Origin of the sequence: Vibrio lentus (genome assembly GCF_002875945.1) — a bacterium.
In the GTDB taxonomy this organism is placed as follows: Bacteria; Pseudomonadota; Gammaproteobacteria; order Enterobacterales; family Vibrionaceae; genus Vibrio; species Vibrio apostichopi.
The window spans coordinates 1-57,671 of sequence record NZ_MCZK01000176.1 but is presented as its reverse complement, the minus strand read 5'-3'; the positions used below and the strand labels follow the sequence as shown (position 1 = coordinate 57,671).

Here is a 57,671-nt window from a genome sequence, read left to right as displayed (position 1 = left end):
TTCACCGCATGACGCTTTAATCGGGATTGTCAGAAATTAAAGGAATAGAGAAATGAAAACGATCGGTTTGCTTGGTGGTATGAGTTGGGAGTCGACAGTGAGCTACTATAAATCCATTAACGAGGGTGTAAAAGCTACCCTTGGCGGGCTCAATTCTGCAAAGGTTTGTATGTACAGCGTGAACTTCGATGAGATTGAAAAGCTACAGCACCAAGGTCGTTGGGCTGAGACGGCTGACATCTTATCGGACGCGGCTTTATCGGTAGAGAAGGGCGGGGCTGACTTTATCCTGATCTGTACCAATACCATGCATAAGGTCGTTCCTGAGATCGAAGAAAAGATCACGATTCCTATCTTACATATCGCAGATACCACGGCGCAGAAATTGCTTGAGAAAGGCGTGAAGAAAGTCGGATTGCTCGGTACTGCTTTCACGATGGAACAAGATTTCTATAAAGGGCGTTTAACCGATAAATTCGGTATTGATGTAGTGATCCCTGATGAGAGTGACCGAGAAGCAGTGCACAACATTATTTATCAGGAATTATGTCGCGGCGAAGTAAAAGAAGAGTCTCGAGCTGTCTATCGTCAAATCATTGAGAAGCTAAGCCAGCAAGGTGCTGAAGCCGTTATTCTTGGGTGTACTGAAATCGCCCTACTGATTCAGCAACAACATACTGATGTTCCTCTTTTTGATACCACTGCTATCCATGCGGAGGCGGCAGTACGTTTGGCGACGAGCGATTAACTTCTAGCTCTTATTTCTAGCTGCATAGCAGTTCTCTTTTAGTTTTTGTGCGATTTTTATTCAGTTGAGTGAAAGTTTTTTGTACAAAAGCAGGTCGTTAATTAATGAAGCGATGCTTTGTTCATTAACCAAGGCTTTATCGGCAGGTAAGGCTTTAGTTAATGGCTGAGGTATCCGCGCTTTTAAGCACTATGCTTTAGTCATGACCAAAAGAGGATTTATTATGAAATGGCTTATCTTATCTGTGACGTTATTGTTTGTGGCGGGATGCCAATCAACAGGCTCTGAAACATCTTCACATGATCAAATGAATAAAGTAGATACAAGCGGTTGCAGTAGCTAATCTCTTTTTGTGGAAACACCTTTTCAGCTGCTCCGATAGCGACCCCCATAAAAGCTCCAATAAAGAGTTATCCCCTATAAAGCCTTGTGTTATCACAAGGCTTTTATTTTATACAAAATCTAAAAACTGATTCGACTATATTACGAATTATCAATGAATACTGGTGTTGATAAACTCTGTTTTATTCAAGCACGCTCTCGTGCTTATAGACCGGAGAAACCAATATGAATTACGAGGGAAAAGTATATCGTCCATGGACAGAGGCGAAGAGCATTCTTATTCAAACCACATTAGGTTGCAGTATCAACACGTGTACGTTCTGTAACATGTTCAGCGATAAACGATTCAAAGTTCGTGACATTGAAGATGTGTTTAAAGATATCGAAGAAGCTCGCCTGATTTATCCTTATGTTGAATCGATTTTCCTTATCGATGGCAATGTGATGGCCGCTCGCACGGATTACCTTCTTAAGGTTTTGGATAAGCTTCGTCATACCTTTCCTGAAAGCAGAAAAGTATCGCTTTACAGTGGTTTGAACGATTTCCGTCGTAAAAGCCTGAGCGAGCTTAAAGAACTGAAGAGTGCAGGCCTAACCATGGCTTATGCGGGTCTTGAGTCGGGCGATGCGGTTGTGCTCGACAGCATTAAAAAGCGCATGACCCCTGAGCAAGCGCTCGAAGGTATGGCTCTGGCAAAAGAAGCCGGCATTGAAACTTTATTGTCGTTCATCTTTGGTCTTGGCGGACGTGATCGTTCCCGTGAACATATTGTCGAGACTACAAGATTATTGAACATCATGAAGCCTGAACAAATTGCGCCCATGGCGTTAGCGATTCAGCCTGGCACTGTGATGGAACAAGAAGTGAAAGACGGCAAGTTCATTATGCCGACTCAACTTCAGATTCTGGAAGAAGAAAAATACCTGCTTGAGAATCTAAACATCGACACTTTCTACTGGGGTGACCATGGTAACAACATCGTGACTCAGAAAGGCTTCCTGCTTGATTCCAGAGAGCAATTTTTAGCGAAGGTTAACCATGCAATAGCATCTAATCCGATGGCTAAAGATAGCGTTATTCAGACGTTTGCTTGGTAACGTTTATTGAAAATCGATACCTATAAACAAAGATAAAAAAGAGTAGTGCTCATGAGGTGAAATGTCCGTCGTGAGCCTACTTTTTATTAAGACAATTCAAAATCAACAAAGCTATTTTCTAGGTACATGTTGTAAATTTGTGAATCTGAATTGTCTATATTCTATGCTGTGTACTGGATCTCATTTGTTATTTGAGTCCCTTGCTAAGGTAAATAATGAATATGTTTAATACCAATCACTTTACTCAACTTAAGAGGTTTCTATGCTAGGTGAAAATCATTCTCTTGTTCACGAATTTCCTGAAATGAAAGATAAAATTGCTGAGCTTGTTAAAACTGACGATGGCTTTGCAGCAGACATGAAGACGTACGACAACCTTGATAAAGAGATTCGTAAGCTTGAGCTGAAAGATTCACCCATTGATGACGGCTCGATGCACCAACTGAAACATGATCGTTCTGTACTGAAAGACGCACTGCACGCTCGTTTAACTGGCTAGTGAGCTAGTAATTTTGCTGATTAGTGAAATGGCGAATTGCAGATTTAGATACTAAAAACTCCTTCGGGAGTTTTTTCTTTTTGGCTCAATAACATCTTCATCATTCAACTGAGCTAATACGTTGTATTGTTGTGTTAATAACGCATAATGAGGATTACTGGTACACGATTTTTAAGATTTCATTGGTAATCACATGAATATTGAACACCTCAAATTGTTTGTTCGTTTAGCTTCCACACATAACATCAGTATGGCTGGCCAAGAGCTGGGACTGTCGCCTGCGGTTGCTAGTTCGCATATCAGTAAACTTGAAGATAATTTAGGTGTTCGCTTGGTACACCGAACCACTCGTAAGGTGTCTTTAACAGAGGAGGGGGAGGCATTCTTACCTCACGCTGAAGAGGTGTTATCGAGTGTGGATGCTGCCAAGTCGGCGGTCGGTGTGGGCTGTGATTCTCCAACCGGAACATTGCGCGTCACGGCATCTGCGTCTTTTGGGCGTTTGCATCTTGTTCCTGCACTACCTGGCTTTCTTGAGCGTTACCCGGGTTTGAAAGTTGATTTCAGATTGTCAGACTCTATGGTCGATCTTGTAGAAGGCGGCTTCGATATCGCAATTCGAATCTCTGAATTGAAGGATTCGACACTCATTGCTCGAAAGCTCGCGACAGATAAACGTGTTGTGTGTGCATCGCCAGACTATCTAATCAAATACGGCAAGCCAGCCACGCCTCAAGATCTTAATGACCACCAGTGTATTAGCTTGATTGGCTTAGAAAGCTGGACCTTCCACACTGAAAACGGACCTAAAACGATTAAGGCCTCGGGGTCTTTTAGAGCGGATAACGGCGAAGCGCTGCGTGATGCGGCGTTAGGTGGTATTGGTATTACGGTGACGTCGAATTGGTGTGCGTACGAGCAGCTGAAAAGCGGTCAGTTGATTCAAGTGTTGGAAGATTACCCACTCACCTCAGAAGCGGCGATTTGGGCGGTGTACCCAAGCACAAGGTTGCTTGCGCCAAAAGTGAGAGCCTTCATAGACTACTTCTCTGAATACTATGGCAACCCGCCGTATTGGGAGCAAAAGTAGAGGTAAACCGATTTAACGAAAAAGCCCTCCGTTTCTAAGTGAATATATTAGAAGCGGAGGGCTTTTTTCTTGGAATCAGAAAATCAATTGAGCATAGCTGTCATTAAGAAAGCGTTGCTGCGATGATCTCATCAATTTTAGCGACAACTTGTTGTGATTTATCACCGTAAATTGCATCCGGGTGCGGGTTGGCAAAGGTGTTGTTGTCGTTATCAAAGTATTGACCGCCCGCTTGTGCGAACTCGTCAGACAATGATGCACGAACGAGAATATCAGAACCAATGCTTAGGTCGCCGCCGGCAATGCCGTACGCATCTTTCACCATCTTACTGCCTAGTAACGAAGCAGGGTTTACCGCAACCACCATTGGGCCTGTAAAACCTAACTCTTTTGCCATTTCACGTGTCCACATAGTGATCGCCAGTTTACTTTGTGCGTAAGCGTCGCCATCAGAAAGAGGTTTTTTACCTTCGAGTACTTCAATGCTTACCGCAGCTTGCGCCGCTGAAGACAGGTTAACCACTCGGCTAGATGAATCGAGCAATGGCAATAGACGCTTGGTTAGGTGATACGGAGAAACCGTGTTTACAGCAAAACGAACATCTAAACCGTCTTTAGTGATTGGGTTCGGGGTGTTGAACACGCCTGCGTTGTTAATCAGTACGTCAATTTTATCGTGTTCAGCAATCACTTCGTCAGCCAACGCATCCACATCAGCCAAAACAGACAAGTCTGCCACGTAGCTTTGGATTTTTGCTTCAGTAGAGAGAGTTACAAGCTGCTGCTCAACATCTTTTAGTTTGCTTGGGTTACGTCCATGCAATAAAACGTGGTGACCTTGTTGAACGAGTACTTTTGCAGTTTCGAAGCCGATACCATCGGTAGAGCCAGTGATCAGGATAACTTTTTGCATGGAATAGATTCCTTATTAAAGCGCTGACATCGCGAGCGTTTTTGAATGTGTTGTTTCGTTGAGATAAAGAATAGCAACCTTTTGTGAAGTTGATAATCAAGCTGATTAACAAAACACTATTTAGTTTTTATTGAAAATAGAGGCGAGAACAAAGCCTTAGCCAGCGCGAAGAAGACGATCAGTCGATAGATTTATCTGATTGAGTCCTTAAATCGGAATAGCAGACAATAAAAAAGCTTAGCGCGGGGGACGCTAAGCTTGGTTGTTAATTATGTTCTGAAGCATGTCTAGGCTGGTGGAATTAGCCGACTTGAGAAAAGCTCACTACCTTGCTTTGTAGTTTCTCTTTCAAGTAATCAGTCACCGTTTGCTGCTCTGATTCGCTCATGTACAGGCCTAGCTTGGTTCTGCGCCACAAGATATCTTCGTCTGTCATCGCCATCTCTTCATTGATCAAGTAATCGATTTCAACTTGATAAACGCCATGGGCTTCACTTGAGAATTGGGTGCCAAGGTCAGCTTCGCTATTCGCACCTTCCAGTAGTTTCCACGTGTAAGTACCGAATTGAGTCACGTAGCGAAGCAACAACGCTTCAGATGCCCAAGGGTATTTAGTGTGGATCATCTTCGCAAGTTGCTCTCTGCTACAGCTGAAGTTACCGCCTGGAAGCGTGTTGTTGGCTGTCCAAGGCGCACCCATGTTGGTTAGGTGTGGTTCTAACTTCTTAAGTGCTGCTTCGCCTAGCTTACGGTAAGTGGTTAGCTTGCCGCCGAAGATCGAAAGCAATGGTGCTTGATCTAGTTCTGCATCCAATTCCAATGTGTAGTCACGAGTGATCGCTTGTGGTGAATCAGATTCATCGTCACAAAGCGGTCTTACGCCACTGTATGTCCAAACCACATCTTCACGGCCAAGCTGTTTAACAAAGTGCTGGTTAACAATATCAATCAAGTAATCCACTTCGACATCATCAATTGCGACGTTACGTGGGTCGCCTTTGTATTCAAGGTCAGTCGTGCCGATGATCGAGAACTTATCTAGGTAAGGGATCATGAACACAATACGATTGTCTTTGTTTTGCAGAATGTACGCTTGTGGTTCGTCATGAATGCGTGGCACAACAATGTGTGAGCCCTTGATCAGACGAATATTACGAGGCGAAGCCTGCTCTAATCCATCATCAAAGAATTGCTTAACCCAAGGGCCTGCTGCGTTAACAAGCGCTTTTGCTTTACGTTCAAAACGTTGGTTTGTCATGACATCGAGGATCGTCACATGCCAAATACCACCTTCACGGTGCGCTTTTTCAACTCGGCAATAGTTACGAACTTCTGCGTTGTTCTCTTTAGCCGCTAACACGTTGAGCAATACCATACGCGCATCATCAACCCAACAATCTGAGTATTCGAAACCTGTCTTCATTTCTGGCTTCAATAAGCCTGATTTCGCCAAGTTCACCGTTTTACTGCCAGGAAGCGTGGTGCGTTTACCCAAGTTATCGTAAAGGAATAGGCCACAGCGGATCATCCAAGCTGGGCGTAAAAATGGTCGATGAGGTAAACGGAAACGCATTGGTTGAGCAACGTGAGGTGCTTTTCTTAGCAAGACTTCACGTTCTGCAAGTGCTTCCGAAACCAAACGAAATTCATAGTGTTCAAGGTAACGTAAGCCACCGTGGATCAGTTTTGAACTTGCAGAAGATGTCGCAGAGGCGAAATCATTTGCTTCATATAAACCAACGTTTAGACCACGACCTGCTGCATCCGCTGCGATGCCTGCACCGTTGATACCGCCGCCGATCACGATCAAATCTAAAGTGGAAGATGTACTATTTTTTGAATTATTTTGTTGAGCACTCATGGTTTTGACCTCTTTCTGAGCGAACGAGCATTTTAGAACATAAGTGAATCCTATCTTAACTTTCGTTTGCGGTCATTTATTATTTTCGTTTATGCGCGTTTTATGTGATTTGAGCATAAAAAAACCTCTGCTTATGAAAGAAGAGGTTCAAATAAAACTTATTCGAGCATAGAAGTGACACGAACAGGGATCAAGTATTGTTGGTCCAGTTATTAAAAAAGCCAGCTATCGATAAAGTGTTTTATCAATAGATCTGGCTTTTGATTGCTCAATGAATGAGCGAGCTTTACTTAATTTAGCTCAACTTAATCTAGCTAGATTAGCAGGGGCTATTCGCCTGAAGTTGAAGGCTGAGCAGTATCGATAATTTCTAACGGAATTGCCGAATCTTTAAGGATGTTGAGAATCTCTTCCGGCGGCTGCTTATTAGTAAACACCATGTGTGCCTGAGATATATTACCAAGCTTAACCATCGCATTACGACCAAACTTAGTGTGGTCGACGGCTAAGAAGATGCTACGGCTGTTTTCGATGATTGCTTGTTTCACTCGAACTTCGTGATAGTCAAAATCGAGTAGTGAGCCATCAAAGTCGATGCCACTGATGCCCAAGATGCCGAAATCCAGACGGAATTGCTTCACGAAATCGAGTGTCGCTTCACCGACAATACCGCCGTCGCGGTTTCTTACTTCGCCACCCGCCAAGATAACCTTGATCTCAGGGTTCGGCAGAAGGATGCTCGCCACGTTAATGTTGTTGGTGACAACTCTTAACTGTTTGTGATTTTTGTTGAGTGCACGTGCAACTGATTCTGGTGTGGTACCGATATCAACAAACAAAGTCGCGCCATCTGGGATGTGTTTAACCAGTTCATCGGCAATCACGTCTTTTTCGTTGAAGTTAAGCGCTTTACGCGTGTTGTAAGAGGTGTTTTCCGAGCTTAAAGGAATGGTTGCACCACCGTGATAGCGACGGATTTTGTTGCCATCGGCCAGTTCGTTGAGGTCTCGTCTGATGGTTTGTGGGCTGACATCAAACTTTTCAACGAGCTCTTCGGTACTCACATATCCTTGTGTTTTAACCAGGTCTACAATCTGCTGGTGTCTTGGTATCTGCTTCACTTAACTTACCACTCCCTGCACGCCAAAGGCTCTAGCGCGTCAAAATCGAAAATATAAACTCGCGCTATTGTGCTCGAATTGACGAAGAGAGAGAAGTAATGATGGTAAGGAATCATGTCTAAACCGCAAAAACGGTGCTCGTAACGTAAAATTTGAGCTCGAAACGCAAAAAAGAGCACAAAATAGTGCTCTTTTTAGTTTCGTTTACTGAGGTTCGAACAATCCAATCGACAAGAAAGTGATTATTCGAGCTCTTCTGTTAACTCACGCTTAGATTACTCTTCGTCGTCATCGTGCAGTTCAGACCAAACCTGTGCACACTTGATAGCACGCTTCCAGCCTTTGTAACGGCGGTTACGCTTCTCTTCGTCGTGGTGTGGCATGAATGTACGATCTAGAACGGCTTTGTCTTGAAGCTCGTCAATGCTGTCCCAGAAACCAACCGCAAGGCCAGCAAGGTAAGCGGCACCCAGAGCGGTCACCTCCGTTACTTCAGGGCGGTGAACTTCAGTATCAAGCACGTCTGATTGGAACTGCATTAGGAAGTTGTTCGCTACTGCGCCGCCATCAACACGCAGTTTCGCCAGCTTAATGCCAGAGTCAGCTTGCATTGCGTCTAGTACGTCACGAGTTTGGTAAGCAATACCTTCCAGCGTTGCACGGATGATGTGGTTAGAGTTAACGCCACGAGTCAGACCAACAATCGTACCGCGAGCATAAGCATCCCAGTATGGTGCGCCTAGGCCAGTAAACGCAGGAACCACGTAAACGCCGTTTGAAGAATCCACTTTCGTTGCAAAGTACTCAGAGTCTTCTGCACCAGCCAGCAGCTTCATTTCATCACGTAGCCATTGGATTGATGCACCGCCCATGAATACTGCACCTTCTAGTGCGTATGCTGGTTCGCCTTTAGGGCCACATGCCAGTGTTGTTAGTAGGCCGTTCTTCGAGGTTACTTTCTCTTGGCCAGTGTTCATTAGAAGGAAACAACCCGTGCCGTAAGTATTCTTAGCTTGGCCTGCTTCTACACACATTTGACCGTAAAGTGCTGCTTGTTGGTCACCCGCAATACCCGCGATTGGGATACGAGTACCGCCTTTACCACCAAGGTTCGTTTGACCGTATACCTCAGAAGAGCGTTTTACTTCTGGCATCATGATTGACGGAATACCCATCTCATCAAGTAGCTTCTGATCCCAACATAGGTCATTGATGTTGAACAACATAGTACGTGAAGCGTTGGTGTAATCCGTAACGTGTACACGTCCTTGAGTCATTTTCCAAACCAACCAAGTATCAACCGTACCGAACAACAGCTTGCCTGCTTCAGCGTCTTCACGAGCGCCTTCAACGTTGTCTAGAATCCATTTTACTTTGGTACCTGAGAAATACGGGTCAAGGACTAAGCCAGTATTGTCACGTACGTAGTCTTCTAGGCCACGTGCTTTAAGGTCTTCACAGATGTCTGCTGTACGGCGACACTGCCATACGATTGCGTTGTAAACCGGTTTGCCCGTTTCTTTGTTCCAAACAATGGTGGTTTCACGTTGGTTAGTGATACCGATACCCGCGAGTTCGTCGCTGCGAATGCCTGCTTTAGCAAGCGCTTCAACCAATGTAGAGCTTTGAGTTGCCCAGATTTCCATTGGATCATGCTCAACCCAACCCGCTTTCGGGTAAATCTGAGTGAATTCTCGTTGAGAAGAACTAACGATGTTTGCATCGTGATCGAGGATTACAGCGCGAGAACTTGTGGTGCCTTGGTCTAGGGCAACAATGTATTTTTGCTCGGTCATGGTAAGAATCCTTTTTCTTTCGTTATTTATATTTTAGTAAATGTAAGGTCGCTTAGGGGTTAAGCTTGAGCTTGTTCAGCTTCTTCTTCTGTTTCACATTGGTTTGGAATTGTGCAGCCTTGGCCTTCTACTGGTAGGTAAGCACCGATAACACGTGGGTATAACCAACCACCAAAACACGCACCAGCAATTGGAGCAAGAATTGGAACGATGAAGTAAGGAATATCACGAGCACCGCTTAGTGCGAAATCCCAACCTGCAAAGTAAGCGAAAAGTTTTGGTCCGAAGTCACGAGCAGGGTTCATTGCGAAGCCAGTCAGTGGACCCAAAGAACCACCAATTACTGCAATAAGAATACCGATCAGTAGAGGATTCATTGCGCCGCGAGATGCGCCATTGTTCTCATCACCTAACGCCAAAATAGCAAACATCAACACAGCGGTAATCACGAATTCCACAGCAAAAGCGCCAAAGAAAGAAAGTGAAGCATGTGGGTAAGTCGAGAAGATACCAGCGGTTGATAGTGCGTCTTGGCTGCTACGAACGAAGTTATGTGCGATTTCGTAGTCAGTGAATAGGTTGCTGTACAGGCTGTAAACCAATGCCGCAGAACAGAATGCGCCAAGTAGCTGAGAAATGATGTAAGGCACAACTTTCGCCTTATCAAAGCCATGGAACATTGCCAGTGCGATGGTCACTGCCGGGTTTATGTGTGCGCCAGAAACACCAGCAGTACAGTAAATTGCGATAGCAACACCGAAGCCCCAGATGATGCTGATTTCCCATTGTCCGAATGTTGCACCAGTAAGTACTAGTGCTGCCACACAGCCAACGCCAAAAAATATGAGTAGTCCTGTTCCTATAAATTCGGCCAAGCATTGCCCAAATAAAGAGGGGTGTTTGTTAGTTGTCATGTTTGAGTCCTTTTTAGTTTTGCTTATCTAGCACGTGCATTGTGCATATATTTGCGAACTCGAAAACAAACGAACATTAAAATTGAGCGTTTGAGCATAAAATTGTTAATTAAAGTCACTTGAAATGTTAAACCGAACACTTTTGTTCGAAAAAGAAGCTCGCATGAACTTCATTGCTCGAATTGATATGTTTCGAGGTCGCTAAAATTACCTGTATGTAAACGGATGCACAACTGGTACGAGGAGTTTCTGTTTGGATTTGTGACGCTACTTCGTGAGTGGTGGATAATTAGACTTAATTAGGGAGGGCTGTGTGATGTTTTTGCTATGTAACAAGGGCGTTAACAAATGAGTTTATATGCATAAATGAATAAACTGCCAACTAAGTTGTAGTTTGGCAGTTTCAATTTGGGTGTTTGTTCTTGTTATAAGTTAAGAACTTACAGCTCTAAACTAGAGCTGCAACTTTTCCTCTCGCAACCAACTGAGCTCGGATTGAGTCATACGCCCAGTTGAATGCTATCGCGTAAAGTACGAAGAAAATAACTAGGCCGATGTCCATGATCAGGACGGTCAGGAAGTCGAGTTGTAGAACCCACATCAAGACAGGTAGAGTGACGGTCATTAATCCAAGCTCAAAACCTAAGCCGTGTAGAACACGTGTTTTCTTGGTTCTTTTGCTTCGGTCAGCCCCGTAAATTTTATCGTAGCCATAGTTGTAAACATAGTTCCAAGCCATTGCAATCAATGATATTGCAAGCGCTAAGCCTGCCATTTCACCTGCGCCGTTTCCTGTAATATAGGTTGCAAGCCCTGCCATTAAAATCAAAGCAACTATTTCAAATAGCACCATGTGTAACATGCGTTCTTTATGTGACATCTTTTTACTCTCTTTATGTTTTTCTAGCCTCTATGGGCTAATGACTTGGCTAGATAATATCTATTTAAGTGATAATATAAAGATAGTTAGCATCACATATAGTGATAGTAAGTGTTGGGAGACACCGAGTGTACAACATAGAACAGCTGAAGATGTTTGTGTATGCCGTTGAATTAGGGTCATTTTCTGCGAGTGCTCGTGAGTTGGGTAAGGTGCAGTCGGCGGTGAGCCAAGGTATCAGTAATCTTGAAATAGATTTTAATGTTCAACTTTTTGACCGTTCGACACGCAAGCCAACGCTGACGGCGCAAGGTCAGCAGATTTTCAAGCAGGTCAAAGCGATTATTCTACAAGTGGAAGATCTCAACTCTTCAGTCAATGCCATCAATAATCAAGAGGAAGGGCTACTGCGCATCGCATTAGATGATGCCTTGTTGCTTCCTTCATTGCCTAAGGTGTTGGATAAATTCAGCCGAACATTCCCAGCGACAGAGGTTGAGTTGATGGCAGCCGCGAGTACCGATGTGAATCGCTTGGTGTCACAAGACCGCGCAGATATCGGCTTGATGTTTACTGATCTCGCTTTCCATGCGGACTCCGAACCCTGCTTTATTGGTAACCTACCTTTCGTTGCCGTGTGTCACCCAAGTCATGCTTTGTCTGAAGTAGGCATCGCCAAGTTGCCTGATTTCATCCCTCATCGTCAGCTCATCCTACGCGGCAACAAAGGTAAGGTGATTGATCATTTTCCGGTAGTAGCAGGCAAGGTGTGGTGGGCGAACAGTTTTGTCGCCATCAAAGAGATGATTGTGCATAGTTCGGTAGGCTGGGCGTATCTGCCGCGTTACTTGGTGGAAGATGAGATTCAACAGGGAAAGCTTAACCAGATTAACGTCTCGTTTGATCATAAAACATGGTCGCCTCCTGTCGATTTGGTGATATCTAAGAAAGCGATGAAAGGGCCAGGTTTACTTTGGTTGGAAGAGCATCTCAAAACCTTACTCGACTAACCTTTCACAAGCGACAGACAAATGAAAAGGGCTTACCCCGAAAGGTAAGCCCTTAGTTTTCTAATCTTCTGCTAGATGCTAGATGCTAGATGCTAGATTTAACGGTTTGGCCGTTGTAGTACTTGTCTTTCATCTTAAGCGCCACGTTCACTAGGTAAATCAGTACAGGCACTTCAATCAGTGGACCGATAACGCCTGCAAACGCTTGGTCTGAGTTGATACCGAATACCGAGATTGCTACGGCAATGGCTAACTCGAAGTTGTTGCCGGTCGCTGTGAATGCGATTGACGCGTTCTTGTCGTATTCAATACCCATCTTCTTACCAATGAAGAAGCTGATGAAGAACATCGCTGTGAAGTAGATAGTCAGTGGAACAGCAATCAACAATACGTCCATTGGCAGTTCAACAATCATCTCGCCTTTTAGGCTAAACATCAGAACGATAGTCGCCAGTAGAGCTATCAGTGTGATTGGTGAGATGCGTGGAATGAACACATCGTTGTACCACTGCTCGCCTTTCATCGACACTAGGATCTTACGGCTTAAGAAGCCCGCTAGGAACGGGATACCTAGATAGATAAGTACACTGTGTGCAATATCGATCATTGAGATATCAACCATCATGCCTTCGTAACCAAATACAGGCGGTAGAACACTGATGAATAACCAAGCCATAAAGCTGTAAGTCACAACTTGGAATGCGCTATTCAATGCAACCAAAGCTGCGCCGTACTCTTTGTTACCGCCGCCGATATCGTTCCAAACCAGAACCATCGCCACACAACGAGCAAGACCAATCAGAATCACACCCACCATGTAACCAGGGTGATCACCCAAGAACGTCAGTGCCAATACGAACATTAGAATTGGACCGACAATCCAGTTCATGATCAGAGACAGTTTGATGGCTTTCTTATCTTTGACCACAGTGCCTAATAGGTTGTAGTTAACCTTAGCCAAAGGTGGATACATCATTAAGATAAGGCCAATCGCAAGTGGAATGTTGGTTGTGCCAACAGACATCGATTCGTTCCACTGTTCGATTTGTGGGAACAAGGTACCAAGCAGTACACCAATGCCCATGGCGATGAAGATCCACAGCGTTAAGTAGCGATCGAGAAAACCTAATTTTGGTTTCATGATATTATCTCTTTGGTTGATATCGTTAATCGTCGAAAAACGATATTTAAAGGCAAAAAATACGCTTAGTTTATTGTGTTCGACAAACTAAGCGTGGTTAATCTATTTTAAAATGGTGTCGATCAGCGATTCAAATTGCTGAATATTATCTCGGTTAATGCGATAGCACATCTTCGGTGGTATCGATTCGGCAGTGATGAAGCCTGAGTTCTTCAAGATTCGTAAGTGCTCTGATACCGTTGACTGAGCCAAACCCAATTCACTCACCAAGTCGCTGTTCAAACAGCCGCCCGATTTTTCTAACGTTGAAAGGATACTCAATATACGTATTCTTGCCGGGTGAGCGAGCGCTTTCGCTAGAGCTGCCATTTGCTTTTCAGCTTCGGCATCACCATGTCCGATTGGTAGAGCACAGCCACCAGTTGTAGAGCAAGTTTCGTTCATATTGATGTTTCGCTTTCCATAATCGTTAAAAGACGATTAATAGTAAGCCCATTTTATGTAAGGGTCAATGTGATCTTTCAATTTGCTTTTAAATTGGATGTCAAAATCCAAACTTACCATTGAAATCCAACGGGCTAAGACTTGGATGAACCAAACCAGTATAACGGCCACTTTTGCTGTGAATCGCTGTTATTCAATAGCGTACCAATACCGACCAAAGCGATGCTGCCGATTAATACGGGAGTGAATAAGAACGTCCAATCCACATGCGCAGTCCCTGCCAAAGCTATCACAATCGGATTTGCACCAGCGGGTGGGTGAACCGCTCGAAAGTATTGCATTAGCATGATGGATGAGCCGACAGCGATTGCCATGGTCAAGTAGTCATCCCCAAAGCCATATAGCGCGATTAAACCCACAGCAGCCGAAATAAAGTGACCTGCAATGACGTTTCTAGGTTGAGCTAACGGCGATGTCGGCACCGCAAACAGTAGTACGCATGTCGCACCAAATGGCGCCATTAACCATGGGAGGCCAGAGCTTTCTGCTAATAAGCACAAGATTAAGATGCCCAGCGTACCGCCAATAAAACCTTTAACAAGTTGGCTAAAGCTTGCTTTCGGAGGAAGGCTTCCACCACCAGATAGTTTGCTGATCATAATCGTTTCCTCTTCGTTATCTCTTTTTATTGAAGGTGTACAGATCTGTACTGTTTGATTTGAATAATACAGATCTGTACACTTCTTGCAACGAGAAATTGAGCTCTACGATTTCAGAGCGATTTGAGGTTGATGAACGATGAGTAAAAAAGATTTGATTCTGGATGTAGCAGAGTCGTTGTTTAATCAGTTTGGTTATACCGCTGTTGGGGTGGATATGATCCGAGACGAAGCGGCGGTTTCTAAAACATCCATGTACCGCCATTTTGGCTCGAAAACCAAGCTGATTGAGGCCGTGTTAGAAAGGCGTCATCAGCGTTTCGAGTCGAGTTTAGAGGCGGCGCTATCATCAACTTCTGGGTTACAAAACCAACTAGATGCGCTGTTAGATTGGCACCTTGCGTGGTTTGAACAACCTGACTTCAAAGGCTGCATGTTCATGCATGCGCTTGCCGAATTTAAAGAGTCAGAAGATGACATTGCGATGCTCTCGCGACAGCACAAGGTTTGGCTTAAGAACACTATTCACAACGTGGTGAGTGGTGGCGAAGAAGTAGACGCTGCAATATTGGAATTACGCAGTGAATCAGTGATGACCTTCATTGAAGGGCTTATCGTGAGAAGTGAATTTGGTGAGTTAGACGCGAACTTAGATTCAAACCCAGATTCAAGCTCTGACTCAAAGAAAAATGCCTATCGAAAAGCATTGCATTCACTGGCTACTCTAGCGATATAATCGAACGCAGAACCGTTACACAAGATAACGAAAAATCATAATTTACACTTTAATTTTTACTTATAGGTAAGCTCTGAAATGCCACAACAGAACATCAAATTTATCGCTGCGGATATGGACGGCACTCTGCTTAATGAACACGGAAAGTTGGACCCTGAATTCTTCAATCTTTACGAGCGACTAGAAGCTCAAGACATCATTTTTGCTGCGGCATCAGGTCGTCAGTATTACAGCCTGATGGAGACATTTTCTCCGTTAAAAGATCGCATGATGTTTGTTGCTGAAAACGGCACATTAGTGATGCACAAAGGCCAAGAGCTCTACAGCTGCTTACTTGATACTGATGCCATCAAAGAGATCATTAAAGAAGCTCGTGCTATTGAAGGTGCGCATGTGGTGCTGTGTGGTAAGAAATCAGCATACATTGAAACCAAAGATGAGCGTGCTTTAGCTGAGATCTCTAAGTACTACCATCGCCGCGAGCAAGTAGAAGACTTACTGGCGGTAGAAGACGATTTCATCAAGGTGGCTATCTGTCACTTCGACGGTTCACAAGAGAAAGTGAACCCAACTATTGATGCCAAATTCGGTGAGAACTATCAAGTGGTGGTAAGTGCAAAAATTTGGTTAGATGTGATGAACGCTGAAGCGTCAAAAGGTGCGGCGATTAAGCATCTACAAAACACATTAGGCTTCACTTACGAGCAGACCATGAGCTTTGGTGATTACCTGAATGACTTGGAAATGCTTAAAGAGAGCTACCACTCTTACGCGATGGAAAATGCGCATCCAAAGTTGAAAGAGATCGCTCGTTTTGGTGCGCCGAGTAACGTTGAAGCGGGTGTATTCCAAGTGCTTGAGAAACTGCTAGCGTAACGTTGTTCAGCTCTATCAGACTTTATGAAAGCCAACTCGTAAATATGAGTTGGCTTTTTTGTTGGTGAGCCTGAACTTTATAATCCGTTTTAACATTGATTTGCCAACGTACATTCAGGTTTGATTTGTTTACCAAGTTTACCCATCCAAAATGTAGCAGCTAGAACCACAACCCCTGCAATGGTAAAACCATACACAATGGCATCTGCTTGCGCCAATACCGCAATCAACACATAGCTTAGGCTTTGTGTGAGTGTGGCGAATAGGGCTAGCCCTCCATCCACTCTTCCTCGCTGTTTCATTGCCACCGCGTGGTGCATCCAATTGGTACGTGCGATTCTATTGAGCGCGTTGAATGCCCCGAAGATGAATGTCAGCACAATGATATACGCTGGGTTTTCTACTTGGCTCATGAGCAGTAAAGAGACGGCGATAATCACCATGGCTATTTGGATGATTGTTTTGTGGGAAGCAGACTTTAGAATTAATGGTAAAGACACGCCAATGATCAGTGCGCCCATGCCGAGTGAGATGTTGTAAAGCGCGAGCCAATCTCCGGTCACATTGAGCTCTGAAAACCAGATAGGAACCAATCGACTTAAAAAAGTCATCATCGGATATGAGAGACAAGAAACAATCAGGAATCCGTAGAATTGTGGCGACTGAGCAAATACATCCTTAATCTCGATTAGCTGCTGCTTGAAAGGTGTGTTTACGCTGTCCTTGATTCGTCTTCTGTACGGTGTCATTAGGTAGCTGAACGCTGAAATGGTCGAAGCAATACCTGCAAAAATCGCAAACTCATTGATGCTCCATTGTTCTAGTAGCACAACGCCCAAAGCCCCTGCACCTAACGTTGTCGACTGTAAAATAATTTCTTGGTGGCTAGAGATTTTGGCGTATTCGTGGTGATCGTAATTTTCTTGTGTAAAGGCGTTGTTGGTGTGCCATGCAAGGCTACTCGAGACCCAAAAGATCAGCTGAGCCGCACCTAACACCATAATCGAACCAAATCCGAGCCAGTATATAGCTGCGACAATAAATGCGGTTGAAGCTTGAATTATCTGCGCGATGATCAGAATGTGTTTACGAGAATGGCGGTCGATCAACGCAGAAAAATACGGGGTTACTAGAAAAGTTGTGACGGTACAAAGCAGGGCGGTCAGTGCGACAAAAGTTCCCATGTTAGGTGTCGCTAGCATTAACCAAGGCAGCGCTAACATAAACAGCCCTGAGCTGATGCCATCAAAGAAACGTCCGGTAAGGTAGGGTGGTGTTTTTCTCTTCATATCGTTGTCTCATAGTCTCTGTTTTGCATAACTCTACAACTTAAAGTTAACTTTAAGTCAAAGGATAATTGAGAAAATTTGGAGTTATTCTGGAAGGAAGATATCGATATTTGAACGATTGTTCAGTTTGTTGTAATCTAGTGACAAAGATGGGTATTCACTTTGTATTGGATACGCCTTATCAACGATATTTGGAATGACGATGAGCAAGAAACTTCAACTCGATATTATTTCTGACGTAATGTGCCCTTGGTGCGTGGTCGGCTACAAAAACTTAGAGCAAGCCATTGCGGAACTTGGCTTAGCGGAGCAAATTGAACTTGAATGGCAGCCGTTTGAGCTTAACCCTGATATGCCGCAAGAGGGTGAAAACCTGCGTGACCATATCATGAGAAAATACGGCTCTAGCGCAGAAGAGAGTCAAAGTTCACGCGAACAGCTCGCGGCGCGTGGCAAAGCGGTTGGGTTCGATTTCAATTTCTATGACAGTATGAGAATGGTGAATTCACGCCACTTACATGTGCTGCTTGATTTTGCTCTAGCGCACGGTAAACAAACTGAGTTAAAGCTACGCTTCTTTACGGCGCACTTTTCAGAGCAAAAAGATCTGTCTGATCTTGAAGTGATTGCACAAGAACTTGAAGCGGTTGGTTTAGACTCAACGAAGGCACTGAAACGTTTGAAGAACATCGACAACTTAAAGCAAATTGAAGCGCAAGAGTTTGAATGGCAACGCATGGGCATCTCTGCGGTCCCTACCGTGGTATTCAACCGCAAGAGTGCAGTCACTGGTGCGCAGACAGTAGAAACGTACAAGCAAATCCTTCAAGAGCTTATTGCTGAATCATAAGCTGATCATTGGTATCAATTAGAGTCTGAATTTAATGGAATCACTTTCACTCGCACAAGCACAAAAAATTGTACTGCTTTCGCAAAAGCTGCCACCTAAGAAGCAACGTAATGGTGGCGCTTTGGCGAACACGCTGTCTGCGATTGAAAACCTTGGCTATGTGCAAATTGATACCATCTCTGTGATTCAGCGAGCTCACCATCATACGCTGTGGAATCGCAATCAAGACTACCAACTTAACCATCTGGATAAGCTGTTAGAGCGTCGAGATGTGTTTGAGTATTGGTCGCACGCCGCTGCGTATTTACCCATGCGCGACTACCGTTTCAGCCTGCATCGAAAGAATGGCTTTGCGAGCGGTAAGCTCAAGCATTGGTATAAAAAAGACGACGCACTGATGGCACATGTTCTTAAGCGTATTGAGAGCGAAGGGCCATTGATGGCGAAAGACTTTGAAGGGGATAGACCAAACCCCGGTGGATGGGGCGGCAAACCGGCCAAACAGGCGCTAGAAACTTTGTTTATGCAAGGTGACTTAATGGTGCCGAGCCGAGTGAACTTTCATAAGGTGTATGACCTAACCGAGCGAGTTTTGCCGAGTGGCATTGATACCTCTGAACCAACGGAACAAGAATACATTGAGCATCTAATCACGCGTTATTTAGAAGCCAATGGTATGGGAATAGCATCGGAGATGAGCTATCTCCTCAAGAACACTAAGCCACTGATTCAGAAAACACTCCAGCAGATGCTTGAAGATAAACGAGTGATGGAAGTGAGTGTTCAAGGCTTTGATTATTATGTGCTGCCGGATGCTTTTGAATTGTTGAATCAGCCTCTTTCTAGAACCAAGCTTAAGATACTCTCGCCATTTGATAACTTGCTGATTCAACGTAAGCGAATGCAATCATTGTTCAACTTTGATTACCTTCTTGAGTGCTATGTTCCAGAAGCCAAGCGCCAGTTTGGTTACTTTAGTTTGCCGATTTTGTGGCAAGGTGAGCTGGTGGCACGAATGGATTGTAAAGTTGATAGGAAGAGTGGTTTGCTCAATATTCGTAACTTGGTTGTGGAAGGTCGAATCAAAAACCATGAATCATTAGTTCACGCCTTATGCGATGAGCTAAAACACTTCATGGTGTTCAACCAATGTGATGAGATGGTCGTCCATAACACCACGCCGTCTGATCTTGGCAAGCGCTTGATGAGTCATTGGCAAACGGTTTAGCGCTCATCCTTGTTGCAAAGCCATTAATTACGTAGAGCACCCTAGTTATTCAACAAGCTCGGTTAACAAGAACTCGACAAAGGTTCTGTTCTTCAATGACAGTTGCTTGGTTTTGTAGAGTAAGTGAATCGGCTTAGGTAATGGTGCCATTCCGGGTAGAATTTCTAATAGTGCTCCACGCTCAATTTCTTCTGCGACTAAGATAGTCGGCTGTAACAACACACCTACACCTTGTAGGGCTGCATATCGCAATACATCCCCATTATTCGACATCAAACGTACTTGCCCTTTATTCACCGCTCTATGCGTTGCTTGGTGGTTCTGAGGGGCTGGGAGTTGCGACTCACTGTTTTGGGTATTGCGTAGTTGAGCATCACGGCCACTCATATCACGACGACTGCTATAACTGAACCCAAGTGATGGGTGTTGCGCAAGGTCTTCCAACACGCTGATTTCTGCATGTTGGTTAAGGTACTCTGGAGCCGCGCAGTAACACATCTCGTAATCCCCTAAGTATCTGGCGACTAAACTGGAGTCAGACAGATCACCGATTCGCACCATCAAATCAATATCAGAAGAGTAAGGGTCAACAAGATCGTTGTTCAACACGAGTTCGACGTTGATCGTTGGGTGATTTGCGAGGAACTTAGCCACTATCGGGGCAAGCACCTTATTTCCATAGGTGACCGGGCAGTTTATTTTTACCGTGCCTTGAGGTTGGTTTTCCAAGGTTTGAATGAGGTTTTCAGCATTGCTGATGTCTTCAAGAATTCGCTTACATTCTCGATAATAAAGCTGACCTGAATCGGTTAAAGACTGCTTGCGCGTGGTGCGATGAATCAGCTGAGAGTTAAGGCTCGTTTCAAGGTGGTGGACATGCTTACTGATCATGGTCGCCGACAGGTTGAAGTGGTTGGCGGCGCTGCGAAAGCTGCCTTGCTCGACCACGTAAACGAAGACCTTCATGCTGGTTAACTTATCCATTAAACACTCTTGGTTGATAAACAATAAACAAAAGGTGAGTTTATCAATTTTTAGGGGTTAATTATATTAATGGCAAACCGATAATTAACTAAAATAAGAGCGTGAAATGCCTCAAACAAACGAAACTATCTTTGTCACTGCCGAACTTAAGATTAAAACCAACATTGAACGTGATGCTGCAGTAGAAGCTATCGAGCAGTTTTGCCTAGACATGCAGAGCGAGCCGGGCTGCCTACAGGCGATAGCAACCTATGATCAAAACCAAAGCGACCGCGTGATTTTGCTTGAGCAATACGCAAACCGTGAATCTATTAATCAGCACTTTGGAATGCCTCATACCCAAGCGTTTATTGAGCGTGATATAACGGAATTAGTACAAGCATTTGAAACCCAACGTGGGCTTATCAAAACACAAGAGAAGGAGAGCTAAGCCATGAAATGGGGAATCCTAGGAACCAGCTTTATCTCAGGCGTAATGGCCGATGCGATTAAAGGCGATGCTCAAAGTGAGCTGTATGCCGTTGCTGGACGCACAGAGAAAACACTCAATGAGTTTGCGGCGCAGTACCAGCCAACATTGACCTTCAACAGCTATGAAGCTTTGATTGAAGATGAGTCAGTCGACATTATCTACATCGCTCTACCAAACCATGTTCACCACGAATACGTGATTAAAGCCGCTCAAAAAGGCAAAGCGATTTTGTGTGAAAAATCGTTATCGGTTGATATGGAAAAAACCGAACAAGCTCTGCAAGCGGTGAAAGAAGCAGGTGTATTCTTCGCAGAAGGTTTGATGTACTTAAACCACCCACTTATAGCCAAGCTTCATCAAGAGTTGGCAACCGGTGAGATTGGCGAGGTGCGCTCAATTCAAGGATCTTATGTTGCGGCGATTGATCAGTTCGTGAACCCTGCGAGCAAAGGCGCATTGTATAATCTGGGTTGTTACCCAATGTCGCTGATTCACTCTGTCGCGCAACAGCAGTTTGGTGAGAGTGTGTTCGATGATGTGCAGATCTCAGCAATCGGTCGACGAGGCCAAGATGGCAACATCTGTGAATCGTCGGCGATGATGCGCTTCAATGACCATTTCACCGCGCAAATCCATACCGCAGAAGATCACGGTTTAAAGCACGGCTTTACGATTTTAGGCAGCAAAGGCTGTATCACTCTCGACACAAATCCATGGTTACCGACTGAAGAAAACACATTCACGGTTGAGATCTATGAAACGTCGACACGTGAAGTGAAAGCTGAAGCGCAAGGCGATGGTTTCCACTATCAAGTGCGTAATATTCGCCAAGCTGTTGAGCGAGGTGACACACAACTTGTTGCGCCGATGGCGACTCATCAAGACTCTCGTGTAATCATGAAGTTACTGACTGATTGGGAACAAGCGGCGAGCTAGTGTCTTAGTAAAAGAAATACGACTCATATTGTTCTGTATGATTTGATAACAAATCACATAGACAAATATGAGCTGTATTGTTGGTTCTGCTTACTATTTGGGCGAGTTTACTTAAGCTACAGACGCTTTAAAGGCGGTATTGAATGCTTTTGCATTGGCGCGAATCTCGTCGTCAGATAAGCCTGGCTTGTAAAGTGACGCTCCTAAACCAAAGCCTTTCGCACCGATGTCTAAGTATGGTTTCATGCTTTCGATGGTAGGGTTGATTCCACCTACTGGTAAGCAGATTGCTTCGGGAGGCAGCACGGAATTCAACGCTTTAAAGCCATCAAGCCCAAGGACAGAAACCGGGAATAGTTTTAACCCTGTCGCGCCGGCAGCAAGTGCAGCGAACGCCTCTGTTGGCGTAACAACACCAGGGAAGCTGACGCAACCTGCAGCCGCTGACATTTTCACGACCTGTTCGTTGAAGTTCGGCGTTACGACTAAGTTTGCACCTGTATCAATCACAGCTTGTGCTTTTTCTGGTGTGGTAACGGTACCCGCGCCAATTAAGTATTGATCACCGAAATGTTCGACTAGCATTTTAATGCTGGTCAATGCATCTGGTGAGTTCAATGGCACTTCAATCATTGAGAAGCCTTCCTCAATCAAAATCTGCGTCACACGAATACAATCTGCCGGTTCTACACCACGGATAATGGCAACGAGTGGTAAGTGATCACTTAGGTTAAAGTCTTTATTTGTCATTGTTCATTGCCTCTTTAATTTTTAACATTCCAGCGATGAAAGTGTCATCGCCATTCACGTATTCGGTTGTTTTCTTTAGCTGACGACATGCTTGGTCATAGCGTTCTGATAGGGCTTTCCCGCCCACCAAGTAGATGCTCTCTTGATGCAGTTCTCGCACTTCGTTGCCGATTAACAGCCCTGATAAGTAATCAAACACCTCACTCTCTTCTAGATTGCCGAATAGACGATGCGTTCTGGCTTTGAAAAGTTGATTAGTGATTGACGGGTTCGAGCTTTCCTTTACCCCTTTCACAAAAGCAGTGGTCGAACTCATTTGTTCAGGTAAGCCACGCCCTAGGATTGTGTGTGTCGACAGTGCAGAAAAAAGTTCGCCAGTCATGTAGGTTGAAAACGAGACTAACTTACCCGCTTCAATATTTGCGTGTTTGCTGTGAGTACCCGGAAAGGCTGCTTCAAGCGTCGGTTTGCCTGCTAACTCAAGAAGTCCAAACAACTGAACCTCTTCACCACGCATGACGTCGTAGTGGCCATGCTCATCACAATGGCTGACACCCGGAATGATGGTGGCTGTTGCCCCCCAAGGGAGGTCGAATTGATGGGTGTTTTGAGCCAAGGACTCCACATTAGTTGGCGTGGATACATAAGGGACGTTGACCCAGCCCTGTGCAGAACCAACCATACCTGCCATATAAATTGGGAAGTGTTGGTATTCGCCGAGCCACTCACTCAGTAATGTTTCAAGCTTGGTTGCAAAGGCACCATCTTCAACCTGAAGCAGCCCCATTTTGCGTTCTGTTTTATCAACGACCTGTCCTTGTTCATCCATGGCAAAGGCACGAAAGTTTGTCGTTCCCCAATCCAGAATTAGCCAACTGATTTTGTTTTTTTGATTCATAATTACAGCTCACAGACGCGCCCTAAGGCGCGCAGTTTTAGGTTTAGTTGATGTACATTTTTATCGGTTTACTTTGTCGAACCGTTAACGTTCGGATCTAGCCAACTCTGTTTATTTAGTTAACCTTGTCTCTTTAGTTAACTTTGCTTATTTAGTTAACTTTGTACTGCTTGATGATATCGGTATTCACATCGACACCGATGCCCGGTTTGGTAGAGATTTGTACCTTGCCGTTTTCCATCTTGATGCCATCGCAAATGAGATCTTTACGGAATGGGTGTGAAGACTGGTCAAACTCAAGCATTGGCTCGATAGGGGTGAGTGATAGTGGTGAACTTGGTAGCGAAGCAATAAACTGCAAAGAGGCCGCAATACCAATGCCAGAACCCCACACGTGTGGAGTCATCATGGTGTGGTTTGCTTGTGCCATTGCTGCAATCTTCTTACATTCCGTGATACCACCTGAAGAACATAGATCAGGTTGAATCACGTCTAACGCTCTCTGTTCAAGCCAAGGGCGGTAGCCCATTTTCCCGAACAGTTGCTCACCTGCGGCGATATAAGTTTTAGAAAGGTTCTTGATTTCTTGATAGCCAGCAATGTCTTCTGGAGCTAACAGCTCCTCTAAGAAGTACAGGTTGAACTCTTCTGTTTCTTTGATGATGCGACGTGCAGCAGCGGCGTTGTACGCCCCATTAGCATCAGCCATGATCTTCACATCATTACCAACGGCTTCACGAATCGAACGAATGAAGGCGATGTCTTCATCTACGCCAAATCCAATTTTGAGTTTGAACGCTTCAAAGCCACCATCGACATAGCGATGTGCTTCCTCAATAGCTGCTTCTGGATATTTCGCGTCTGCGACACGATAAAAGCCAGTTGCGTACGGGGTGACTTCCTTGCGGAAAGCACCGCCGATCAGTGAGTGAATTGGTTTATTGAGAGCCTTACCAATGACATCCCACAGTGCAATATCAACACCGCTGATCGCGTTCACCGCAGAACCACCTTGACCGTATGGGCGAGTCACGTTGTACATCTCTTCCCAAAGCACTTCCACGTCGAACGGGCTGCGTCCGAGCAGTAGTGGCTTAAAGGTATGTTCAATAAATGCCGCCGCAATGTGTGGGCTCTGTAGGCCGTGACACAGAGCTTCACCAAAACCAACAACCCCTTCATCAGTAACGATTTCGATGATCATTGAGCTACGGTTATGAACCCAGCCTTGTGCGAAGTAAAATGGCGTCTCTAGTGGAACTGAGATTGCGTGTGGAATGACATCAATAATTTTCACAATAAATACCTTACTTAAATCAGAATCAGAGATATCTGAGGAATAAATACAATCAGCGTTAACGCGAACATCATGGCTAAGAAGAACGGGATAATGGCTTTAGAAAGTTTCTCAACAGAGACCCCTGAAACGCTCGAGCCAACAAATAAGTTTAGACCGAGAGGAGGAGTGATAAACCCGATAGCCAATGTCACCACCATGATGATGCCGATGTGTACTGGGTTGAAACCGAATAGCATGGCCACTGGAACCAAGATTGGCGTCAGAATAATGATTGCCGCAACGGTCTCCATGAAACAGCCGACGACGAGCAGTAGAGCTACCATCAAGATAATGAAGATCACCTTGCTATCAGAGAACTCAAGCATCGCGTTAGCAATTTGTGTTGGAATTTGCTCAAGTGCTAAGTACTTACCAAAGGCAGTCGCGGTACCTACAATCAACAACACAATCACGGAAGTAATCACCGATTTAGTGAAGATTTTTGGTAAGTCTTTAAAGGTAATTTCTTTGTAGGCGAATAGGCTCACAATAAGGCCATAAACCACCGCTACTACACTTGCTTCTGTTGGGGTGAAAATACCGCCGTAGATACCGCCAAGAATGATTACTGGGATAAGCAGAGCGAGTTGAGCGTGTTTAAATTGAGCCCACACCTCTTTCCAGCTAAACGGTTCGTCTGATCCTTTGTAGCCTTTTTTCTTAGAGTAGATGTATGCCCAAGCCATCAAACAAAGCGATACCAAGATGCCTGGGATGATGCCTGCAATGAATAAGTCGCCAATTGATACGCCTGCAGATACGCCGTACATCACCATTGGGATGCTTGGTGGAATCATGACACCAATCGCACCTGCTGCTGTGACAACCGCGGTTGCAAAGCCCTTGTCGTAGCCGTACTTGATCATCGCTGGAATCATGATGCCGCCAACCGCTGCTACTGTAGCTGGGCCTGAGCCCGAGATAGCAGCGAAGAACATACATGTAATGATTGAAGCAATCGCGAAGCCACCCGTGATGTTTTTCACTAATGAGTTAGCAAAGTTCACCAAACGTTGCGAGATACCGCCGCTGCCCATGATGTCACCCGCTAGGATGAAAAATGGTACTGCCATAATTGGGAAAGAATCGACAGAGGTGATTAAGGTACTCACAAGAAAATCAACGCTTAAGGTGCCGGTTGAAATAATGGTGAGTAGCGTTGCCATACCCAATGAGATAGCAATGGGCACAGAGGCAATAACGAGTAGTGCGAAAGTCGCAAACAAAATAAATACTGACATGATTACCTCCTATTTCGCTGTTTTGATGTCATCAGTGGTGGATACCATCTGTTGAATCAACCTGATTGATGTAAGTGCAAAGCCTATTGGGCCAGCTAGATAAACGATCCACATTGGCAACCCAAGTGCTGGTGATGTTTGACCTAGGTAATATAGGTTCGCCACCATCTGCGTTGATTTAAATAAAATAACAACAGAGAATGCTAAGAAGACGAAGTCCGAAAATAGGCTTAGGTACTTTTTTTCCTTCTCATCAATTAACATTGCTATGGCTTCTATTTTTATGTGGCTCTTTTTCGCGACAGCAAAGCTGATGCCGATATAAACTAACCAAATGAAACAATAGCGAGCTAACTCTTCAGTCCAAGCAATTGAATAATCGAATGTTCTGGATACTACTTGTAAGAATATTGCCGCCGTCATAATAACGAGCAGTATTACGGCTATCGTATTTTCAAAATACTTATCTAACCAATTCAACATAATAAGGTTCCTTGTTCACTTATTACTTAGACCTATTGCTTGTTTATTATTTATTAATGATAGTTATTGAGGGTTAATCATCAAAATAGTCAGTATTAATAATGTAATGGTCTAAATGTTAAGTGATGGCTTAAGTTACTGAGCGGCTAATTCGTTTTCAGCTTTTTTAATTTGTTCTTGGAAAGCGGAGACAACATCTTTGCCAATGATTGGTGTGTATTTCTCAATAACGGGCTTAGTCGCTTCTTGGAAGCCAACCAGTGCTTCAGGTGTTAGCGTTACTACTTCCATGTTTTGTTTAATAACATCCAAGCTTTCAAGATTGACTCGACGGTTAACTTGACGCTCGTAGTCGCCAGCATCAATAGCGGCTTGGCGCAGAACCCTTTGATCGTGACGGCTTAGTTTGTTCCATGTCGCTTGGCTAACAATTAAAGCCAATGGTGTGTATACATGGCCTGTGTTTGATAAGGTTTCTTGTACTTCGAACAAGTTGTTCAGTGCGATATTCGGGTAAGGGTTTTCTTGCCCGTCAACCGTGCCTTGCTGCAGTGCTGTGAACAGTTCGTTGAAGGCCATCGGCGTTGGGGTTGCGCCCATTGCTTTCCAAGCGTCTAGGTGAAGTGGGCTCTCCATAGTACGGATCTTTAGGCCTTTCACATCTTCAATCGATTTCACAGCACGACGTGAATTAGTTACATGACGGAAGCCATTTTCCCAGAAATCCAGGCCGACTAAGCCTTTTGACTCCAGTCTTTTCAGCATGTCGTCGCCAAATTCGCTGCGTAGCACTTTATCTGCGACATCTTCACTGGTGATCATAAAGGGAAGGTCGAACACATTGTATTCAGGGTAGAAGTTAGCCAGTGGACCCGTCGATGGAATAGATACGTCAAGTGTTCCTAATTGCAGCATTTCAATCGCCGCACGGTCATCACCTAATTGCGCTGAAGGGTATATATCCACCTTCAGTTCAGTAAATTTCTCAACAATTTCTTTAAACTTAGCAGCACCATCATAGATAGGGTGTTTGTTATTAGAGCTCATGCTGAAACGTAATGTTTGAACTTGAGATTCACCTGCTGCAATACTCGATTGGTTATTTCCTTGAGAATTTGTAGCAATAGCTGCACCAATGATTGAGGCGACAAACACCCCACCAATGGCTAGAATTTTTCCGGTTCTAGACATAGTCGTACCTGATTGATTTATTATTTATATAAAGTGTACGTTACATACACCTGTAGGGTTAATTAAGTTTCTTGGATATTTTCTGACAATATTCAGTAATAACAGGGATTAATTCCGTCATTCTTTCGTCAGACATGTATTCTTTAATGCTGGTTACTGATATAGCTGCAATAATATTGTTATATTTATTTCTTATTGGTACAGCAACGCAACGTACAAGGTCTTCGTTATCTTCTAAGTCATAGCTATAGTCATGCTTAGAATATTCATTCATTCTTTTTAGCATCGACTCGACGTCATGATTAGTTTGCGATGAAATAAGTCGAATCCATTCCATCTTTGGCATATCAATCATTAACGCTTTTCCAATCCCCGTTGCAGACATTGGCAGTCGGTCTCCCACTTGAGATCGCAGTTGAATTGCACGCTCTCCCGGGATTTTATCTAGGTAGAAGATTTGATCCTCATCTTTGATGCCTAGATGGACGGTATCTTTAGTTTGAGCTGCAAGTTCGCGAATAAAGGGTTTCGCAATTTCTTTGAGAGGCATGTCTTGTTGGGCGCGGATACCAAGTTGAATCATTTTAGTACCTAGCACTAGACCAATCCCTTTCACTTCTCGGATATAGCGAGCTTCAATAAGGCCTTGGATAATTCTGTGCACCGTAGATTTCGGCAGCTGCAAATGTTCACACACATCTTTCAGTTGTCGATTACCTTCAGCGATCGAGTCGATGACCGCGATTGCTTTTACCAATGTTTGATTACCTTGTAACTTGCTCATAAAACCGCCTCTCGTTGTATGAGAGAAATATAGCGGTAGTTTGCTATTGATAATGTGATAACTATCAACATTCCACTTTGTGAAACAAGAGTCCCACATTGTGGAATTTATCGGTGGGAGTATAAATACTTTGCATTTGAAACAGTCACAGTGTCCAATATCGTTCAAACAATATTGACCGAAAAACCTTATTTTTTAAGGTGTTAAATAGGAAGTTTGCTGCATGCGTAAATCAGATAAGAAGATCGAAAATCAGATCAGAGACGTGTTAACGGACGTTTGTGAAGATACGTTGAAGAGCTACGATGGTTTTCTATGGGTGACTCATACGGTCAATTTCTCTTCTTTTCCACAGAGCCTAAAAATCGTCTGCGTATTCGACACCAATCAAGATAGAGCTAACTTCTTAGAGGGAGGAGGTCAGCAGGAGGTCTCTGTTACCATCCAAAAGGCGTTTAGTCAGGTTGGGATCACATTGAAGAATATCGATAAGCACGTGAGCTTCGATACACAAGAGAATTGCGACCGTGACCATCAAGGTAAGTGGAACCATAGACTTTAAGAAGCTTTAGTCAGAGTTCTGATTGGTTCGCTAACTAAAGGACGAAAGCCTACACGAGGTAGGCTTTATTACTGTGTTTACTCTTGTTATTTAATTGCGGTGCAGAAGCTAACGTCTGAATGCTGAGTCTGTTGATCGTAGCTGTGGTAAAGCTCAAAGCAAGGTCGGTCTTCGGTTTCTAGGCCAGACTCTATGACCTTACTCATTAGGTCGTCCCACGCTTTAGCGTATTGGCTTGGCTCTGTGATCGTTTGGCGCATCACTGCATATTGTCCACCGGGGAAATCTTTCAATTCGATTCCACTGGGCACTTCAGTGTCGTCTGAAACCATCAAGCAGATGTCTGTACGGCATTTATCGTTCGGTGTGATTTCCGGATTGTCATGATAGATAAAGATGCAGCTGTTACCTGCTAACCCTTTCATTTCGGCCCATTGATAAAGACGACCGCTTGGCCCTTCATAACCTTGTCCGTAAGGGCCTGTCACTCGTACATACGCTAGTTTTGATGGTTCGAATTGTTGCGTTTTCATTGTCATACTCCATGTTGTTCGTTCGGAGTCAGTATATGAATTGCTTGCCACTGCATCGTTTCCATTCTTGCGCAACGTGTGTCCAATCTTGCTATTTCGAGTTAGCTCGCTGAACGCTTGGTAATCTTCACAATCACGGAAGGCACTGGGTGTGACACCAAAGTGTTGTTTGAATGCCTTGGCAAAACTTTGAGACGATGAGAACCCATAGTCCAATGCAATATTAATAATGGGCTGCTTGGATTTGAAGAGATCATTAGCTGCCGCTTCGAGTCTCAATCGGCGAATGAAATCAGCAAGGGTCTCGCCCTGAACTGCCTTAAAAGTGCGATGAAAGTGGTAGGGTGAAAAGTTGGCCAACGCCGCGACTTCGATTAGGTTGAGTGGCTCGTTAAAGTGCTTTTCTAGATAGCGGACAACGGGAATGAGCCGCTTATGATAGTCAACGTACATTGCTTTATTTACCACTCTTTATTGCCATTGTTCTTATATAGCTTCAGAGACTAACCTATCCCAATTGAGTTTCAATAGAGTGCCATTGAAACTGAGATTAGATGCAGTAAATCCAATATCTACACTTGTGAGGTGGTGGCTTGCTGCATTGAACACATTCGTGTGTGGTCGAGGTTTTGAGATTCTTTTTCGTGTTGTACTGATTTGATAGCAGAGCGAGAGGTTTTACCAGGATCGCGTCTGACCTCAATAGCACTTACGCCTTCGAAATCAGCTTGTTGCTTTTACACTGTTTGAATTCTTTGGCGATCCAAGATTGTTCGTTTAAACCGTTGTCGATCAATGCAAATAAATAACCATCGACTTTGCTTGAGGCTGCCGGATATTCTTGAAAAACATGCTTTGGATAACCGGGGTAATCGGTCTCATATTTTTTGTCTAGTTGCTTGCCAAGTTTACGCCATTTGACGAACAACTCGGAAGAGGATGTCTCAACTTGGTATTGACCCAAAATGCGTTGGTGATGGGTTAATGCCACCTTAGCGCAGTGGTTGGTTTGCACTACTTTTTGTATCAATTTAACTTGCGTGTCAGTCATGGTTTTCGCTAGCGCATTTTCTTGTCCGATACGTTCCATTCGCTCATTAAAGGTTTCGGCCTGCGTAGGAAGCACAAAAATAAGTGGTAAAGCCAATGGCAAAAGGTACTTGTAGAACATAACCAGACTCGTTGAAGGGATTTGTGACCATTATGCCGTCTGATGACAATATTATTAATGAATATAAACGCTTAATTGTAAGAATTATTTTTGTCGAGTGGATAAGGGAATGTATTTGGCGTGGAGGCAGTCAGGCTCCGAATGTTATAGCGGAAGCCTGAAATAAAGCCGCGATATGAAGTTATGAATTAATGACCTTGATACCTTTGTCTTGAAGTTCATCAATTACGCTACTTGAAAGATCAATGTCGGTGATCACACCATCAAGCGCACTTAAATCTAAGGCGTGGAAAGTAGCGATGCGCCCGTACTTGGTTGAGTCTGAAATCAGATAGTTAGTATTAGCTGCTTGAACAATGGCTTGTTTGACTAATACCTTATTTTCACAAGGTGTTGATAGCCCTTTTAGATTCCAAGATGAAGAAGAGATAAACGCGATATCAATATTCATCCCTGCCAAGAACTCAGCCACTTTCCCCCCAATACTAGATTGATTTTCACGATCAATCTTGCCACCAGTATGGTAAATCTCAGATTGTGTGTTGTTCATTAGGTATGCGGCAATCGCAAAGTCATTGGTAATAATCAGTAGGTCATCACGACCAGCAAGTTGATGGGCGATCTCCAAAGAAGTTGTTCCTGCATCTAGGTAGATAGTCGAGAACTCAGGAACTAACTGTGCAGCCAATTGGCCAATTTGAGCCTTTTCACTGGACTGTTGCTCTACTTTAATATCGTGGGATAACTCGCTGTGAAGTGCCTTAGTTAGCTGCACGCCACCCGAAACAGAAATCACTTTCCCAGATGTTTCTAGCTTTACGATATCTCGACGAATGGTCATATGAGACACCTCTAGGTGCTCAATGAGCTCAGAAATACTGATCACTTCTTGGTGTGATAACAGTGACAAAATGGTTCTCTGACGTTCCGCTGGAATCATGATTCTTCTTCTATGTTCTTATTTTTCATCATCCTATCAATCTTTCGCGATGTTGTGAATATCTGTGAATATCTGTTGTTAAATAGTAATTAGAACTGTGATAGCCGCCGAAATTACCATTATCAAATGCCTCGAAAGGGTTAAATTATCTTTGCTTGTTAACTTTTGTTAAAAATGTGACTTATCACTAAGTCGCATTCGGTTGCTTCACATATAATCACAAACATAAACAAGAATTAACAAATCTAGAATTCAATAATTACGTGAAAGGCATCTTGTTATGAGTGAAGTTCAATCTGTTGGTGTTATCGGTTTAGGTTCTATGGGTATGGGTGCAGCTAAGTCATGTGTACGTGCAGGGCTTGATGTATATGGTTTTGATTTGAATCCACAAGCGCTTGAAACCTTGGGTGAATATGGCGCAAAAGCGGTATCAACCAGTGCGGTGGAGTTTGCAGACAAACTCGATTCTGTTTTGGTATTGGTTGTGAACGCTGTTCAAGCTGATACGGTGCTGTTCAAAACAGGCCTCGCGGCGGCATTAAGACCTAATACGCCAGTTATGGTATCGGCGACAATTTCCGCGAAAGACGCAAAACAAATCGAAGCTCAGTTATCTGAGTACGGCCTTGTGATGCTTGATGCGCCCGTTTCAGGTGGTGCAGTAAAAGCAGAAGCTGGTGAAATGACCATCATGGCTTCAGGTGCAGTAAGCACATTCGAAGCTCTGGCTCCTGTACTCGATGCAACCGCTGCAAAAGTCTACAACATTGGCGAAGCGATTGGACTTGGCGCGACTGTGAAGATTATTCATCAGTTACTTGCAGGTGTTCACATTGCTGCAGGAGCGGAAGCGATGGCATTAGCGGCACGCGCAAACATCCCTCTAGATCTGATGTACAACGTAGTAACCAATGCGGCGGGCAATTCTTGGATGTTCGAGAATCGAATGAAGCACGTTGTTGATGGTGACTACTCTCCAAAATCTATGGTCGATATCTTTGTTAAGGATTTAAACTTGGTATCGGATACCGCTCAAGACCTGAAATTCCCACTTCCTCTATCAAGTGCAGCACTGAATATGTTCGTGAGTGCGAGTAATGCTGGCTTTGGTCAAGAAGACGACAGCGCTGTGATAAAAGTGTTTCAAGGCATTGACCTACCAGGTGTTAACACACCAAAAGTGGAGAAGTAATCATGTTGTTAGGTGTTATTGCAGACGACTTTACTGGCGCAACAGATATAGCGGGTTTCCTTGTTGAAAACGGGATGCGTACTATTCAATTGAACGGCATTCCCACAGGTGATTTTGATGCAGCAGCCGATGCGGTTGTTATCAGCCTTAAATCTCGTTCGTGTCCGGTAGATGAAGCGATTACTGATTCTGTTACTGCGCTTAAATGGCTTCAATCTCAAGGCTGCCAACAGTTTTACTTCAAATATTGCTCGACCTTTGACAGCACGGCTGAGGGCAATATTGGCCCTGTAACTGATGCACTGTTGGCTGAGCTTGGCGAAGATTTCACTATGGTTTGCCCTGCATTACCAATAAACGGTCGCACGGTTTACAACGGCCACTTGTTTGTTTTTGGTGAGTTGCTCAGTGATTCAGGTATGCGTAATCACCCTGTTACACCAATGACGGATTCAAGTGTGGTTCGAATGATGGATGCACAATCAAAAGGTGTTTCTGGTTTGGTTAACTTTCAAACGATTGAACAGGGCTCTGATGCAATTACCGCTCGTTTTAACGAATTAAAAGCTCAAGGCATCCGTTATGCGGTAGTTGATGCCTTTAACGCAGAGCACTTGGTGACGTTAGGCCAAGCCGCTAAATCTCTGAAGCTCATCACTGGTGGTTCAGGCTTAGCAGCGGGCATCGCAAAAAATTGGACTGAACATCTTGCTGACCAAAGCGATGCAAAAAACGCAGGTAGCCCAATAAAAGCGCCAACGGTTGTGTTCTCTGGTTCTTGCTCGGTAATGACTAATCAACAAGTTACAGCTTACAAGCAACTCTCTCCTCATTTCGCTATCGATGTGAAGGCATGCTTAACCAACGATCAATACGCCAATGAAGTATTCGATTGGGTGATGACTAACAACCAAGGTGATTTTGCTCCTTTGGTCTATGCAACCGCTGATGCGACTGCACTTAGAGCTATTCAAGAAGAATACGGTGCACAGGCTTCAAGCCACGCCGTTGAACAGTTTTTTAGTCAACTCGTTATCAAACTACAACAACATGGTGTGAAAAACTTCATTGTCGCTGGTGGTGAAACATCAGGTGTCGTGACGCAAAGTTTGGCGGTTAAAGGTTTCCATATAGGCCCTCAGATCGCACCGGGTGTACCTTGGGTTAAGTCGGTTGAAGGTGAGCTTTCGCTAGCGCTTAAATCGGGCAACTTTGGCGATGAAAACTTCTTCGCTAAAGCGCAGTCATTCTTTTCATAAGCGAGATTCAGATGAGTAAAATTTTGATGAACGAGCAGCAGTTAAGAGAGCAAATGGTAACGCTCGCTCGTTCAATGTTCGAACGAGGTTACGCGACAGGTGGTGCAGGTAACCTATCTATCAAATTACCAAATGGACATTTCCTAGCAACACCAACAGGTTCTTCGTTTGGTCGTCTTGTGGCTGAGGAATTGTCGGTTGTCGATATCGATGGCAACCATATATCAGGTAAGAAGCCATCAAAAGAAGCCGCGTTCCACTTAGCGATTTATAGAAACAATGCAGAGTGCAATGCGATTGTGCATCTGCACTCTACATACCTAACTGCACTGTCTTGCCTTGAAGGGCTAGATCGTAACAACGCGATTAAGGCTTTCACACCGTATTTCGTGATGAGAATTGGTGAGTTACCAGTGATTCCTTACCTACGCCCCGGTGACCCACAAATCGCTGAAGAGCTTGCAAAGCGAGCTGGCGATTACCGAGCCTTTTTGTTGGCGAATCACGGCCCAGTAGTAACAGGCACTGACTTTGTTGATGCCGTTGATAACGCTGAAGAGCTAGAAGAGACCGCCAAATTAGCATTCTTATTGAAAGGGAATGATATCCGTTACCTAACGGACGAAGAAGTGATGGATTTAAAAGGGAGAGGCAAATAATGGCTAAGTTCGCAGCAAACTTAACGATGTTATTCACAGAAGTGCCATTTCTAGACCGTTTTGAGAAGGCACACAAAGCGGGTTTCAAAGCAGTTGAATACCTATTCCCTTATGCATTTGAGGCCGAAGAGCTTGCAGCAAAAATGCAGAAATTTGGTTTTGAACAAGCACTTTTTAATATGCCTCCAGGTGATTGGGACGCAGGCGAACGTGGCTTTGCAGCGATTCCTGGCCGTGAAGATGAGTTTAAAGCCAGTGTTGATACCGCACTTATGTACGCTAAAGCTCTGAACTGCAAAAAAGTCCATGCGATGTCGGGTCTACATGATGCGAACTTCACGGGACAACAACACGTTGAAACCTTCATCTCAAACATTCGTTTTGCCGCAGATAAGTTTGCTGAGCAAGGCATTGAATTGATGATTGAACCGCTGAATAGCCGTGATGTTCCTAATTACTTCGTTGCTCACCAACGTGATGCTGTCGAACTTATTAAGTTGGTCGATAGGTCAAATGTGAAACTGCAACTCGACCTGTACCACGCGCAAATCATGGATGGCGACTTAAGTACTTTGATTCGCGAGGTTGCTGCTTATACCGGTCATATTCAAATCGCTTCTGTACCAGAAAGGCACGAACCATCGGAAGGCGAGCTGAATTACCCACATTTATTTAATGTTCTAGATGATTCAGGTTACCAAGGATGGATTGGTTGCGAATACAACCCAAGAGGTACGACTGAAGAGGGACTTGGTTGGGTAAAAAGTTACTTATAGCACGGTATGAAAGGCGTTATACGTAACGAATCATACAAGTAAAAAACTGATTTAGATAAAAAACGGCTTTATAAACAAGCCAACACATAACGATAAAGTGCAATGGGTGACCCCGATATCACCCATATGCCCCCCTACAATTTTCATAAGAATGAAGAAAGAGACAAAAGGAATATAAAAATGGATGGAGCACTGATAGGCATTGTAATTGGCATCTTAGCCATGATGGGTATGATCATTAAAACGAGAATCCCAGTCGCGCTTGCTATGATTATTGCCAGTATCATCATGGGTCTGTTTGCTGGTATGGCACCAACAGAGTTGATCAACGCAATCAAAGCGGGCTTTGGTGGTGTGCTTGGTGGCATTGGTTTGATCATCGCATTCGGCGTTATCATGGGCGCGTGTTTCGAGCGTTCTGGTGCCGCTGTTAGAATGGCAAAAACGTTTGTAAAGCTGTGTGGTAAAGGTCGTGAAGATTTAGCACTAGGTTTTACAGGTGTACTTGTCGCTATTCCGGTTTTCTGTGATTCTGCGTACATCATTTTGCACTCTCTTGTTCGCGCAATTTCACGTGATACGGGTAAGTCTGCGGTTGGCTTGGGTGTGACGCTAGCGCTTGGTCTCCTGATCACTCACGCACTTGTGCCACCAACACCAGGTCCGGTTGCGGTTGCGGGTATTCTAGGTGTAGACCTAGGTGAGTACATGCTTTGGGGGTTGATGGTTTCTATCCCTATGATGCTGCTTTCTATGATTTATATTCGCCGAGTAGGTAACGAGTACTACCGCGTACCAAACGGTGAAACATGGATCACTAACCAAGCTGATTGGGCAAACCTAGAAAAAGTAAAGGAGACGGATGACAAAGAACTGCCAAGTAACTTCTTATCATTTGGTCCAATCCTTCTTCCAATCGCCTTTATCCTAATCAACACACTTGTTGGTCAGGGTGACAGCGCAATGCACACTGTGATCTCTTTAATTGGTAATCCTGTAGTTGCGGTTGGTATTGGTGTTCTTATGGCACTATACGGCCTTACTCGCCATATTGAACGTAAAGACATGGTTAGCTCTATGGATGATGCTCTGTCTACTACGGGTCTAATTCTTGTAGTGACTGGTTGTGGTGGCGCAATGGGTGCAGTACTTAAAGCATCAGGTGCTGGCCCTCAAGTAGCAGAAGCGATTGCGAGCAGCGGGATTCCTCCACTATTAGTTCCGTTAGCCATCGCATCAATGCTTCGCTTAATCCAAGGTTCAGCAACGGCATCAATGATGGTTGCAGCAACGATGACACTGCCTCTAGTCGAAACGTTAGGTCTAGACCCTGTGTTCGTAGCACTGGCTTGTGCGGTAGGGCCAGTAGGCTTCTCTCACCTGAACGATTCATACTTCCATATCATCAACCGCACGCTAGGTATTACTGAACTTGCAGACCAAATCAAGATCTGGTCTGTGTCTTCAACCATCGCATGGGCGATTGGTGCAAGCATCATCATGATTCTTAACCTAGTGTTTGGTAAAGGCGGTACGCTGATTGACCCACTTATTCCAATTGCGGTTCTAGGTGCTGTATTTGTGTGGCTAAAAAGCAAAGAGAAATCACAAGTAAAGACAGCCGTTACTAACTAATACTGCTGACCTTTATATACTGCCCCTATTAAGTGATTAGCTTGCTGATCTTCAATAGGGGCATTTTTGGATCGGGCACTCATTAAAACTAATATTCTTTGGATCTCTCAGTATGAAAATTGTTATTGCACCAGACTCGTTTAAAGAATCTCTATCGGCGGTATCGGTGGCGGCGTGTATTGAAAAGGGCTTTCGTGAAATCTTTCCTGACGCTGACTATGTGACTTTACCTTTGGCTGATGGTGGCGAAGGTACAGTAGATGTATTGCTACAAGGTTTAGCAGGACAAAAGCGAACCCACCAAGTAGAAGGGCCGTTGGGCGCATTGGTTAATGCTGAATGGGCGATGCTTGAACAATCCGATCGCAACCCCAACAAAACGGCATTGATTGAAATTGCTGCCGCATCTGGTTTGGATTTATTGACACCAGAGCAACGTGATCCGTTGATTGCTTCGTCTTTTGGAACAGGACAGTTGATTTTAGAAGCGATAGAGCAGGGCGCTCAAACCATCATTCTTGGATTAGGCGGCAGTGCGACTAACGATGGTGGTGCAGGCATTGTACAAGCGTTAGGTGGACGCTTGTTAGTTAGTAAAGGGCAAGATGGAAAAGGACAAGAGCTTGGCCGAGGTGGTGCTGTGTTAACGGAGTTAGCATCTATTGACCTTTCAGACCTAGATTCACGTTGTGCTGGTATTGAGCTGATCGTCGCGTGCGATGTGGATAATCAGCTGTGTGGTGATAACGGTGCTAGCCACATATTCGGCCCACAAAAAGGGGCGACCCCCGAGCAAGTATTGATGCTTGATACTGCGCTTGCGAACTTTGCAAAAATTGCTGAATCGCAAGATTGTGTTGGTGGCGATGAACCTGTTCACAAGCGCACGGGTTATGGCGCGGCTGGTGGTACGCCGATGGGGCTTGGTTTGATATTCAATATGCAAATCAAACCCGGCATCGAGATGGTACTGGATGTTTTGCAAGCCGACGAAGTGTTGAAAGGTGCCGACCTTGTGATCACTGGCGAAGGGCAAATGGACAACCAAACTCTACAAGGAAAAACACCTTATGGCATTGCCAAACGTGCGAGCTTGCAAGGTATCCCAACCATAGGGATTGCCGGATCTTTAGGTACAGACGTAGAAGCGCTTTATGGTGAAATGAGCAGCTTGTTTGGGACGGTAAGATCGCCACAAACTTTAGAAAAAGTATTACAAGAGGCGGAACTTAACTTAACAAGAACGGCAAGAAATATCGCTGCGACTTTACGGTTAGGTCACAGAATATCGCAAAAATAGTGAGTTGTTATAAGAATTAGTGAATTCAAACTTTGGTTGTGATGTTACCTAACCTTATGATTATTATATTGTAAATACTATTATCAATGTTGAATGATTATGATTTAGATCATTAATTTGATAGGTTTTATCCATGATAACGATAATTACAAACGATTATATTTTACTTTGAGTCAGGCTTATTCTATATCCTTAATTGCTGCGTGGTTTTGTGTGATGAATAACCACCATACAGAAGTGAAGGTGCAGCAAAGATGCTGTACCTAAATGGTAATAAGGAATTGATGATGAGTAAAAAACTAACTACAGCTGCGGGTTGTCCTGTTGCTCATAACCAGAATGTTCAAACTGCGGGTAAACGCGGGCCTCAACTGCTTCAAGATGTTTGGTTTTTAGAAAAAATGGCGCATTTTGACCGCGAAGTCATTCCAGAGCGTCGTATGCACGCGAAAGGCTCAGGTGCTTACGGTACATTTACCGTTACACACGACATCACAAAGTACACCAAGGCAAAACTGTTCTCTGAAGTGGGTAAAAAGACCGACCTGTTTGCACGTTTTACAACGGTAGCGGGCGAGCGCGGTGCGGCTGATGCAGAGCGTGATATCCGTGGTTTTGCATTGAAGTTCTACACTGAAGAAGGTAACTGGGACATGGTGGGTAACAACACGCCAGTATTCTTCTTACGCGACCCTCTTAAATTCCCAGATCTAAACCATGCGGTTAAACGTGACCCGCGCACAAACATGCGTAGCGCGAAGAACAACTGGGATTTCTGGACCTCTCTACCTGAAGCACTTCACCAAGTCACCATCGTAATGAGTGACCGTGGTATTCCTGCGACTTACCGCCATATGCACGGTTTTGGTAGCCACACGTTCAGCTTTATTAACGCAGACAACGAGCGTTTCTGGGTTAAATTCCACTTCAAATCTCAGCAAGGCATTAAGAACTTGTCTGATGCAGAAGCTGGACAATTGATCGGTAATGATCGCGAAAGCCATCAACGCGATTTGCTAGACAGCATCGATAATCAAGACTTCCCGAAATGGACACTGAAAGTACAAGTGATGCCAGAAGCGGATGCAGCGAAAGTGTCTTACAACCCGTTCGACCTTACTAAGATCTGGCCACACAAAGATTACCCATTAATTGAAGTGGGTGAGTTTGAATTGAACCGTAACCCACAAAACTTCTTCGCTGAAGTTGAGCAGTCGGCATTCAACCCTGCAAACGTGGTTCCGGGTATCAGCTTCTCACCAGACAAGATGCTGCAAGGTCGCTTGTTTGCTTACGGTGATGCGCAGCGCTACCGTTTAGGTGTTAACCATCAGCATATCCCAGTGAACGCTCCTCGTTGTCCTGTACACAGCTACCACCGTGATGGTGCGATGCGTGTTGATGGTAACTTTGGTAGCACATTGGGTTATGAGCCAAACAACGAAGGCCAGTGGGCAGAGCAACCAGACTTTGCAGAACCAGCATTGAACCTAGATGGTACTGCAGCGCATTGGGATCACCGCGAAGATGAAGATTACTTCTCGCAACCGGGTGACCTGTTCCGTCTGATGACACCGGAAAAACAAGCGATTCTGTTTGATAACACTGCTCGTAACCTAGGCGGCGTGCCTAAAGATATTCAACTACGTCACCTAAGACACTGTTACAAAGCTGATCCAGCTTACGGTGAAGGCATTGGTAAACTGCTTGAAATCGATGTGAGCGAATTTAAGTCGTAATCAATAAACTCGTTTAAATAGTCAGAAGGCCGTTGAGTTAATCACTCAATGGCCTTTTTTGATCTCGCTGCTCATCAAGTCACCCTAAATCATTGAAAAATTGAGCTATCTCTATTGATAGCTTTTACCTATCGAATTGATAAACATATCCCATTATCTTTATAAGATGGACGGGATTATCCTGCAACTATCAGTTTATAAAGTAGTAGAGTTTGAGATGAGTAAAAGCGCATTAATCGTTGAAGGTGGAGCAATGAGAGGCATCTTCGCTGCCGGAGTGTTGGACGCCTTTATGCAAGACGACTTCCGTCCTTATGATTTTGCCATTGGTGTATCTGCGGGTGTATCGAATCTGGTTGGCTACTTGTCTCAAGCACCGAAACGCAGCTATAACGTGATCACCACGATGGCGACCGATAAAACCTTCTTTAACCCTGCTCGCTTTGCCAAAGGCGGCAATTTGGTCGACGTTAAGTGGTTGTGGGATGAATCTAATCACCGCTATCCACTCGATTGCGGTGAGCTGTTCTCAAGTGTGCCCTTAATTGCTGCTGTAACGAACGTCGATACTGGCAGTGCGGATTACTATCATATCAAGCCTGAAAATCTTTCTAATGTGGTTGAAGCGACAACCGCGCTACCTATCGCTTACCGTGAGACACCATGTTTCTCGGGTGGTTGCTATACCGATGGTGGTGTGGCTGATTCGATTCCAGTTCGTGAAGCATACCGACGTGGTGCACGCGACATTACCGTGATTCTGTCTCACCCACTTAGCTACCGAATGAAGCCGCAGAAGTATCAGTGGATGCTGAAAAAGCTGTTAAAGAAATTCCCAAATATTGCTGAATCAATGGCAGTACGTGCTGAAAACTACAACCAATCTTTGGAGTTCATTCGCAATCCACCAAAAGATGCGACCATCAAAGTGATAGCACCACCAGAAGCGTTCGCGGTTAAGCGATTAACTATGGACCAAACTGTTTTGGATGCAGGCTATGAGATGGGTGTGAAGGCTGGTGCGGAGCATTTGGCCATTCGCAAAGGTATTTATGGTTTGGATGTCGAGGATTGTCATTTCTGCGTCTAGGAACTGTTTTTGAATACTAGATAAACGAAAAAGCCACGCTGTTCACTTAGGAATAGCGTGGCTTTGTATTTGTGGAGCTAGTTTGTTGTCAGTCTGCTATTAACTCAATTTGTTGTTAAACCAGTTCGTTGCCGCTGGTGTTGCCTGTGAAAAAGGCATCGACGCTGGTGAGCGTTGTATTGGCAATGTTGAACAGAGCATCTTTAGTTAAGAAGGCTTGGTGACCTGTGAACAGCACGTTGTGACAAGCTGATAGGCGACGGAATACATCATCCACAATCACATCGTTAGATTTGTCTTGGAAGAACAGCTCTTTCTCGTTGTCGTAGACATCAAGGCCAAGCGCACCAATCTTGCTCTGTTTGAGCGCTTCAATTGCGGCTGTCGAATCAAGCAGTTCACCACGACTGGTGTTGACGATCATCACGCCATCTTTCATTTTGCCAAATGCCGTTGCATCCAACAGGTGGTAGTTCTCTTTACTCATCGGGCAGTGCAGAGAAATCACGTCAGACTCTTGGTAAAGCTCGTCGAGTTCTACGTATTTAGCGCCCAGTTCTTGTGCCAATGGGTTCGGGTACGGGTCGTAGCACAAGATGTTCATGCCTAAACCTTTCAGAATACGCATGGTCGCTAGGCCAATTTTTCCTGAACCAATTACACCAACGGTTTTTCCGTGGAAGTTAAAGCCAACTAAACCCTCAAGAGAGAAGTTCGCATCACGAGTTCGTTGGTATGCTTTGTGTAGCTTGCGGTTCAAACACATCATCATACCGACGGTGTGTTCTGCTACCGATTCTGGTGAATAAGCAGGAACGCGAACCACTTGCAGACCAAACTCTTTGGCTGCGTCTAAGTCGACTTTATCAAAGCCCGCGCAGCGCATCGCAATCAGCTTAGTGCCGCCTTTTGCTAGAATCTCTAGCACATCTCGCGATAGGTCATCGTTTACAAACGCACAAACGACTTCGTTGTCGTGCGCCATTTTTGCTGTTGTTGTAGTGAGTCGAAAATCGTGAAAATGGAACTCGGCGTTGAGTTCGCCTTTTGCAAGTTCAAATGATTTTTCGTCGTATGATTTTGAGCTAAAAAAAGCAATGTTGAGCATGGCTTCCTCTCTTACCTAAATATAAATAATCCACTTATTCATGATCTGAAACGGGATTAAAACTAATAACTTTGTTCAGTGTGCTAGAGTTTTTTTGTCTTGTCTATCACCATTAGTCACTGTAATTACTATGGTTATTGGGTCTTCTATCATCACTTTTTGAACATGGGAAATCACACTACGAAGTAGCTTGCTTATAAGTTCATCAATATTGAATGGATCTTACTTTCGGGTGTTGAACATCTTCTTGGTCTCTTTCTCTGACCAGAAGTTAATGTTGAATTGCGCATCGTCACTCAGTTCCACTCGATGCCAATATTGAGGGGGACTGGTAGCAAATTGCCCAGCTTGGATCGTGATAACATTTTCTGGCTCCGTCGCGTCGGCATCAGCAAAGCCATAGAAGGTGACAGTCCCTTCCATTACGCAGATCTGGCCGAATACGCCTTCTGCGGTGTTGTGGTGGTTAAGCAATGCAGCAGGTATGTTGTCTTTGGTGAAAAATGGCGTTGAACGTTGAATTTTCCAGTGTGACGGAATACGTAAATGACTCATATAAAACCTCTTCTCTAACTGTGTTATTACTGATGCGTTGAAACTAATGTTTTGTAACTAATACTTTGAAATTAATGCTTGGAAACTAATACTTGGCAATTAAAGCGTTGAAGCTTGTCTTGTGAAAAGTCGCCATCGCTTCAATGGCATTGGTGGTCAGGATTACCAATAGTTCTCACTACTAAATTGACCTGGCTTCTTGCGTAAGTGTTTTTGTAACCCCAACGATATTAGTGCTTCGCTCGTGTCTCGAACCATTTGGGGATTACCGCAAAGAAAGAAGAAACTATGTCTTTGGTTGATAGTGATAGACGAGGCTCGTTCAAGGTCGCCTCCAAGTAACAAGCTTGGGATTCGTCCGCGCAAAGTTCCGGTGACTGATTCTCTAGAAATAATTGGCACATACTTAAGTTTCCCCTGAAAGTGTTCAACGAGTTGATTGATTCGGTCTTGATAGGTGAGGTCTTGCTCTGTTCTTACGGCGTGAACCAGCACAAGGTTGTTGAACGACGCTGTTTTGTTGAAATCTACGTTGCCTTGTTGTTCTATCAACAGGCTTTCGAGCATAGAGATAAAAGGGCCCACGGCCGTTCCGGTTGAAAGCATCCATAGATCGTCTGCGATCTCTGGGATCTCCTCTAATGTCATAAACCCACTTGGGTCTTTGCCGACAAAGATGTCGTCACCTACCTTCAATTGATGAAGTTGAGGAGAGAGCTGGCCGTTTTGATCTTTAACAATTAAAAACTCAAGCGATTGATGGCCGTGTTCGTGTTCGTGCTCTGGTGCATTCACCATTGAGTAAGCACGTCTAACAAATTCGCCTTCACTGTTACGCAATCCCAGCTTAGTGAACTGCCCAGCTTGGTAGGGCGAGACTGGCGCACTGACTTCAAGCGAGAACAGTTGTTCTGTCCATTCGGTCTTGTGCACTACTTTTCCGGTTACTAAGCCATGAGGAATATCTGTCATATCATCACCTTTGTTTAGAGAAGTTATCTCATTAAGGATACTCAACTATCTTACTTTTTGGAGTTGCATGTACCATGCCAATAATGAGAATGCTTATCAATACTATACTTTTGAGAGGAATTACTTTAAATCGAGTCGAAAGGACATGTTGCGTATTAAGTCTTTATGACATGTAATGGTCTTTTTGTTTTATTAAAGATTAGGTCATGGTGCTTTGTTATGGTTAATTTTGAACTGAGCTTGATTAAACTCAATGAGTGGTTTGACCCTTGAACGATTCCACCAATAACTGAAGAGAATAATTTACAGATGAGTATAATGGCGGCTTTCGATCTCAATATAGCCATGTTTTATGCTTGATAATCTTCGTATGGTCTTGAACGTTTTGTTCGTGACAATCAATACTGCCATGACGGCTTTTACCGTCAGTTTCTTTGGCCTCATCAAACTGATTCTCCCAATACATCCGGTTCAAAAAGTGTGTACTCGTTTAGCTAACTTTACGTTTTGGTGCTGGGCTTCCCTTAACTTGTGGATGCTTAACGTCAATAACGATATCGAGTGGCAAGTTGAAGGCGGGGAAGATATCTCGACCAAGCAGTGGTATTTGATGATGTCGAATCACCTAAGCTGGGCGGATATTGTGATTTTGTCTTCTATCTTGAAAGACAAGATGCCGATGACTAAGTTCTTCCTTAAGCATGAACTGTTATATGTTCCTTTTGTCGGTTTGGCCTGCTGGGGTTTAGACATGCCGTTCATGAAACGTCATTCACGCGAGTTTTTACTGCGTAATCCTGAACGTCGTAATGATGATTTTGATGCGATTAATAAGGCGTGCACCAAATTCAAACTTGCACCGACAACATTGGTCAACTTTGTCGAAGGAACACGTGCTAACCACGAGAAGTTATCGACAGTGAAGACACCTTATCGACACCTACTAAAACCGAAAACCGGTGGTGTGGCGTTTGCTCTGTCTGCAATGGGCCCAATATTAGATGGTATCGTCGACGTTACTTTGGCTTACCCAGAGAATCAGACTTCTCCGTTTGAAGACATGCTGAAAGGTAAGATGAAGAAGGTGGTCGTGCGTATTAAATTGCACCCAATGGATGAGAATGTAAACGGTAACTACTTTGAAGATAAAGCCTTTAAACGCCGTTTCCACAGTTGGTTGAATAAAACGTGGAAAGAGAAAGACGACTATCTTGATACAGTTTATGGGGTTGATACGCCCTGTGAGGTTGAAACGATTGATGAGCCCGATGCGGTTCATAAGAAACAAGAGCAGTAAGCTCAAATTAAACCAATAGCATCAAAAAAGCCGATAGTTCATTGAACTATCGGCTTTTTTATTGAATACGTTTTATCAGTTTCGACCTGTGAAGTTAGTGCTTACTATATTCTAGTGGCATTAGAAACAATGTTATATGCAGAACAGGTGAGGGCTAAATCGCTTGGTAAGCATCAATGATGTGCTTCACTTCGCTAGGCTTACCTTGCTGCTCTTGGCCTTGGTGAATACGCAGATAATGCTGCAATGTTTTGGCTTTGTATTGCTGAGATATCTGTAACTGCTGTTCGCAACTCGACGCCCAGATCTTGTCACCCACGTTTGATATCTCACTAACAGCTTGGTTCTTTTCAGCTTCGCCTTGGTTATTGCTGACCAATAAAATTTCGTAGTAACGACGGTTTTCTTCGATCAACACTTCATCAATAAGGCCGAACTTGAGCGCTTTTAAATGGCTTCTTAGCTCGAATTGCTGATGCACTGGGCAAAGTAAAAAATCGATATCTTTGTCTGGATGTTGGCGATGAATATCATCGACGAGCTTTTGCGTTAGATCGCCACCCACACCTGCAATAATAACGAGGTGTCTGCCAGTGTGCTTGTCTAGCGGAATGGCTGCGACATCTAAACAATAGACTTTCCACTGACTCTGCTCGTGTTGCTCAACGTTGTTATCTTGAGGAAAGTAACGCGTTAACTTGCCTTCAAGTTCGTTCATCAGAGAGGGGACAATATCAACAAAGTGAATCAGAGGTGCTTTGTTGTCTGACAACAATTGAACACCCAAGAAACCGTGATCACAGCAGCAGTCCCAAATGTGTTGGTAGTCATTGCTGACAAGAGAGCGGAGAGTTTGCAGTCGGTTGCTGAGCTTCATAAGATTCGTGTCGTTAGAAAGTGATAGGGCGTTGTCGTATCGAAGGCGCATTGTAATGACTTTATACAAAAACAAAAGCACCTAGAGGTTAAATCCTAGGTGCTTTATGTGGATACGGAAATCTGCGGCGGTTTATGAAGCTTGCGCGACGGCTCTAATATGGCCTTCCACTCGGTTCTTTCCTAGCTGCTGTGCAATCAATTTGGATTGTTCAGCCAAGGCTAGGGCGGCATCGACGGCCCCTTCAACCTGAGAAAATCCAATGCTCGCACTGAGTGAGAGTGTTATCTCAGGCGTTTCAATGGTTTTGTCTGCGATAATCAATCGACACAGATCAAGCTGATGTTTCGCGTCTTGCGCACTATTGGCCTTGAATACGATACCAAATTCCTTTTCGTTTAAGCGAGATAGGCAGATGCCTTTGGGCTTCGGAAAATGGGAACGTAAAGTTTCTGCGGTCAGCTTGATCATTTTGTCGCCAATCGACTCACTATAAGCTCGATTTATGTGGTCGAAATTATCGATATCTAACAGAGCAACGTAGGTGTCGGATTCACACGCATGCAGACGTAAAGCTTCATCAAAATGCGCTTTATTGTCTAGCTGGGTCATCAAGTCTTTACAGCTAACCTGCAGGTGAATCAGTAAATTAGATAAAGAAACCTCTGTATAACTACGGATCATACGCAGAATGGTTTTATTGACCGGAAAGCGACTATTGATGTAAATCACCGCGATGAGCTGCTCACGGGCGTGAAGTGGGATGCAATAGTGGCGTTGATGGATTTTGAGCTTTCTCGCCAACACATCAGCGTACTTACCATTTTGGTAGGTTAACTGTTCTGGGAAGAAGCTGTCTGCAAGTGCTTGGTCTATGTGAACAATCGACTTATTGCCGTGATAGTCAATGGTACAAAACGAGTGACACTCGGCTTGGTACAGACAAAATTGAACACCGTTATGATAAGCGAAGTTGTTGATTATCGATTTCAACTGAACTTTAAAACTCGCAAGATCATTCACTCGATTAAGCGACGACAGGGCTGAGTTAAGTCGGTGAATCAGGTAGTTGGCCACAACCCAAAGCAATAGAAGCGAGCCGATAACAATACCCGTCAACGTGAACTGGTGAGAGCTGGTTAGAATGTCTTTTCTATCGGTACCGGCAATGAATACCCAATTAAGGCTGTTGTCAGCGTCAAACACAGAAACCTTGAAATTGTCCTGATAGTAGTACTCATGATTACCCTTGAGTTGACCTAAAGAGAGTAAGTGACTGATCCCCGCATGATAGCTGATCGATTTAGAGCCGACGCGTTTCGGATCTGGGTGGAACACTAGTCGTTCAGTGGTTCTATCGACAACAAACACGTAGCCATTGCTGAGCGTTTTTAAGTCCCTTAAGCCTTGTGTGGTATGCAGTAAATCAAACTCTATCCATATTTCTTCATTGAGCTTGGCCACGGTATGTTTGACTGCGAACACCCAGCGGTCGTCTGGCTTTTGATAAATCGAAGAGATGTAGAAGTCATCGACGACGGTATCTAGCGGTTGCCATTCAATAGCCGAGACTTGGCTTGCTGAAAGTGGGAAGCCTCGAGTGGAGATGTAATGCTCAGATTGAGGTTGGTAACGAATAATATCGGCAAAATTAGGTGTTCTTTTTAGAATGTTTTCACTTAATTCAACAAATTTATCGCTGTTAACCGCCCCTGTTTTTTGGTCACCAAGGCTGGTTTCTAAGAAATACAATTTGCCGAAGGTCGCTTCGATATTGGACTTGATGACGGAGGTGGCAATACGGATGTTTGAAGATGATTGAGACTCTGCTGAGTTTTCAACTTGGGTCAATTGAGCTGCTGCGAGATAGAGCATTCCTCCGGTTAATAAGAGTATGTATGGTTTGAAAAGCCGAATAAGTGTTTTAGGTAAAGCCATGATATCCAAAGACGTTATAGATTCATTTTTATAGTATGGCCATACTAAACAGTTTTCGTAATCACATCAATGCAAATGATTCCATATAAAAGGATGATTTCTGTGATATTCAGCTAACAAAAAAGCCAGTCATAACTATAACTGGCTTCTATGATTTTTGATGTTTTATTAAGCTGACTTAGCTTTTAACCTTAATCAAATCAAATCAAATCAAATCAAATCAAATCAAATCAAATCAATCTTGTCTGGAGAGTAGTGCAAAATCGCCATTGAAGTCGGCGATAGCAACATTTCACCTTCCGCATGACCCGGTTTTACGTTTCGTAAGTTGGTATCACAGATGGTCACCCAGTTTTGGTCACGATCACTTGGCAACGTAAAGCGAGCTGGTGCATTGGTTTGGTTGATCAAGTAAATCAATTCGTCGCCATCTTTACCAATACCTAAATGCAACGCCACCGAGCTTAAACGGTTCCAATCATCATGTTCCATGAGTGTGCCATCAACACGGCTCCAGAAGATGCGGTTAGAGTTACGCTTTTCACCACTGAATGCCTTAATAAATGGCACCATGTACTGCTGACGTGCAGAGATCATTTCCGACAGCCAAGTCTTGAAGTACGTCTTGCGTTCAGAGTCTTCCCAATTTAGCCAACTGGTTACGCCGTCTTGGCAGTAAGCGTTGTTATTGCCTTTTTGAGAATGAGACAGTACATCTGCGGTCATGATATGCGGAATACCAAAGGCGAATAACAGGCTCGCCATGAAATTGCGCTTTTGTTTTTCACGAGTCGCAATCACCAATAGGTTTTCAGTTTCCCCTTCGACACCATAGTTATCAGAGCGGTTGTCACCATGTCCATCACGATTGTTCTCACCATTCTCTTCATTATGCTTGTGCTTGTAAGAAACAAGATCTTGCATAGTGAAGCCATCGTGATACGTGATGTAGTTGACGGTGAGTTTGTAAGGCCAATGCGCAGCACTGTAAATGTCACGCGATCCCATCAAGCGAGTCGCAAACTCTTTTAGGTAGCCTTGATCGCCACGCCAGAAGCTGCGTGTGATGTCTCTGAGCTTGTCGTTACACTCATTCCAACCGAGTGGGAAATTACCCACTTGATAGCCATTCGGGCCGATATCCCATGGTTCGGCGATGAGCTTGGTTTCTTTGAGTACCGGATCTTGAGCAACGGCTTTGAAAAACGCCGCTTCAGGATTGTAATTATCGCCTTCTCGGCCCAGTGTCGCTGCCAGATCAAAACGGAAGCCGTCTATTTGGAACTCACTGACCCAGTAACGAAGCGTATCCATGACTAAGTTGAGTGCAGGCTGGTGGGTGAGGTCGACCGTATTGCCACAACCTGTGAAGTTCGCGTAATGACAACCATGTTTGATGTAATAGTGGCTATCTAGCGCTTTTAGGTTAAAGGTTGTACCGCCTTCACCACCTTCAGCAGTGTGGTTGTAGACAACGTCGAGAATCACTTCGATACCATTGCGGTGCAGCTCACGAATCGCAGTTTTAAGTTCAGTAACTGCGTCTTTCTCTGCATAGCGAGGGTCTGGCACCATGAACAAGTAAGGGTTGTAACCCCAATAGTTCACTTTCCCCATGTCTAGAAGATGAGGTTCATGCATACACGCAGCAATAGGTAAAAGTTGTAGAGAGTTGATGTTTTGCTGTTTGTAGAACGCTAGCATTTCAGGGCTAACCAAGCCCATGTAACGACCTTTGGTGTTGGTCGCCATCTCTGGATGAAGCTGAGAGAGGCCTTTTACATGGGTTTCAAAAAGAACGGTATCTTCTCGGCTGATACGCGGCTTTTCCACGTCTTGCCAATCGAAGGTGTCATCAACAACAAGACATTTTGCCATCGAAAAGCTCTTTTCATGGCTATATGGCGTGACGTAATCGAGTGGTTCGCTGATTGCTTTCGCATAGGGGTCGGACAGCAGGATCGGGCCTTCATCAGTTTCAGCAAGGAAACCGTATTTTTGTCCTGCTTTTATACCTTCAACAAACACATATCTAATATCAGCGTATTCGTTGTCTAGTTTATAAGTAACGAATTCGTCATTCTCATCGAATAATGCGAGGGAAAGGGATTTACAGTCAGGAGAATAAATAGAGAAGTTACAGCCAGTGTTACCTAGCGTTGCGCCTAGCGGATAAGGGCGAGCGAGCGTTCTAGTCATTGCTTGATTTCTTGTTCGTTTATCAACATCAGTGAACTATTAGTAAAAAGCTTTGTCACAGTAAGGTCAAGCAACTTCACATAATAATTACGATGAAAAAAATAATTCATCGATGAAGTTCAAATTATATATTTGAACTAGATCTCACTTATGCTGAATAATTAGATCTGGGTGCTGCCTACTCCTCCTAGATTAAGTGATCTACCTCTTTAAAACACCGTTCTGTATATTTCCTACTCCCCTCTAGTCCCCCTTAATTAAGTGAGGGGTGGAGGAAGTCAAACTTGTCATCCCCTCTTAATATTGACCCCGTTGAAACGAATCAGGGGAAACCCTAAACCTCTCTATCTTACGTCCGCCATAACTGCCTTTGGTTGCCGCAAGAGAGCAAAAATATAAAACCTAAAATAAATCGTCCTTAATGGAGTTAAGAATGAAAAAAGTAAGTTTGATTGCTGCTGCAGTGGCGACAACGCTAGCTGCTGGCTCTGCGTTCGCTGTTGACTTTAATGGTTACATGCGTGCTGGTACTGGTATCAGTGCAAGCGGTTCTGGTGACGTATCTGTTAATAAAAACGGTATTGGTCGTCTAGGTAACGAAAATGACAACTACTCTGAGTTTGGTTTTGCTGAAGAGCTAAAAACAGGTGAGCAAACTTGGCGTTTAGAGTCGATGATTGCGTCTGGTGCTCCAGGTGAAAATGGTTGGGAAGATGCTGACTTCAACGTTGCACAATTTGCTGTTAAAGCTAAAGGTCTGATTGCTTCTGATAAAGAAGCGACTATTTGGGCTGGTAAAACATACTACCAACGTAAAGACATCCACATCACTGACTTCTACTTCCTGAACACTTCTGGTACTGGTGGCGGTGTTGAGAACCTATCAATTGGCGACCAGAAGCTATCTGTAGCATTGATTCAAGATAATGGTTCTCAAGCATCTGATACGGACAAATACGGTTGGGTTGCAGGTACGAATCCAGGTGACGCTCCTACATGGGGTGTAGTTGGTAAAGAATCTGAAGATGTAACTGGCTACATTGCTGATGTTCGTTTAGCTAACATTGGCCTTTGGTCTGACGCTTCTCTAGAAGTTGCGATGGCGTACAACTTCGCTACTTCAACTGATGGTCAATCAGTTAAAGGTGATGACGGTCTACTAGTTACAGGTATTATCCACCAAGGTATGGATAATGGCTTTAACCAAACTGTATTACAGTACGGTACTAACGGCTACGGTGTTCAAGCTGCTAACTTCTGGGGTGCTGGCGCATACTACGACCGTTCAGGCGACCAAAATGATGCAACGGGTTACCGCTTGATCAACTGGGGTGTTATGAACCTAGGCGAATCATGGGAAATGGGTCACCAACTTGCTTACCTAGCTGGTCTGAAATTGGTGCTTCTAAGCAAGACATCGATCAGTACTCTGTAGTGGCTCGTCCAATGTACAAGTGGAACGACACAATGCGCACAGTATTTGAAGCTGGTTACAATGCTGGTGAGAAAATCAACGGCGCTGGTACTGGTGTAGAAGACTTTGGTAACGCTAAATTCACAGTAGCTCAAGCTTGGGCTATGGGTGACAGCTTCTGGGCTCGTCCTGAAATCCGTGTTTACGGTTCTTACATCCTAGATACTGAAAATGACAACGCATTTGGTACAAATGAAGATACTGAATACGTAGCTGGTATCCAAGTAGAAGCTTGGTGGTAAACACTTAGCTTAACAAATCCTAAACTGTCCTAATTCATAGCCGGCTCGCGTCGGCTATTTTTTTAAGGAATGTACAAATAAATTGATCGTTCCCTAGGTGAATAGTTCTCTTTGTGGTAATTAAAGTTAGTAAATTTCTTAAAAAAATAACAAAAAGGAAGGGTTATGTATTTTAAAGCTCTAATGTTGAGCGGCTGTGTTGCGTTGGCCGGTTGTCAATCTGCACAAGTAGTCGAGCAAGTGCAAGTGGCGCAGGCTGAACAAGTAAATTCTATTGCTGGACTTCAGTTTGCAGCAATGAAATTACCGAGTTCTGTAATTTTTGATGTTACGCCAGAAAGCCAATACCTGAACTACCAATCGATTAATAGCCCTGTGGTTGCAGTTGAGCTTCCAGCGAATCGCGGCGAGTATTCATTAACAATTTCTAGTTTGATTGGAGATACAGCATTTGTCCCACGTGCGGTAATCTACGACAAAAATGGTAAAGAGTTAGAAAGCTACGGCCAAAGCGACTTTGAATATAAGAAGCCTAGAATGCACTTGGGCAATAGACTTGTTGCCGAAAAAGAGTTCTTTCCACCACGTACAGAAGATTCGGTTTTCTTAGTGGTTTACACTGACCAGCAAGAGGTTGGTGGTTTTACAGATGTGATCCATCCTGCTCGTTTAGATGCCGAAGGTCGTGGTAACTATTTACCAGAAGTGAAAGATATCCCAATTCCAAACGGTAATGTTGGCAAAATAGAAGTAACTATCGATAGAGCGAGCTTCTTCTCGTTTGGTTCATCGAGCAGCGAGTCTAACGCTAAGCCAGCGGCAGCAGCTAAGATCGATACCATTCAACCTGAAACGCAAACCTACTATCACAATGCGATTCAAACAGCTGTAACTGAAGACAATATTCCTAAAGCTCTTAGCTTATTAGATGAAGCAAAAGCACTAGGTATTGAAGGCGCGCAAGAAGTATTTGTAAAAGCCGTCAATAAAAAGTAATCAAACAGTTTGTAAATACCGAATGATATGAAAAGAAGGGCTCCTGTTAGGGGCCTTTTTTATTGCCCGTAATAAATTAAAAGTAATACTCACATTCATCGAATACTTAAGTGTAAATACCCACTGACTTACACATAATAACCAATGGCTAATATAAATGGACGTTCTTGGTATTTATGGTTTTGATTGACTAACTGCTAATTTAAACACTCTCGCCTATTTACTCTTCTCTGACAACTAAATACGAACTCTGTTGACGAATCGCAATTTCATTTACCAACCTAAGCTCGCTTCCTAAATTTCACATACACTTAAATTATACGCTCACACGAAGTTGTTATGCTTTCTACTAAGAACTAAGAACTAGGCGGTTCGTCTATCACTTAACATTGAGTATTGTTCGATGGGAGGCAAAGGAAATTGTGTGGTGTATTTGGACTGGTATTTGTTGAGAATAAAAAAAGGGAGACTGACGTCTCCCAAAAGGCTAGCTTGCGCTGGTTTTATTATCTGTTTATTAGAATCATAAGCTTTAAGGCCTAATTCTTGGTTACTGAAACGACCGCTTTTTCTACATTGTCATCTAGCTCGTGAATCGCATTCAGAGTGAATGTGTAGCTGCCAGCTTCTGTTACGCTAAGCTGACAGTTCCCATCATCTGCAGTCTCGATAGCTATAAAGCCATCTGCAAGTTCAACAGAGTCACAACCAAGGTTAGGTGTTCCCCAATCTACATCTGCAAACTTGAAGCCATAGTTACCAGCCTCTAAGTTGCCTGTTACAGAATAAACACCATTAGCAACAAAGCTCATCGCCCAATCATCAGTTGCGCCCCATCCATTCATGTCACCACGAACGTAAACCGTCGTTTGGCCGTAAGGCGGAATGCTAGATACATCCTTGTCTGAGTTATCAACTGGCAAACCAGCGCCTTGTGCACCGTCTTGAGTTTGCACAAATACTGCTGTGGTTAATGCAGGTACAGTGAAAGTTTCAGCGGCAAAGCTTGCGCCTTTCACTGTGTCATCAGCTGAACTTTGTTGAACAGTGTGCAGTGCGAAACCTGTAGCTCCTGTGATTTTGAATGATTGAGACTCGTTGGTTGAGTTTACAACAGCAACAATTGCATCGTTGGCTGGGTCAAGGTCTTTACCTGTTGAGATACCATCATCGATAGACATCACGATTAGGCCTTCGACTTGCTCCTCACCAACATTGCGGAAGTCGACACGCTTCATAACTTCGTCTGCTGTGTCTAAGCGGAACAGTTCGCTTGAGCTACGGATTTTCAAGAGCTCTAGGAATTGCTGCTTAGTCAGCTCAATGTCGTCTGCATCTGGTTTAGCCGTGCTGTCAGCAATGATGGTTTTGATCAAATCCCAGTTAGCACCATCTTTATCTTCACGTGGTAAGCCAACATTCCAGTTGTTGTCAGTGCCATCAAACATTACGCGGTTGTACCAGTCACCTGAATCGTAAGAGTCGCGCTGCATAGACTTAGAGCGTAGCAGTTCAGAACCCATATGGATGAATGGTATGCCTTGGCCTAACATCACGGTAGAGAGCGATACAGACTGCATACGAGCACGCTCTGCAGAGCTAGTACCTGCAGCGATCTTGTAGGCGTTGTTATCCCAAAGCGTTTGGTTATCGTGTTTGGAAACGTAAGAGATGTTCTCTGAAGGCATCTTGGTGTAGCCAGCGGGAGCACCGTTGTAGTCGACGTTTTTACCCAGTTTGGTATCGCCTTTGTAATCAATCAGCACGTATTCTGCGAGGTTCCCCGCCATCCCTAAACGAACAAGGTCTTGGTTGTGTAAACGACCGTTGATAGAGTCTTGATCGACTTTCGTTTCTTCGTTGGCAATCGCTGCGTTACCAAAGCCTTGGTTAAAGCGAAGTGGGTGGTTGCCTTCTGAGTCGACACCGCCATCGAATGGGCTACCGCCACGTACAGCATCACGCAGACGGTCCGAGAATGTACCGATCTCAGTGCCTGCCATGTTGATTTGGTTTGCTTGATCGAAGCGTGCATTATCGGCTACTTCGCCAAAGTCCCAACCCTCACCGTAGAACAGGGTGTTTTCGTCGATCTTACGTACTTCAGCAAGAGCTTCGACCATCACGTCTTTTGGTTGGTGGCCCATTAAGTCAAAACGGAAACCATCCACTTTATAATCGTCAGCCCACACCTTAAGTGAGTCGACCATCAATTTACCCATCATTAGGTTTTCAGTTGCAGTGTTGTCACAACAGGTTGAGTTTTCGACGCCACCGGTGTTGACGTTAAGGCGGTGATAGTACCCAGGGACAATCTTATCCAGTACTGATTTATCGTTCACACCAGACGCGTTGGTGTGGTTGTATACCACGTCCATGATCAGCTTAAGATCCATGTCGTGCGTGGCTTTCACCATTTGACGGAATTCGAGAATACGTTTAGAGCCGTTTGGATCTGTCGCATAACTTCCCTCCGGAACCGTGTAGTGGAATGGGTCGTAGCCCCAGTTGAAGCTGTCCAGCATGCGCAGGTCATTCATCAACGCTTGTGCATCGCCTGTAGAAGGATCATAACCATCGAGTACATCTTCGATGACTTTATTTTCGTCTTCGTTTCCACACAAGGAGGCAGCAGGTTTTACATCACATAGCTTACCAACGGTGTCAGTAATATCGACACGGCTCGATTCATCTTCATCAACAGTCGCGATATCGAATGCAGGTAAGATATGTAGCGTAGTTAAGCCTGCATCTTGCAGAGCTTGTAGATGTTTGACCGACTCACGATCTGCTTCTGTAAGCGCTAGGTACTTGCCGTTTAGGCTCTTTGTTCCGAGCTTATCGCTGAAGCTAAAGTCACGAAGGTGAGATTCGTAGAGTACGTGGTCTTCGTCTTTTTCTACGGTTGGTCGCTCGTAGTCGTCCCAGTTCGCTGGTTTCAAGGTTGAATCATTCAGGTCAATGACTTGAGAGTATGCAGAATTTTTCGATAAGCTGAGTGAGTAAGGGTCGGTTACTAGGCGAGTTTCAATGTTGCCTGTGGTTGGGTGGTAAACCTTCACTTGGTAACGATAGTAGCTGTTGACTGCATTAGACACGGCGTCAGTCGCCCAAATGCCCGTCTCAGTGCTTTCCGTCATTGGGATGACTTGTGAACTTTGCAGATCTTCGCTGTATAGGACGAGTTCAACATCTTGCGCTGTTGGTGCCCAAAGTTTGAAGGTAGCCGCACTGCCTTCAACAATCGCGCCTAGTTCCTCACTCATCGCATTACCAGCATCTTCACTAGCAAATACCGCATCAAGCACACCAGGTTTTTGAACCTCAGTTGAAGAGATAACATCGCCATTAGCATTGTAGGCAACAAAAATTATCTGAGATTTTAAGATGGTACGTAAAGTATTGTCGTCAACGTCGATAGCAAGGGCAGGTAAGCTTGCAAGGTGGCGGAAACGCTCTTTCAATTCAGAAGATAGCTCCCCGTCTTTACTTAGTTCAATTGCAGTTCCGCCGACAATTTCTTTGTCGTCGTTCATCGTGATGCTGTTATCTAATGCATAGAAGAGTTTTACAGAATCGGCATTGCTAGCGGCTTCCCAAGCAATGGTGGTCGAGTCTAACCAATGTGCTTTTTGTCCATCAATATTCACCGGGCGCTCTGAGATTGGGTCGTAGTACAACTCGCTGCTGCCATGGAATCCGAATACACCTTGCGAATCACCAAGCTTGGTTAACTCGATTTTCGAATTGGCACTACCAAACGCTTTTTCGTCGCCATTGTGTAAGATGAAGTTCATGCATTTATGCGGGTCAGAAGCATCTGGGTCGACTTTCAACACATAGTAGGCACCGTAGGTATCGCTGATGCCGTCAAATTCATATGGCGCTTCCCAGTTGGTACCGGTTTCGCTGAGACCCATTGCGATTAAGTCGGTGCTGGTACAGCCTTCGCCATTCCAAAGGTGCAATCCCCAGCCATCATAGGTCGAGCTAGACGTGCTCGCAGCCGCGACATCACGTTTGTAGTAAACAACGACTTCGTTTTCGCCAGCTTTGTATAACCCACTGTTGCCAGCATCCGTGTCGCTGTCGTTATCGCTACCACAGCCTGCGATAAGGGTAGCGGTGAAGAGAGGCAGAATCGCTTTGGCTAGCGTTGATCGTTTGAAGCTTCTCTTTTTTGTAATGTTGAAGGTGCGTTGTAGAGTGATGTTCTTATTAATATTTATGTTGTTCACGTTTGATATCCATATTTCACTTTTTATGAAGATGAATATCCTAGTCTGAATGATGGCCAGCTATTTGTGATGGCTATATGTAAAGTTATTTTTAATACGTAAAAATAGGAAGCCTAGTATCAGTATCACGCTTTGTATTTGGTTTAAGTGAAATTAATTGGATCAATAGCTCATATGTTCGATATTAATAATCAAAGGCGTAGAAGCTAGGAGTAGATAATAAGGATGAGAGCTCATCCTTATTAATGTGAGGAAGGTATCGAATTGAGAGGCTGTTAATTCAAATTAGGAATTAAGTTAATTATCAATTAGAAATGTAATAGTTGTTCGGCTTTGTTGCGTA

Annotated in this window: 52 protein-coding genes; 24 read left to right on the top strand and 28 right to left on the bottom strand. The window is 44.2% G+C overall.

Translation table 11 applies throughout. The annotated features are described in order from the left end of the window. The first annotated feature begins 52 nt into the window (after window positions 1-52). The 4 genes from BCT49_RS24200 to BCT49_RS24185 all read left to right on the top strand — a co-directional run bounded on the left by BCT49_RS24200 (window position 53) and on the right by BCT49_RS24185 (window position 3,777). The gene (locus BCT49_RS24200) at window positions 53-748 is read left to right on the top strand and encodes an aspartate/glutamate racemase family protein (protein WP_102438785.1); all 696 of its coding nucleotides are present in this window, start codon (window positions 53-55) and stop codon (window positions 746-748) included. Between the two features lie 567 nt (window positions 749-1,315). Then, window positions 1,316-2,188, top strand: a complete 873-nt coding sequence (locus tag BCT49_RS24195) for a radical SAM protein (RefSeq protein WP_102438782.1) — start codon at window positions 1,316-1,318, stop codon at window positions 2,186-2,188. A 262-nt stretch (window positions 2,189-2,450) separates the two neighbouring features. Beyond that, entirely contained in the window at window positions 2,451-2,687 is a 237-nt protein-coding gene (locus tag BCT49_RS24190; RefSeq protein WP_017067743.1) for a YdcH family protein, read from the top strand. Between the two features lie 193 nt (window positions 2,688-2,880). After that, entirely contained in the window at window positions 2,881-3,777 is an 897-nt protein-coding gene (locus tag BCT49_RS24185) for a LysR family transcriptional regulator (protein WP_102438780.1), read from the top strand. 103 nt (window positions 3,778-3,880) lie between these two features. On the opposite strand, the gene BCT49_RS24180 is transcribed toward BCT49_RS24185, so the two are convergent. The 6 genes from BCT49_RS24180 to BCT49_RS24155 form a co-directional block, all read right to left on the bottom strand. After that, entirely contained in the window at window positions 3,881-4,690 is an 810-nt protein-coding gene (locus tag BCT49_RS24180) for an SDR family NAD(P)-dependent oxidoreductase (RefSeq protein ID WP_102438778.1), read from the bottom strand. A gap of 301 nt (window positions 4,691-4,991) precedes the next feature. Beyond that, window positions 4,992-6,551 carry a glycerol-3-phosphate dehydrogenase gene (gene glpD, locus BCT49_RS24175; protein ID WP_102438776.1) on the bottom strand — a complete coding sequence of 520 codons (1,560 nt, stop codon included), beginning with the start codon at window positions 6,549-6,551 and terminating at the stop codon, window positions 4,992-4,994. 329 nt (window positions 6,552-6,880) lie between these two features. Beyond that, on the bottom strand, window positions 6,881-7,672 hold the full coding sequence (locus BCT49_RS24170; protein WP_102438774.1) for a DeoR/GlpR family transcriptional regulator: 792 nt from the start codon (window positions 7,670-7,672) through the stop codon (window positions 6,881-6,883). Between the two features lie 275 nt (window positions 7,673-7,947). Then, on the bottom strand, window positions 7,948-9,468 hold the full coding sequence (glpK, locus tag BCT49_RS24165) for a glycerol kinase GlpK (RefSeq protein WP_009845918.1): 1,521 nt from the start codon (window positions 9,466-9,468) through the stop codon (window positions 7,948-7,950). Window positions 9,469-9,527: 59 nt separating this feature from the next. Continuing rightward, complete coding sequence (locus BCT49_RS24160; RefSeq protein WP_004732234.1) at window positions 9,528-10,382, bottom strand: MIP/aquaporin family protein; 855 nt, start codon at window positions 10,380-10,382, stop codon at window positions 9,528-9,530. 448 nt (window positions 10,383-10,830) lie between these two features. After that, window positions 10,831-11,262 carry a PACE efflux transporter gene (locus tag BCT49_RS24155; RefSeq protein WP_102438772.1) on the bottom strand — a complete coding sequence of 144 codons (432 nt, stop codon included), beginning with the start codon at window positions 11,260-11,262 and terminating at the stop codon, window positions 10,831-10,833. 128 nt (window positions 11,263-11,390) lie between these two features. On the opposite strand from BCT49_RS24155, the gene BCT49_RS24150 reads away from it, so the two are divergent. Further along, window positions 11,391-12,272, top strand: coding sequence for a LysR family transcriptional regulator (locus BCT49_RS24150; RefSeq protein WP_102438770.1), 882 nt, complete (start codon window positions 11,391-11,393; stop codon window positions 12,270-12,272). Between the two features lie 85 nt (window positions 12,273-12,357). Here the strand turns inward: BCT49_RS24150 and arsB are convergent, their stop codons facing one another. The 3 genes from arsB to BCT49_RS24135 all read right to left on the bottom strand — a co-directional run bounded on the left by arsB (window position 12,358) and on the right by BCT49_RS24135 (window position 14,516). Further along, entirely contained in the window at window positions 12,358-13,413 is a 1,056-nt protein-coding gene (gene arsB, locus BCT49_RS24145; RefSeq protein WP_102438768.1) for an ACR3 family arsenite efflux transporter, read from the bottom strand. Between the two features lie 102 nt (window positions 13,414-13,515). Continuing rightward, the gene (locus BCT49_RS24140) at window positions 13,516-13,857 is read right to left on the bottom strand and encodes an ArsR/SmtB family transcription factor (protein ID WP_102438766.1); all 342 of its coding nucleotides are present in this window, start codon (window positions 13,855-13,857) and stop codon (window positions 13,516-13,518) included. A gap of 134 nt (window positions 13,858-13,991) precedes the next feature. Further along, on the bottom strand, window positions 13,992-14,516 hold the full coding sequence (locus BCT49_RS24135) for an HPP family protein (RefSeq protein ID WP_102438764.1): 525 nt from the start codon (window positions 14,514-14,516) through the stop codon (window positions 13,992-13,994). A gap of 139 nt (window positions 14,517-14,655) precedes the next feature. Here BCT49_RS24135 and BCT49_RS24130 point away from each other — a divergent pair, with 139 nt between their 5' ends. Continuing rightward, a complete protein-coding gene (locus BCT49_RS24130; RefSeq protein ID WP_102438762.1) occupies window positions 14,656-15,252 on the top strand; it encodes a TetR/AcrR family transcriptional regulator in 597 nt (198 codons plus the stop codon). Window positions 15,253-15,330: 78 nt separating this feature from the next. Continuing rightward, the gene (locus tag BCT49_RS24125) at window positions 15,331-16,128 is read left to right on the top strand and encodes a Cof-type HAD-IIB family hydrolase (RefSeq protein WP_102438760.1); all 798 of its coding nucleotides are present in this window, start codon (window positions 15,331-15,333) and stop codon (window positions 16,126-16,128) included. An 89-nt stretch (window positions 16,129-16,217) separates the two neighbouring features. On the opposite strand, the gene BCT49_RS24120 is transcribed toward BCT49_RS24125, so the two are convergent. Beyond that, complete coding sequence (locus BCT49_RS24120) at window positions 16,218-17,417, bottom strand: MFS transporter (protein ID WP_102438758.1); 1,200 nt, start codon at window positions 17,415-17,417, stop codon at window positions 16,218-16,220. A 202-nt stretch (window positions 17,418-17,619) separates the two neighbouring features. On the opposite strand from BCT49_RS24120, the gene BCT49_RS24115 reads away from it, so the two are divergent. Continuing rightward, window positions 17,620-18,267, top strand: a complete 648-nt coding sequence (locus BCT49_RS24115) for a DsbA family oxidoreductase (protein ID WP_017092740.1) — start codon at window positions 17,620-17,622, stop codon at window positions 18,265-18,267. A gap of 34 nt (window positions 18,268-18,301) precedes the next feature. Then, the gene (locus BCT49_RS24110; protein ID WP_102438756.1) at window positions 18,302-19,495 is read left to right on the top strand and encodes a winged helix-turn-helix domain-containing protein; all 1,194 of its coding nucleotides are present in this window, start codon (window positions 18,302-18,304) and stop codon (window positions 19,493-19,495) included. 45 nt (window positions 19,496-19,540) lie between these two features. Here the strand turns inward: BCT49_RS24110 and BCT49_RS24105 are convergent, their stop codons facing one another. Then, the gene (locus tag BCT49_RS24105) at window positions 19,541-20,479 is read right to left on the bottom strand and encodes a LysR substrate-binding domain-containing protein (RefSeq protein ID WP_102438754.1); all 939 of its coding nucleotides are present in this window, start codon (window positions 20,477-20,479) and stop codon (window positions 19,541-19,543) included. Between the two features lie 106 nt (window positions 20,480-20,585). Between BCT49_RS24105 and BCT49_RS24100 the strand changes: the two genes are divergently transcribed. Both BCT49_RS24100 and BCT49_RS24095 read left to right on the top strand, forming a co-directional pair. Next, the gene (locus BCT49_RS24100; protein WP_102438752.1) at window positions 20,586-20,909 is read left to right on the top strand and encodes a putative quinol monooxygenase; all 324 of its coding nucleotides are present in this window, start codon (window positions 20,586-20,588) and stop codon (window positions 20,907-20,909) included. Window positions 20,910-20,912: 3 nt separating this feature from the next. Then, a complete protein-coding gene (locus BCT49_RS24095) occupies window positions 20,913-21,887 on the top strand; it encodes a Gfo/Idh/MocA family protein (RefSeq protein ID WP_102438750.1) in 975 nt (324 codons plus the stop codon). A gap of 111 nt (window positions 21,888-21,998) precedes the next feature. Here the strand turns inward: BCT49_RS24095 and BCT49_RS24090 are convergent, their stop codons facing one another. From BCT49_RS24090 to BCT49_RS24060, 7 genes are all read right to left on the bottom strand, one after another. Next, window positions 21,999-22,637 (bottom strand): 2-dehydro-3-deoxy-6-phosphogalactonate aldolase, encoded by a 639-nt coding sequence (locus tag BCT49_RS24090; RefSeq protein WP_102438748.1) that lies wholly within the window; start codon window positions 22,635-22,637, stop codon window positions 21,999-22,001. After that, a complete protein-coding gene (locus BCT49_RS24085; RefSeq protein WP_102438746.1) occupies window positions 22,627-23,535 on the bottom strand; it encodes a 2-dehydro-3-deoxygalactonokinase in 909 nt (302 codons plus the stop codon). The genes BCT49_RS24090 and BCT49_RS24085 overlap by 11 nt, the downstream gene beginning before the upstream one ends. 151 nt (window positions 23,536-23,686) lie before the next feature. Beyond that, the gene (locus BCT49_RS24080) at window positions 23,687-24,832 is read right to left on the bottom strand and encodes a mandelate racemase/muconate lactonizing enzyme family protein (protein WP_102438744.1); all 1,146 of its coding nucleotides are present in this window, start codon (window positions 24,830-24,832) and stop codon (window positions 23,687-23,689) included. A 14-nt stretch (window positions 24,833-24,846) separates the two neighbouring features. Then, window positions 24,847-26,115 carry a TRAP transporter large permease gene (locus tag BCT49_RS24075; RefSeq protein WP_048614493.1) on the bottom strand — a complete coding sequence of 423 codons (1,269 nt, stop codon included), beginning with the start codon at window positions 26,113-26,115 and terminating at the stop codon, window positions 24,847-24,849. A gap of 9 nt (window positions 26,116-26,124) precedes the next feature. Continuing rightward, window positions 26,125-26,598 carry a TRAP transporter small permease gene (locus tag BCT49_RS24070; protein WP_102438742.1) on the bottom strand — a complete coding sequence of 158 codons (474 nt, stop codon included), beginning with the start codon at window positions 26,596-26,598 and terminating at the stop codon, window positions 26,125-26,127. A gap of 135 nt (window positions 26,599-26,733) precedes the next feature. After that, entirely contained in the window at window positions 26,734-27,789 is a 1,056-nt protein-coding gene (locus tag BCT49_RS24065; RefSeq protein ID WP_050643400.1) for a TRAP transporter substrate-binding protein, read from the bottom strand. 58 nt (window positions 27,790-27,847) lie between these two features. Further along, the gene (locus BCT49_RS24060) at window positions 27,848-28,573 is read right to left on the bottom strand and encodes an IclR family transcriptional regulator (protein ID WP_198595901.1); all 726 of its coding nucleotides are present in this window, start codon (window positions 28,571-28,573) and stop codon (window positions 27,848-27,850) included. A 223-nt stretch (window positions 28,574-28,796) separates the two neighbouring features. Here BCT49_RS24060 and BCT49_RS24055 point away from each other — a divergent pair, with 223 nt between their 5' ends. Continuing rightward, window positions 28,797-29,135, top strand: coding sequence for a hypothetical protein (locus BCT49_RS24055; protein WP_017089483.1), 339 nt, complete (start codon window positions 28,797-28,799; stop codon window positions 29,133-29,135). An 86-nt stretch (window positions 29,136-29,221) separates the two neighbouring features. Here BCT49_RS24055 and BCT49_RS24050 read toward each other — a convergent pair whose 3' ends face one another. The 3 genes from BCT49_RS24050 to BCT49_RS24040 form a co-directional block, all read right to left on the bottom strand. Further along, a complete protein-coding gene (locus BCT49_RS24050; protein WP_029406297.1) occupies window positions 29,222-30,121 on the bottom strand; it encodes an AraC family transcriptional regulator in 900 nt (299 codons plus the stop codon). A gap of 256 nt (window positions 30,122-30,377) precedes the next feature. Further along, the gene (locus BCT49_RS24045) at window positions 30,378-30,839 is read right to left on the bottom strand and encodes a hypothetical protein (protein WP_102438738.1); all 462 of its coding nucleotides are present in this window, start codon (window positions 30,837-30,839) and stop codon (window positions 30,378-30,380) included. A 181-nt stretch (window positions 30,840-31,020) separates the two neighbouring features. Next, window positions 31,021-31,779, bottom strand: coding sequence for a DeoR/GlpR family DNA-binding transcription regulator (locus BCT49_RS24040; RefSeq protein ID WP_102438735.1), 759 nt, complete (start codon window positions 31,777-31,779; stop codon window positions 31,021-31,023). Window positions 31,780-32,059: 280 nt separating this feature from the next. On the opposite strand from BCT49_RS24040, the gene ltnD reads away from it, so the two are divergent. The 8 genes from ltnD (at window position 32,060) to BCT49_RS24000 (ending at window position 41,432) form a co-directional block, all read left to right on the top strand. Next, a complete protein-coding gene (gene ltnD, locus BCT49_RS24035) occupies window positions 32,060-32,974 on the top strand; it encodes an L-threonate dehydrogenase (RefSeq protein ID WP_102438733.1) in 915 nt (304 codons plus the stop codon). A 2-nt stretch (window positions 32,975-32,976) separates the two neighbouring features. Next, entirely contained in the window at window positions 32,977-34,233 is a 1,257-nt protein-coding gene (gene otnK, locus BCT49_RS24030; RefSeq protein ID WP_102438731.1) for a 3-oxo-tetronate kinase, read from the top strand. Between the two features lie 11 nt (window positions 34,234-34,244). Then, the gene (locus BCT49_RS24025; RefSeq protein ID WP_198595900.1) at window positions 34,245-34,892 is read left to right on the top strand and encodes an aldolase; all 648 of its coding nucleotides are present in this window, start codon (window positions 34,245-34,247) and stop codon (window positions 34,890-34,892) included. Beyond that, window positions 34,892-35,668 (top strand): 2-oxo-tetronate isomerase, encoded by a 777-nt coding sequence (gene otnI / locus BCT49_RS24020; RefSeq protein ID WP_102438729.1) that lies wholly within the window; start codon window positions 34,892-34,894, stop codon window positions 35,666-35,668. Before BCT49_RS24025 ends, otnI begins: the two co-directional genes overlap by 1 nt. A 180-nt stretch (window positions 35,669-35,848) precedes the next feature. Then, a complete protein-coding gene (locus BCT49_RS24015; RefSeq protein ID WP_099167033.1) occupies window positions 35,849-37,303 on the top strand; it encodes a GntP family permease in 1,455 nt (484 codons plus the stop codon). A 112-nt stretch (window positions 37,304-37,415) separates the two neighbouring features. Then, window positions 37,416-38,603, top strand: coding sequence for a glycerate kinase (locus tag BCT49_RS24010; protein ID WP_102438727.1), 1,188 nt, complete (start codon window positions 37,416-37,418; stop codon window positions 38,601-38,603). Window positions 38,604-38,890: 287 nt separating this feature from the next. Then, window positions 38,891-40,342, top strand: a complete 1,452-nt coding sequence (locus tag BCT49_RS24005) for a catalase (RefSeq protein WP_102438793.1) — start codon at window positions 38,891-38,893, stop codon at window positions 40,340-40,342. 217 nt (window positions 40,343-40,559) lie between these two features. Further along, complete coding sequence (locus tag BCT49_RS24000) at window positions 40,560-41,432, top strand: patatin-like phospholipase family protein (protein WP_102438791.1); 873 nt, start codon at window positions 40,560-40,562, stop codon at window positions 41,430-41,432. Window positions 41,433-41,547: 115 nt separating this feature from the next. Here BCT49_RS24000 and BCT49_RS23995 read toward each other — a convergent pair whose 3' ends face one another. From BCT49_RS23995 to BCT49_RS23985, 3 genes are all read right to left on the bottom strand, one after another. Next, window positions 41,548-42,540, bottom strand: a complete 993-nt coding sequence (locus BCT49_RS23995) for a 2-hydroxyacid dehydrogenase (protein ID WP_102438725.1) — start codon at window positions 42,538-42,540, stop codon at window positions 41,548-41,550. 222 nt (window positions 42,541-42,762) lie between these two features. Next, complete coding sequence (locus BCT49_RS23990) at window positions 42,763-43,095, bottom strand: DUF1971 domain-containing protein (protein WP_065111520.1); 333 nt, start codon at window positions 43,093-43,095, stop codon at window positions 42,763-42,765. Between the two features lie 162 nt (window positions 43,096-43,257). Further along, window positions 43,258-44,067: a ferredoxin--NADP reductase gene (locus tag BCT49_RS23985; RefSeq protein WP_102438723.1), complete on the bottom strand. Its 810-nt coding sequence runs from the start codon at window positions 44,065-44,067 to the stop codon at window positions 43,258-43,260. A gap of 352 nt (window positions 44,068-44,419) precedes the next feature. Here BCT49_RS23985 and BCT49_RS23980 point away from each other — a divergent pair, with 352 nt between their 5' ends. Further along, window positions 44,420-45,364: an acyltransferase gene (locus tag BCT49_RS23980; protein WP_102438721.1), complete on the top strand. Its 945-nt coding sequence runs from the start codon at window positions 44,420-44,422 to the stop codon at window positions 45,362-45,364. A gap of 154 nt (window positions 45,365-45,518) precedes the next feature. Here the strand turns inward: BCT49_RS23980 and BCT49_RS23975 are convergent, their stop codons facing one another. The 3 genes from BCT49_RS23975 to glgX form a co-directional block, all read right to left on the bottom strand. Continuing rightward, the gene (locus tag BCT49_RS23975) at window positions 45,519-46,241 is read right to left on the bottom strand and encodes a tRNA (adenine(22)-N(1))-methyltransferase (protein WP_102438789.1); all 723 of its coding nucleotides are present in this window, start codon (window positions 46,239-46,241) and stop codon (window positions 45,519-45,521) included. Window positions 46,242-46,373: 132 nt separating this feature from the next. Next, complete coding sequence (locus tag BCT49_RS23970) at window positions 46,374-48,116, bottom strand: sensor domain-containing diguanylate cyclase (protein WP_102438719.1); 1,743 nt, start codon at window positions 48,114-48,116, stop codon at window positions 46,374-46,376. A 288-nt stretch (window positions 48,117-48,404) separates the two neighbouring features. Next, window positions 48,405-50,378, bottom strand: a complete 1,974-nt coding sequence (glgX, locus tag BCT49_RS23965) for a glycogen debranching protein GlgX (RefSeq protein ID WP_102438717.1) — start codon at window positions 50,376-50,378, stop codon at window positions 48,405-48,407. Window positions 50,379-50,811: 433 nt separating this feature from the next. Between glgX and BCT49_RS23960 the strand changes: the two genes are divergently transcribed. The 3 genes from BCT49_RS23960 (at window position 50,812) to BCT49_RS23955 (ending at window position 53,090) form a co-directional block, all read left to right on the top strand. Beyond that, complete coding sequence (locus tag BCT49_RS23960) at window positions 50,812-51,813, top strand: carbohydrate porin (protein WP_425336960.1); 1,002 nt, start codon at window positions 50,812-50,814, stop codon at window positions 51,811-51,813. Then, the gene (locus BCT49_RS26410) at window positions 51,732-52,094 is read left to right on the top strand and encodes a carbohydrate porin (RefSeq protein ID WP_425336959.1); all 363 of its coding nucleotides are present in this window, start codon (window positions 51,732-51,734) and stop codon (window positions 52,092-52,094) included. Before BCT49_RS23960 ends, BCT49_RS26410 begins: the two co-directional genes overlap by 82 nt. 165 nt (window positions 52,095-52,259) lie before the next feature. Beyond that, window positions 52,260-53,090, top strand: a complete 831-nt coding sequence (locus BCT49_RS23955) for a MalM family protein (RefSeq protein WP_102438715.1) — start codon at window positions 52,260-52,262, stop codon at window positions 53,088-53,090. Window positions 53,091-53,629: 539 nt separating this feature from the next. Here BCT49_RS23955 and pulA read toward each other — a convergent pair. Further along, the gene (gene pulA / locus BCT49_RS23950) at window positions 53,630-57,277 is read right to left on the bottom strand and encodes a pullulanase-type alpha-1,6-glucosidase (RefSeq protein WP_102438787.1); all 3,648 of its coding nucleotides are present in this window, start codon (window positions 57,275-57,277) and stop codon (window positions 53,630-53,632) included. Window positions 57,278-57,671 lie beyond the last annotated feature (394 nt).

What these genes read in the sequence shown, in the direction of transcription:
- BCT49_RS24075 (WP_048614493.1), bottom strand. Translation starts at nt 26,115, where the DNA reads ATGTCAGTATTTATTTTGTTTGCGACTTTCGCACTACTCGTTATTGCC.
- BCT49_RS24010 (WP_102438727.1), top strand. Translation starts at nt 37,416, where the DNA reads ATGAAAATTGTTATTGCACCAGACTCGTTTAAAGAATCTCTATCGGCG.
- BCT49_RS24180 (WP_102438778.1), bottom strand. Translation starts at nt 4,690, where the DNA reads ATGCAAAAAGTTATCCTGATCACTGGCTCTACCGATGGTATCGGCTTC.
- BCT49_RS23985 (WP_102438723.1), bottom strand. Translation starts at nt 44,067, where the DNA reads ATGACAGATATTCCTCATGGCTTAGTAACCGGAAAAGTAGTGCACAAG.
- arsB (WP_102438768.1), bottom strand. Translation starts at nt 13,413, where the DNA reads ATGAAACCAAAATTAGGTTTTCTCGATCGCTACTTAACGCTGTGGATC.
- BCT49_RS24045 (WP_102438738.1), bottom strand. Translation starts at nt 30,839, where the DNA reads ATGTTCTACAAGTACCTTTTGCCATTGGCTTTACCACTTATTTTTGTG.
- BCT49_RS24125 (WP_102438760.1), top strand. Translation starts at nt 15,331, where the DNA reads ATGCCACAACAGAACATCAAATTTATCGCTGCGGATATGGACGGCACT.
- BCT49_RS24160 (WP_004732234.1), bottom strand. Translation starts at nt 10,382, where the DNA reads ATGACAACTAACAAACACCCCTCTTTATTTGGGCAATGCTTGGCCGAA.
- BCT49_RS24140 (WP_102438766.1), bottom strand. Translation starts at nt 13,857, where the DNA reads ATGAACGAAACTTGCTCTACAACTGGTGGCTGTGCTCTACCAATCGGA.
- BCT49_RS23990 (WP_065111520.1), bottom strand. Translation starts at nt 43,095, where the DNA reads ATGAGTCATTTACGTATTCCGTCACACTGGAAAATTCAACGTTCAACG.
- BCT49_RS23970 (WP_102438719.1), bottom strand. Translation starts at nt 48,116, where the DNA reads ATGCTCTATCTCGCAGCAGCTCAATTGACCCAAGTTGAAAACTCAGCA.
- BCT49_RS24130 (WP_102438762.1), top strand. Translation starts at nt 14,656, where the DNA reads ATGAGTAAAAAAGATTTGATTCTGGATGTAGCAGAGTCGTTGTTTAAT.
- BCT49_RS24065 (WP_050643400.1), bottom strand. Translation starts at nt 27,789, where the DNA reads ATGTCTAGAACCGGAAAAATTCTAGCCATTGGTGGGGTGTTTGTCGCC.
- BCT49_RS24015 (WP_099167033.1), top strand. Translation starts at nt 35,849, where the DNA reads ATGGATGGAGCACTGATAGGCATTGTAATTGGCATCTTAGCCATGATG.
- BCT49_RS24085 (WP_102438746.1), bottom strand. Translation starts at nt 23,535, where the DNA reads ATGAATCAAAAAAACAAAATCAGTTGGCTAATTCTGGATTGGGGAACG.
- BCT49_RS24050 (WP_029406297.1), bottom strand. Translation starts at nt 30,121, where the DNA reads ATGTACGTTGACTATCATAAGCGGCTCATTCCCGTTGTCCGCTATCTA.
- BCT49_RS23955 (WP_102438715.1), top strand. Translation starts at nt 52,260, where the DNA reads ATGTATTTTAAAGCTCTAATGTTGAGCGGCTGTGTTGCGTTGGCCGGT.
- BCT49_RS26410 (WP_425336959.1), top strand. Translation starts at nt 51,732, where the DNA reads ATGGGAAATGGGTCACCAACTTGCTTACCTAGCTGGTCTGAAATTGGT.
- ltnD (WP_102438733.1), top strand. Translation starts at nt 32,060, where the DNA reads ATGAGTGAAGTTCAATCTGTTGGTGTTATCGGTTTAGGTTCTATGGGT.
- BCT49_RS23980 (WP_102438721.1), top strand. Translation starts at nt 44,420, where the DNA reads ATGCTTGATAATCTTCGTATGGTCTTGAACGTTTTGTTCGTGACAATC.
- BCT49_RS24110 (WP_102438756.1), top strand. Translation starts at nt 18,302, where the DNA reads ATGGAATCACTTTCACTCGCACAAGCACAAAAAATTGTACTGCTTTCG.
- BCT49_RS24120 (WP_102438758.1), bottom strand. Translation starts at nt 17,417, where the DNA reads ATGAAGAGAAAAACACCACCCTACCTTACCGGACGTTTCTTTGATGGC.
- BCT49_RS24090 (WP_102438748.1), bottom strand. Translation starts at nt 22,637, where the DNA reads ATGACAAATAAAGACTTTAACCTAAGTGATCACTTACCACTCGTTGCC.
- glgX (WP_102438717.1), bottom strand. Translation starts at nt 50,378, where the DNA reads ATGACTAGAACGCTCGCTCGCCCTTATCCGCTAGGCGCAACGCTAGGT.
- BCT49_RS24155 (WP_102438772.1), bottom strand. Translation starts at nt 11,262, where the DNA reads ATGTCACATAAAGAACGCATGTTACACATGGTGCTATTTGAAATAGTT.
- BCT49_RS24190 (WP_017067743.1), top strand. Translation starts at nt 2,451, where the DNA reads ATGCTAGGTGAAAATCATTCTCTTGTTCACGAATTTCCTGAAATGAAA.
- BCT49_RS24100 (WP_102438752.1), top strand. Translation starts at nt 20,586, where the DNA reads ATGCCTCAAACAAACGAAACTATCTTTGTCACTGCCGAACTTAAGATT.
- BCT49_RS24070 (WP_102438742.1), bottom strand. Translation starts at nt 26,598, where the DNA reads ATGTTGAATTGGTTAGATAAGTATTTTGAAAATACGATAGCCGTAATA.
- otnK (WP_102438731.1), top strand. Translation starts at nt 32,977, where the DNA reads ATGTTGTTAGGTGTTATTGCAGACGACTTTACTGGCGCAACAGATATA.
- BCT49_RS24040 (WP_102438735.1), bottom strand. Translation starts at nt 31,779, where the DNA reads ATGATTCCAGCGGAACGTCAGAGAACCATTTTGTCACTGTTATCACAC.
- glpD (WP_102438776.1), bottom strand. Translation starts at nt 6,551, where the DNA reads ATGAGTGCTCAACAAAATAATTCAAAAAATAGTACATCTTCCACTTTA.
- BCT49_RS24195 (WP_102438782.1), top strand. Translation starts at nt 1,316, where the DNA reads ATGAATTACGAGGGAAAAGTATATCGTCCATGGACAGAGGCGAAGAGC.
- BCT49_RS24060 (WP_198595901.1), bottom strand. Translation starts at nt 28,573, where the DNA reads ATGAGCAAGTTACAAGGTAATCAAACATTGGTAAAAGCAATCGCGGTC.
- glpK (WP_009845918.1), bottom strand. Translation starts at nt 9,468, where the DNA reads ATGACCGAGCAAAAATACATTGTTGCCCTAGACCAAGGCACCACAAGT.
- BCT49_RS24000 (WP_102438791.1), top strand. Translation starts at nt 40,560, where the DNA reads ATGAGTAAAAGCGCATTAATCGTTGAAGGTGGAGCAATGAGAGGCATC.
- BCT49_RS24135 (WP_102438764.1), bottom strand. Translation starts at nt 14,516, where the DNA reads ATGATCAGCAAACTATCTGGTGGTGGAAGCCTTCCTCCGAAAGCAAGC.
- BCT49_RS23960 (WP_425336960.1), top strand. Translation starts at nt 50,812, where the DNA reads ATGAAAAAAGTAAGTTTGATTGCTGCTGCAGTGGCGACAACGCTAGCT.
- BCT49_RS24105 (WP_102438754.1), bottom strand. Translation starts at nt 20,479, where the DNA reads ATGGATAAGTTAACCAGCATGAAGGTCTTCGTTTACGTGGTCGAGCAA.
- BCT49_RS24025 (WP_198595900.1), top strand. Translation starts at nt 34,245, where the DNA reads ATGAGTAAAATTTTGATGAACGAGCAGCAGTTAAGAGAGCAAATGGTA.
- BCT49_RS24005 (WP_102438793.1), top strand. Translation starts at nt 38,891, where the DNA reads ATGAGTAAAAAACTAACTACAGCTGCGGGTTGTCCTGTTGCTCATAAC.
- BCT49_RS24185 (WP_102438780.1), top strand. Translation starts at nt 2,881, where the DNA reads ATGAATATTGAACACCTCAAATTGTTTGTTCGTTTAGCTTCCACACAT.
- BCT49_RS24115 (WP_017092740.1), top strand. Translation starts at nt 17,620, where the DNA reads ATGAGCAAGAAACTTCAACTCGATATTATTTCTGACGTAATGTGCCCT.
- BCT49_RS23975 (WP_102438789.1), bottom strand. Translation starts at nt 46,241, where the DNA reads ATGAAGCTCAGCAACCGACTGCAAACTCTCCGCTCTCTTGTCAGCAAT.
- BCT49_RS23995 (WP_102438725.1), bottom strand. Translation starts at nt 42,540, where the DNA reads ATGCTCAACATTGCTTTTTTTAGCTCAAAATCATACGACGAAAAATCA.
- otnI (WP_102438729.1), top strand. Translation starts at nt 34,892, where the DNA reads ATGGCTAAGTTCGCAGCAAACTTAACGATGTTATTCACAGAAGTGCCA.
- BCT49_RS24055 (WP_017089483.1), top strand. Translation starts at nt 28,797, where the DNA reads ATGCGTAAATCAGATAAGAAGATCGAAAATCAGATCAGAGACGTGTTA.
- BCT49_RS24095 (WP_102438750.1), top strand. Translation starts at nt 20,913, where the DNA reads ATGAAATGGGGAATCCTAGGAACCAGCTTTATCTCAGGCGTAATGGCC.
- BCT49_RS24200 (WP_102438785.1), top strand. Translation starts at nt 53, where the DNA reads ATGAAAACGATCGGTTTGCTTGGTGGTATGAGTTGGGAGTCGACAGTG.